Annotated in this window: 36 protein-coding genes; 7 read left to right on the forward strand and 29 right to left on the reverse strand. The window is 42.1% G+C overall.

Annotation, left to right across the window (positions count from 1 at the left end):
- A partial coding sequence (locus Q0465_RS13150) for a cell division ATP-binding protein FtsE (RefSeq protein ID WP_298616823.1) occupies window positions 1-826 on the forward strand: 826 nt, incomplete at its 5' end.
- Between the two features lie 77 nt (window positions 827-903).
- Here Q0465_RS13150 and Q0465_RS13155 read toward each other — a convergent pair.
- Complete coding sequence (locus Q0465_RS13155; RefSeq protein ID WP_298616824.1) at window positions 904-2,643, reverse strand: LysM peptidoglycan-binding domain-containing protein; 1,740 nt, start codon at window positions 2,641-2,643, stop codon at window positions 904-906.
- A gap of 200 nt (window positions 2,644-2,843) precedes the next feature.
- Here Q0465_RS13155 and Q0465_RS13160 point away from each other — a divergent pair, with 200 nt between their 5' ends.
- Entirely contained in the window at window positions 2,844-3,656 is an 813-nt protein-coding gene (locus Q0465_RS13160) for a PASTA domain-containing protein (protein WP_298616825.1), read from the forward strand.
- A gap of 17 nt (window positions 3,657-3,673) precedes the next feature.
- Complete coding sequence (locus Q0465_RS13165; protein ID WP_298616826.1) at window positions 3,674-4,732, forward strand: RluA family pseudouridine synthase; 1,059 nt, start codon at window positions 3,674-3,676, stop codon at window positions 4,730-4,732.
- 39 nt (window positions 4,733-4,771) lie between these two features.
- Here Q0465_RS13165 and Q0465_RS13170 read toward each other — a convergent pair whose 3' ends face one another.
- The 25 genes from Q0465_RS13170 to Q0465_RS13290 all read right to left on the reverse strand — a co-directional run bounded on the left by Q0465_RS13170 (window position 4,772) and on the right by Q0465_RS13290 (window position 46,544).
- Entirely contained in the window at window positions 4,772-6,076 is a 1,305-nt protein-coding gene (locus tag Q0465_RS13170) for a TolC family protein (protein ID WP_298616827.1), read from the reverse strand.
- Between the two features lie 27 nt (window positions 6,077-6,103).
- A complete protein-coding gene (locus tag Q0465_RS13175; protein ID WP_298616828.1) occupies window positions 6,104-9,154 on the reverse strand; it encodes an efflux RND transporter permease subunit in 3,051 nt (1,016 codons plus the stop codon).
- Between the two features lie 81 nt (window positions 9,155-9,235).
- A complete protein-coding gene (locus Q0465_RS13180) occupies window positions 9,236-10,312 on the reverse strand; it encodes an efflux RND transporter periplasmic adaptor subunit (RefSeq protein WP_298616829.1) in 1,077 nt (358 codons plus the stop codon).
- Between the two features lie 189 nt (window positions 10,313-10,501).
- Window positions 10,502-11,428, reverse strand: a complete 927-nt coding sequence (locus tag Q0465_RS13185) for a magnesium transporter CorA family protein (RefSeq protein WP_298616830.1) — start codon at window positions 11,426-11,428, stop codon at window positions 10,502-10,504.
- Window positions 11,429-11,721: 293 nt separating this feature from the next.
- Complete coding sequence (locus Q0465_RS13190; protein WP_298616831.1) at window positions 11,722-12,768, reverse strand: endonuclease; 1,047 nt, start codon at window positions 12,766-12,768, stop codon at window positions 11,722-11,724.
- A gap of 44 nt (window positions 12,769-12,812) precedes the next feature.
- Window positions 12,813-13,166, reverse strand: coding sequence for a carboxymuconolactone decarboxylase family protein (locus Q0465_RS13195; protein ID WP_298616832.1), 354 nt, complete (start codon window positions 13,164-13,166; stop codon window positions 12,813-12,815).
- Between the two features lie 17 nt (window positions 13,167-13,183).
- Window positions 13,184-14,524 carry an RIP metalloprotease RseP gene (gene rseP, locus Q0465_RS13200; protein ID WP_298616833.1) on the reverse strand — a complete coding sequence of 447 codons (1,341 nt, stop codon included), beginning with the start codon at window positions 14,522-14,524 and terminating at the stop codon, window positions 13,184-13,186.
- A gap of 19 nt (window positions 14,525-14,543) precedes the next feature.
- Window positions 14,544-15,704, reverse strand: coding sequence for a 1-deoxy-D-xylulose-5-phosphate reductoisomerase (locus Q0465_RS13205; protein ID WP_298616834.1), 1,161 nt, complete (start codon window positions 15,702-15,704; stop codon window positions 14,544-14,546).
- Between the two features lie 57 nt (window positions 15,705-15,761).
- Window positions 15,762-16,622 (reverse strand): M23 family metallopeptidase, encoded by an 861-nt coding sequence (locus Q0465_RS13210; RefSeq protein WP_298616835.1) that lies wholly within the window; start codon window positions 16,620-16,622, stop codon window positions 15,762-15,764.
- Window positions 16,623-16,915: 293 nt separating this feature from the next.
- On the reverse strand, window positions 16,916-18,736 hold the full coding sequence (locus tag Q0465_RS13215) for a glycoside hydrolase family 2 protein (protein WP_298616836.1): 1,821 nt from the start codon (window positions 18,734-18,736) through the stop codon (window positions 16,916-16,918).
- Between the two features lie 140 nt (window positions 18,737-18,876).
- The gene (locus tag Q0465_RS13220; protein ID WP_298616837.1) at window positions 18,877-20,913 is read right to left on the reverse strand and encodes a hypothetical protein; all 2,037 of its coding nucleotides are present in this window, start codon (window positions 20,911-20,913) and stop codon (window positions 18,877-18,879) included.
- A gap of 36 nt (window positions 20,914-20,949) precedes the next feature.
- Window positions 20,950-21,960 carry a family 43 glycosylhydrolase gene (locus Q0465_RS13225; RefSeq protein WP_298616838.1) on the reverse strand — a complete coding sequence of 337 codons (1,011 nt, stop codon included), beginning with the start codon at window positions 21,958-21,960 and terminating at the stop codon, window positions 20,950-20,952.
- Window positions 21,961-21,964: 4 nt separating this feature from the next.
- Window positions 21,965-22,927: a glycoside hydrolase family 43 protein gene (locus Q0465_RS13230; protein WP_298616839.1), complete on the reverse strand. Its 963-nt coding sequence runs from the start codon at window positions 22,925-22,927 to the stop codon at window positions 21,965-21,967.
- Window positions 22,924-23,781: an N-acetylglucosamine kinase gene (locus tag Q0465_RS13235; RefSeq protein ID WP_298616840.1), complete on the reverse strand. Its 858-nt coding sequence runs from the start codon at window positions 23,779-23,781 to the stop codon at window positions 22,924-22,926. Before Q0465_RS13235 ends, Q0465_RS13230 begins: the two co-directional genes overlap by 4 nt.
- Window positions 23,782-23,788: 7 nt before the next feature.
- On the reverse strand, window positions 23,789-25,711 hold the full coding sequence (locus Q0465_RS13240) for a hypothetical protein (protein ID WP_298616841.1): 1,923 nt from the start codon (window positions 25,709-25,711) through the stop codon (window positions 23,789-23,791).
- A gap of 6 nt (window positions 25,712-25,717) precedes the next feature.
- Window positions 25,718-27,655: a hypothetical protein gene (locus Q0465_RS13245; protein ID WP_298616842.1), complete on the reverse strand. Its 1,938-nt coding sequence runs from the start codon at window positions 27,653-27,655 to the stop codon at window positions 25,718-25,720.
- 121 nt (window positions 27,656-27,776) lie between these two features.
- A complete protein-coding gene (locus Q0465_RS13250) occupies window positions 27,777-29,675 on the reverse strand; it encodes a family 20 glycosylhydrolase (RefSeq protein WP_298616843.1) in 1,899 nt (632 codons plus the stop codon).
- 9 nt (window positions 29,676-29,684) lie between these two features.
- Window positions 29,685-30,506: an N-acetylmuramic acid 6-phosphate etherase gene (locus Q0465_RS13255; RefSeq protein ID WP_298616844.1), complete on the reverse strand. Its 822-nt coding sequence runs from the start codon at window positions 30,504-30,506 to the stop codon at window positions 29,685-29,687.
- 51 nt (window positions 30,507-30,557) lie between these two features.
- Window positions 30,558-32,768 carry an alpha-N-acetylglucosaminidase gene (locus Q0465_RS13260; protein ID WP_298616845.1) on the reverse strand — a complete coding sequence of 737 codons (2,211 nt, stop codon included), beginning with the start codon at window positions 32,766-32,768 and terminating at the stop codon, window positions 30,558-30,560.
- 15 nt (window positions 32,769-32,783) lie between these two features.
- Window positions 32,784-34,022, reverse strand: a complete 1,239-nt coding sequence (locus Q0465_RS13265) for a DUF1735 domain-containing protein (protein WP_298616846.1) — start codon at window positions 34,020-34,022, stop codon at window positions 32,784-32,786.
- Between the two features lie 82 nt (window positions 34,023-34,104).
- Window positions 34,105-35,904 carry a RagB/SusD family nutrient uptake outer membrane protein gene (locus Q0465_RS13270; protein WP_298616847.1) on the reverse strand — a complete coding sequence of 600 codons (1,800 nt, stop codon included), beginning with the start codon at window positions 35,902-35,904 and terminating at the stop codon, window positions 34,105-34,107.
- 47 nt (window positions 35,905-35,951) lie between these two features.
- Window positions 35,952-39,137 carry a TonB-dependent receptor gene (locus tag Q0465_RS13275; RefSeq protein ID WP_298616848.1) on the reverse strand — a complete coding sequence of 1,062 codons (3,186 nt, stop codon included), beginning with the start codon at window positions 39,135-39,137 and terminating at the stop codon, window positions 35,952-35,954.
- A gap of 49 nt (window positions 39,138-39,186) precedes the next feature.
- Entirely contained in the window at window positions 39,187-40,992 is a 1,806-nt protein-coding gene (locus tag Q0465_RS13280) for a glycoside hydrolase family 2 protein (RefSeq protein WP_298616849.1), read from the reverse strand.
- A 110-nt stretch (window positions 40,993-41,102) separates the two neighbouring features.
- Complete coding sequence (locus tag Q0465_RS13285; RefSeq protein ID WP_298616850.1) at window positions 41,103-45,140, reverse strand: hybrid sensor histidine kinase/response regulator transcription factor; 4,038 nt, start codon at window positions 45,138-45,140, stop codon at window positions 41,103-41,105.
- 168 nt (window positions 45,141-45,308) lie between these two features.
- Window positions 45,309-46,544: a mechanosensitive ion channel domain-containing protein gene (locus Q0465_RS13290; protein WP_298616851.1), complete on the reverse strand. Its 1,236-nt coding sequence runs from the start codon at window positions 46,542-46,544 to the stop codon at window positions 45,309-45,311.
- 250 nt (window positions 46,545-46,794) lie between these two features.
- On the opposite strand from Q0465_RS13290, the gene gluP reads away from it, so the two are divergent.
- The 3 genes from gluP to Q0465_RS13305 all read left to right on the forward strand — a co-directional run bounded on the left by gluP (window position 46,795) and on the right by Q0465_RS13305 (window position 49,981).
- Complete coding sequence (gluP, locus tag Q0465_RS13295) at window positions 46,795-48,000, forward strand: glucose/galactose MFS transporter (RefSeq protein WP_298616852.1); 1,206 nt, start codon at window positions 46,795-46,797, stop codon at window positions 47,998-48,000.
- 83 nt (window positions 48,001-48,083) lie between these two features.
- On the forward strand, window positions 48,084-49,184 hold the full coding sequence (locus Q0465_RS13300; protein ID WP_298616853.1) for a phosphotransferase enzyme family protein: 1,101 nt from the start codon (window positions 48,084-48,086) through the stop codon (window positions 49,182-49,184).
- A gap of 155 nt (window positions 49,185-49,339) precedes the next feature.
- Window positions 49,340-49,981: a carbohydrate-binding family 9-like protein gene (locus Q0465_RS13305; protein ID WP_298616854.1), complete on the forward strand. Its 642-nt coding sequence runs from the start codon at window positions 49,340-49,342 to the stop codon at window positions 49,979-49,981.
- Between the two features lie 264 nt (window positions 49,982-50,245).
- On the opposite strand, the gene Q0465_RS13310 is transcribed toward Q0465_RS13305, so the two are convergent.
- Complete coding sequence (locus tag Q0465_RS13310) at window positions 50,246-51,163, reverse strand: YitT family protein (RefSeq protein WP_298616855.1); 918 nt, start codon at window positions 51,161-51,163, stop codon at window positions 50,246-50,248.
- Between the two features lie 401 nt (window positions 51,164-51,564).
- Here Q0465_RS13310 and htpG point away from each other — a divergent pair, with 401 nt between their 5' ends.
- Window positions 51,565-53,616, forward strand: a complete 2,052-nt coding sequence (gene htpG / locus Q0465_RS13315; protein ID WP_298616856.1) for a molecular chaperone HtpG — start codon at window positions 51,565-51,567, stop codon at window positions 53,614-53,616.
- A 52-nt stretch (window positions 53,617-53,668) separates the two neighbouring features.
- On the opposite strand, the gene Q0465_RS13320 is transcribed toward htpG, so the two are convergent.
- The gene (locus Q0465_RS13320; RefSeq protein ID WP_298616857.1) at window positions 53,669-55,654 is read right to left on the reverse strand and encodes a histidine kinase dimerization/phospho-acceptor domain-containing protein; all 1,986 of its coding nucleotides are present in this window, start codon (window positions 55,652-55,654) and stop codon (window positions 53,669-53,671) included.
- A 9-nt stretch (window positions 55,655-55,663) separates the two neighbouring features.
- Complete coding sequence (locus tag Q0465_RS13325) at window positions 55,664-57,439, reverse strand: ATP-binding protein (RefSeq protein WP_367274313.1); 1,776 nt, start codon at window positions 57,437-57,439, stop codon at window positions 55,664-55,666.
- Window positions 57,440-57,671 lie beyond the last annotated feature (232 nt).

Genomic DNA, 57,671 nt, shown 5'->3' on the forward strand with positions numbered 1-57,671 from the left:
GGAAGTAGCCGGATTTCAACTGAAAAAAATTAAAAAGTCCCAGATCCCTTTATTGCGGAGAAAATGCGGAATTGTATTCCAGGATTTTAAACTGCTTACCGACCGGAATGTCTATGCAAATCTGGAATTTGTACTAAAAGCTACGGGCTGGAAAAACAAAAAAGCCATAGAGGAACGGATAGATACGGTACTGAATAAGGTGGAAATGCCCGATAAAAAGTTTAAAATGCCGCATGAATTATCCGGCGGAGAACAACAACGTATCGTATTGGCCCGGGCACTTTTAAATGCTCCTCCCATCATTCTGGCCGATGAGCCGACAGGTAATATCGATCCGGAAACCTCTTACCGTTTGGTAGAATTATTAAAAGACCTCAGCGAAAGCGGAAAAACGATTATCATCGCTACCCACCAATACGATTTGATTAAACGTTATCCGGGACGCGTACTGCGTTGCGAAAACGGGACCCTGACGGAAGACGAACAACTCACTGTACGTCCTCACACTTTAGCTCCGGCAGATATTGAAAGTATCGAAAACACCCCTTTAGCCGCAGAAGCCTTACCTGCAGCAGAAGGACTGGTTTCGGGCCCGATTGATATACAAGCCTACCCCGCCATCCAAACAGAGAAGAATGGGAAAACAGAAACTTCTGCTGAAGAATCTGAAGAAACTCTCCCCCCCGACGGGGAAAGGGATACACCTCCATTCGTATCAGAAGCAAAGGAAACTTCTGCAATAATTTCCGACGATAAGCCGGAGAAACAAAAACCGGATTCTCCCGCCCGAACAGAACAACCTTTTGGTTTTGAACTAATGGATTGACCGGTTCAGAATGTCCAAAAGGTTAAACGGGCAAAGGTGTCATTCTCTTATTTTGCAATTACAGGGGAGTTGTATGTTTATTGCAAAACTTCGACTTTTATTTTATAGTCGGAACCGTAATTGACAATATACAATCCCCGGTTTTCCCAACCGCAACCGGGACACATCCTTTCAAAACGAAAAACGGAAAAGACTCCCCGGGGATCCGCCTGATAAAAAGCCTGCGGGAAATGAACTCCGAAACGGGCGGCCAACGGAATAAAATACAATCCTAAATCGTAAGCCTTATTTGTCAATGTATGAGGCTCCGAATCAAAATATTCCCTGTATTTTGCAGCAAAATTTTTCGCTTCTTCAGCATAATTATCTACATAACTATACGTAAAAAGCTTTACATTTAATTTATAAAAGTTTTCATGATCGATGGAAGTAAAATTCTGCCAGTCCGGAAAACCGACCACCGTAATTTTATAAGCATCTTTTAAAAGAGATAATACAGGTAATATCTTTGTCAAATCAGTTTCCCGGGAAGTGGGCAATATCAGAATATTTTCCTGCTCCTCACTCAGCATCAGCTTTAATCCTTCCAGTGTTTCCGCCCGGAAATCCCAATTAAAAAACCGGACTCCCGGTAAAGTTTCCAATCGTTCTATCCACATTTTTTTCTCCATCCTGTCTTTCTGAGTCTGCTCGTCATTCCCGGCGTCCTGTAAAAATTTAAAACCGATAATATTCGCAGACGCCCGTTGGTCGCCTATCCAATAAATCATCTTTTCAATCAGGGAAGCAAAAGAAATGTTGACTTGCAAAAAATTCGGATCCTGTCCGAAATTCTCATTCCTTGCAGAGAGAGGATACACAACCGGAATCTGTTTGTTCAGAAGATTTTCCATCAATATGCGGTATTCAGAACCATATACCGGACCGATAATCAAATCCGGATTTAATTTATTCAAAGCCGCAACGATCTCATTCATTTTAGTATTACTCTTTTCGGTATCGAAAACATGCAAATCAATTTTATAACCGGCCTGTTTCAGACTATCAACCGCCAGTAAAATCCCTTCATAAAAATATACAAACTGTTCTGATTTATGCAAAACAGAAACGGGGGTCGGGATTTTTCCTCCTGTAGTATCTGTAGCCATCAGGGCGATATCAACATTTTGCTGCGCAAATAAAGGTAAGAGGAGGGCCACCTTCACGTATTTGTTTTCCGGTACCGAATGATCAATAATCAAAGGAAGAGTATCAATGGTCAATGTATCCTTTTTCCCGCTTTCATTCTCTCCTTTTTCCGCTGAAACTTCCGCCGTTTCTATTTTTTCATCCGGATTTCCGTCAACACCTTCCCCCTTCTCTTCCCCGATCTGACTGATATCGATCGCCCGCAGAGGTAAACGTACGATTGCTCCTATAGAAAGGGGCGTATTTTCATACGTTTTATTCTCCCTCAGAATACGTTTTACTTTAATTCCAAATTTTCGGGAAATGGAATACAAAGTCTCTCCTTTTACTACTTTATGATAATAATATTCTCCATCCTGCTGTACATAAGGAGCTACATAAGGGATTTTTAATACTTCAAAAACAGACAATTCATTCCCCTGTTTTTTATTCAATGCTTTTACCTCTTCCACATCCACTCCATAAGCCTTACAAATAGAAAACAAAGTTTGTCCCTGTTCCACTACGTGCAGATAATAGTTTTTCCCTTTGATAACTATAATGTCAGTTGATTTACGTATTTCCGGCGTCTGTCCGCACAACTGATAACCCACCAATAACAAAAAAAATAAGAGAATGAATTTCGACATATATCGATTCGTTTAGCTATAAAACAATTATAATACGGCTTAGCTGGGCAAAAATACGAAAAAGTAATAGATAATTTAAAAATCTAAGCTAATTTTGCAATGCTGAAGAAAAAGATCGCAGCGAAGGAGTATCTTCCGGAATATCCGGACATTCCATTGAGGCAGTCAGAGAAAGACAAATCCATTTAAAGCGTACAAATATGACATTAAAGTATCCGAAATTAACATTTTTTCTTTTGAATTTATTCATTGCGATTCTTTTATTGATCGGTATCGGATTCTTTGTATTAAGGTATTTGGAAAAGTATACTCAACACGGTTATGCAATATCCGTTCCTTCTTTCCGGGACCTTACTCCTGAACAAGCCGGACAGTTGGCTCTTCAGAATAAGCTAAACGTAATTGTCATCGATTCTATATACGATGAAAATGCACGTCCCGGGACCATACAGGAACAATATCCGCTGGAAGGTTCTAAAGTAAAAAATAACCGGACAATCCAGTTGATCATGAATGCCCGGGACCCGGAGCGGATAGCTCTGCCTCCTTTAACAAATATTCCGTATCGTCAGACGCTAAAAACTTTAAAAATGAAAGGGTTTGAAATCGGACGCATCGAATATATGCCTTCGGAATTTAAAAATCTGGTTTTACAATTGAAATATCAGGGAGAAACTGTGGAAGCCGGTGCCCTTTTAATGAAAGGAGATACTATCGATATTGTACTCGGACAAGGAAATGACGGCTATAATACGGTATTAATCCCTCGTTTGTACAATCTGAAGATTGATGAAGCCAGCCGGCTGCTGAAAGAAAATTACCTCAATTTAGGGGAAATCGTCAGAGATTCGCTGATGGAAGCAGATAAAGACAGTAAAGATGCCATTATCTATTGGCAAGACCCTCCGTATAGCAAAAATATACGTATACCCGCCGGAACTCCCGTGAATGTACATGTCACTTTTGACACTTTAAAAATTCACGCCCTGGACTCTTTACTCATGATGGAATAAATTTTGAAATCTTGTCTATGGCAGAATATCTGGAAGAAATGGAAGAACCGGAAGAAATTCCGGAAGAAGGGACGGAACCACAGGAAATGTACGAACACTACCGTATTGAAGCAGACAAAGGTCAGCTACCTCTACGGATAGATAAATTTCTGATGACCCGTCTTCCCAATGCTTCCCGGACAAAAATACAAGAAGCTGCTGATGCCGGTTGTATTCTGGTAAATGATAAACCCGTAAAATCCAATTACAAGGTAAAACCCAACGATAGTATATCGGTTATAATGTCTTATCCCAAAAGGGAAATTGAAATTATACCGGAAAATATCCCGCTGGATATTGTATACGAAGACGAACAATTAATGGTCATCAATAAACCTGCAGGAATGGTGGTACATCCGGCTTTCGGGCATTTCAGCGGCACTCTGGTAAATGCACTGGTGTGGCACCTGAAGGATAATCCCCTCTTCAGCACGAATGACATACGCCCCGGCCTGGTGCACCGTATCGACAAAGATACTTCAGGTTTACTCGTTATTGCGAAAACGGAACAGGCTAAAGCTCACCTGGCATTGCAATTTTTTAATAAAACTTCTGATCGGAAATATGTTGCCCTATGCTGGGGAAACCTAGAGCAAGATACAGGCACCATTACAGGACATATCGGACGACATACCGTTAATCGTAAAATCATGTCCGTATATCCGGACGGAAGTCACGGAAAACATGCAATCACTCACTATAAAGTAATTGAACGTTTGGGTTACGTAAATCTGGTAGAATGTATATTGGAAACAGGCCGTACCCATCAAATCCGTGCCCATTTTAAATACATAGGACATCCGCTTTTCAACGATGCGGAATACGGCGGAAATGAAATATTAAAAGGGACCACTTTTACGAAGTATAAACAATTTGTAAACAATTGTTTCGAAATTTGTCCCCGCCAGGCACTGCATGCCAAAACCCTCGGTTTCACTCATCCCCTTACCGGTAAACGCCTTTCTTTTGATTCCCCTCTTCCGGAAGATATGAAACAACTTATAGAAAAATGGCGCAATTATACCAGTGAGCGCTAAAAATCAAGAAGCATTAATTCATTTTCCACCGGATGTCCATTACTCCACCACCCTTACCTGTCCGCTAATCAGCAAAAGGGAAAGTTCCGAAACTTTTGCCTGATAGATGGCAGATAATTTGCGGTCCACAGCATCTATATAACTGCGTTGGAATTCCCGGAATTCAATACCCGACAAGGTTCCGAGTTTGTACTTTTCCAAAGCTGCATCCAAATTCTCAAAGGCCACTTCCGCACTCTCATTTTCGAAATTGACAATCTGCAGATTGTTTTCATAAGTATTATACAACTGGGCCAAATCCGCCAGGGTTTGTAATTCGACATCCCGGTAGGACCACTCCACATTTTCTTGTTCCAGTTTTGCATTCCGGATTTTACGAATATTCTCCGTCCGGTTAAAAACATTCATTTTTAAAGCAAATCCCCAGTAAAAACCGTTCGACCGGTTCAAAGAAGTATTGGCTGCCGGGGTTGTCGTCCGGCTGTAATTATATCCGGTATTAAAATCCAGAGTCGGGAAAAGAGCCGAGCGGGCAATCCTGACGTCCAAAGCCGATATCTTCTGATCTTTACGGGCAATCAGTAAAGTCGTATTCATGGCCAGCGTATTGTGGTACAATTCCTCATAGACTAAAGGCGACTGTAAAACAATAGTATCCTGCACATACATAGCCCTCTGCAAATCGGAGTTCATAATCATATTCAGGGATATATAGGCGCTTTTCAACAATTCTTTTTGTTTCATATATTTTGAACTGTCCGCATTCAGGTCTATTTTTGCCTGTTGTAATTCCAGTCCGGACAATACTCCCAGTACATATTTGTCGTGAGCTTCATTAAAACGCTCACTGGAAAGAGCCAGAGAGTGCTTGGCAGCGTCGAGCTTACTGTGTTGGACGATCACATTATAATAAGCTTCACTTACATTTACAACCAGATTCTCCATAGACATCTGCGTATTGAGTTCCCCGATAGCCAGCATTTCCTGATATTTTGTATAAGTTGTAAACATCGACATTCCGTCAAATAAACGCCAATTCAGGGAAACACCTGCCGAATAGGCATCCGAAGCCAATCCACTCGTTTCATTCACTTCTCCTCCCACTCGGGTTTTACTGTCAGTGAGCCGCTGATTTTGTTCCGCATCCAAAGCAACCGTCGGTAAAAAAGGGGCATAATTTGCATTATTCTCCGCTATCTTTTCCTGATTCCGTACCATTTTGATGCTATAATTTGCCTCCAAAGCCTTTCCGATGCAATCTTCCAGGGTTATCTTTTCCTGTGCCTGTACAGGAAGGCTAACTATTAAAAGTAAGATAAAAAAAACGAATCCCGATCGTCTCATCTTTTCTATTTCTTAAATCGTTAATTTTTATTCCCTATGTTCTTCTTTTATTACCGGCCTATCCGCAGATAAATAAGAATAAATAGCGGGTATAATAAATAAAGAAAGGAAGGTTGCACATACCATTCCGCCTACCACCGCGATTCCCATGGCGACCCGGCTCTCGGCTCCGGCACCTGTCGCCATTGCCATCGGTAAAATCCCCAGTACAGTCGACAGGCTGGTCATCAGAATCGGACGGAAACGCGCTACAGCTGCATTTTTTACGGCTTCCATCATCGGTTCTCCCATAGCCTTCCGCTGATTGGCAAATTCTACAATCAGAATACCATTTTTCGATACTAATCCTATTAACATGATGATTCCGATCTGGCTGAAAATATTCATGGTTTGTTCGAAATACCAAAGGGATACCATCGCTCCGATCAGGGCCAAAGGTACTGTCAGCATAATAATCAAAGGATCCCGGAAACTCTCAAACTGAGCTGCCAGTACCAGATAAATAAATACCAAAGCCAGAATAAAAGCGAACATCAAACTGGAAGAACTCTCCACAAAATCTTTCGAACTTCCGGAAAGTGTCGTCTTAAAATTATCATCCAGCACTTCTTCAGCTATCCGGTCCATTTCTTCCAACCCCTGGGATAAAGTCTTGCGTTTTGCCAATCCGGCTGAAACTGTCGCGGCCACAAAACGATCATACCGATACAATTGGGGAGGCATAGAACTTTCCGAAGTAGTTACCAGATTGTCCATAGCAATCAAATCCCCGGCTTCATTCCGTACATATATATTTTGCAAATCGGAAGGTTTGCTCCGGTTTTCCCGGTCCAACTCACTCAATATCTGATATTGTTTTCCATTCAGAATAAAATAACCTACTCTTTGTTCACTCATTGTCAGCTGTAAAGTTTGGGCAATATTCTGCATAGATACGCCCATCACAGCCGCTTTGTCCCGGTCTATATTTATGGTTAATTCCGGTTTTGTAAACTTCAGGTTTAAATCTGCTACTGAAAATACCGGACTTTTATTTACCTCCTCCATAAAACGGGGTAAGACCCGTTTCAAATCTTCCAGATTTTTAGCCTGTATCACGTATTCTACCGGCAACCCACCCCTTCGTCCTCCGAATGTTTGCTGCTGAGAAACCATGGTACGGGCCCCTGTAAACTGACGGACTTTTACACCCAGTTCATCGGCTATTTCCTGTTGGGTACGTTTCCGGCCTTCAGGATCCTTCAGCCATAAATTCAAGTTCGACCGATTGGTATTGCCACCTCCGATCATCTCGATGATTTTCTCCTGTTCCGGCACTACTTCCTCTAAATAAGCCGATAACTCGGAAGCATACCGGTTCATGTATTCAAAAGTCGCCCCCTCAGGAGCCGTTGATGTAATACGGATATTGGAACGGTCCTCCAAAGGTGCCATTTCCGAAGGAGTAGATTTCCACAATATATAAATCAGCACTGCCGACCCGGTTAAAATGAGGGGAGCAGTAAAACGCCACCTCATAAATCCCTCCAGCCAACGACGGTATAAATGAGTCAAACCATTGAAAAAAGGTTCGGTCTTCCGGTAAAACCAATTATCCGTAACATTCCGGGTTAACAATTTCGTGGATATCATCGGCGTAAAGGTAAGGGCTACGAAAGAAGAGATAATGACAGCTCCGGTGATCACAATACTGAATTCCCGGAATAAACGGCCTGTAGTTCCCTGTAGAAAAACGATGGGAAAAAAGACTGCAACCAAAGCGACAGTAGTCGCAATCACCGCAAAAAAGATTTCTTCCGATCCTTTATAACCGGCTTCCTTGGGAGACATTCCCTGCTCAATTTTGGTATAGATATTTTCCATTACCACAATCGCATCGTCGACGACCAGACCAATCGCCAGCACAATCGCCAGTAAGGTCAGAATATTAATGGTAAATCCGGCCAGATACATGATAAAAAATGCTCCTACCAGGGAAATTGGAATAGCCAACACCGGGATCAAAGTTGTCCGCCAATTCCGTAAAAACAAAAAAATTATCAGTACAACCAGAACAAATGCTTCTATAATCGTACTTTTCACTTCATTGATTGAATTCCGGATAAAAACAGTATTGTCAAAAGCAATCCCGGCCTCCACATCTGCCGGTAAATCCTTTTCCAGATCTCCCATAACCGCATAAGCCCGGTCGACAATATCGATATAATTAGCACCCGGTTGAGGAATAATCACACAGGCTACCATAGGCACCCCGTTTCTCTTCATAACAGAACGCACATCTTCGGCATCTACTTCTGCAATCCCAATATCCCGGAACCGGATCACCTTATTATTATCTTCCCGGATCACCAAATTATTAAAATCGTCTATCGTCATCAACCGTCCCAAAGTCCGGATGGTCAATTCGGTATTCTCTCCTTCTATACGCCCGGAAGGCAATTCTACATTTTCGCGGGTCACCGCATCCCTGACGTCCATAGGCGTTATCCGGTAAGCAGCCAACAAAGCGGGATCCATACGCAAACGGACAGAATAACGTTTTTCTCCCCATATCGACACGCTACTGACTCCGCTGATCGTCTGCAACCTCTCCTTGTAATATTGCTCAGCATACATACTGAGATCGATCAGAGAACGCTGGTCGCTCCGGAGAGAAACACCAAAAATCGGCTGAGCATCTGCATCCGCTTTAGTTACCGTGGGAGGGTCTACGTCCTTCGGTAATTTACGCATAGCTCCGGAAACCTTATCCCTCACATCATTGGCGGCTGTTTCCAAATCTACTTCCAATTCGAATTCCACCGTGATAAAACTTCTTCCGTCCCTACTCGTACTGGTCAGTGAACGAATACCCGGAATACCATTGATAGAAGCTTCCAAAGGCTCCGTAATCTGCGTCTCAATAACATCCGCATTGGCTCCCGGAAAACTGGTAGATACGGAAATAATCGGCGGGTCCACACTCGGATAATCCCGTACGCCTAAAAATACTAACCCGATACATCCCACCAACATCAGGATTATATTCATCACAGTAGCGAACACAGGCCGCTTTATACAGGTAGACGATAAACTCATTTGATCAGAATATTACAAAAACAGCTTGACAGCATGATCCGCTTATAATTCTATACTCACTTTATTTTTAGTGCACTTTCCTTATTTGCCCAAAGTCACAGCCACCGTCATCCCTTCCCTTAACTGCATCAATCCTCCAACCAGGACAGTATCTCCGGGTTGCACGCCGGAAGTCACTTCCACATATTTTTCATCCCGGCTTTCCGTCTCCACCGGAATACTCACCGCTTTTCCATTTTTCACCACCCACATCCGTTTCCCATCCATTTCCGGCACGACAGCTTCCGTAGGAATAGCGATATACTCATTTTTTCCTTCTACCATCAGATTTCCTTTGGCAAACATCCCGGGCATCAGTTCATTGGCCCGGTTATCAAAACGCGCCCGCAACAAAATCATACGGGTTTTTACATCGATTAACGGATCTACGGCATATACCTGAGCGGTATATACTTTTTCACTACCTGTCGTACGAAATTTAATCTTTTGCCCCTGCAACCGATGGGCTGCATATTTTTCCGGAACAGAAAATTCAAATTTTAACACTGAATTATCCACAATAGTCGTAATCTTGGAACTAGGCTGTACATAACTTCCCTCACTTACATATCGGAAACCCATTACACCGTCAAAGGGAGCCCGTATTTCTGTCCGGCTGATTTTCACTTTTAAAAGCTCGATATCTGCTTCCAGTACATTGTAATCTGTTTGCAACTGGTCAAAAGACTCCCGGCTGATGGATTCCCGTTTTAATAAAATCCGCTGACGCTCCAGTTTTTCACTTAATAATTTCCGTTGAAATTCAGCACGGGTCAACTGCGCCTGCAAATCAGCATCATCCACCTTTAACAATAATTCTCCCTGCCGGACCCGGCTTCCTTCCTGAAAATAAATCTTCCTTACTTTCCCGACAATTTCCGCTACCAGTTCCACCTCTTCATTTGCCAGCATCGTTCCCACAGCCATTATCCCGTTCCCCGCTTCTGAACGCGTGGCTACAATCCCTTTAACAGGCAATGCCCCTCCACTTGTCCGTTCCCCGGCAACTGCCGACACCTCCGGCGTAACCTCAAACCAACCCAAACGGGGAATAAAAATAATTCCCAATATGACGAAGACAATAACAATAATCAAACCTCTTTTTACCAATTTATTCATATCCTCTGAACATTAAATCACGTCCTATTCTCTCTTCCCCCAATTCCCTCCTCCGCTACCTTTTCCCTCAAAATTTATTTTCTATTCCGCACTTTTACCTTCATAAACATTTTTACTGTTTATTTGACAATAAACATCCTTTTCCGTTTACTTCTAATTTTGTTAATAATATATTAAAATACGTTATTTTTAAAACCAACGTCTCCTTTTCAAAAAACCGAAAGCCAATATAGAGAGCACGATACATACGGCAAAAATAATTATGAAACCATAACGGTTTTCCGATAAAGAATTCGGGACATTCATACCGTACAAACTGGCTACTAAAGTCGGAATCATCAGCAACATCGAGATACTGGTCATACGCTTCATAATCACATTCAAATTATTAGAAATTACCGAAGCATAAGCATCCATTGTCCCGCTGAGAATATCGCTATATATACGGGCAGAATCCAACGCCTGCCGCAATTCGATTTCCACGTCTTCCACCAGATCATCATCATAATATTTCCGCTGGGATTTCAGATTTTTCAGTTTCACCAGTAAATTGTCATTTCCCCGCATAGAAGTAATAAAAAATACCAAAGATTTTTCTATTTTCAGTAAGCGCTGTAGTTCCTCATTCTCAATTGATTTCTCCAGTTCTTTTTCTACCCGCCGGCTCTGGTAATTGATTTGTTTCAGGTATTTCAAATACCAGACCGAAGAGGAGAGGAAGAGCCGGAACAGCAAATCCCAATGCCCTTCCAGGGTCAGTCGTTTCCGGTTGACATAGCGGATAAAATCCGGTAACATATCCGTATTATAATGGCAGACTGTAACAAAATAGGGAGCTTTCATAATAAATCCCAGAGGAACCGTAATATAAGGAATATCGTTCCCTTTGTCCCGGTAAGGAATACGTAAAATAATCAACGTCCAGCCGTCTTCTTCTTCAATACGGGGTCTTTCATCCGCATCTTCAATATCCGACAAAAACGAATCGGGAACATTCAAATCTTCGATAAGATATTTTATGTCTGTTGGGGTGGGCACCTCAACATTAATCCAGCAGTCAGCCTGCCACACCTTTTTTTCTGTGAAACCTTCATCACACCAAAGGAATCTTCTCATATAAAACCCTCCATTCATTACAAACAAAGGCTTTCGAGAAAAACCTTTGTTCAGATTAATACTGTTGATGATAATCGTCCATAGTTATTATTATGAATTTTGTGCAAAAATAATTTTTAAAAACTAAAAAATACCACAAACCAATTAAAAAATAAGCAAAAAACTCCCGGGGACGAGGGTTTTTGTGTCCTTGACGGCCTGAACACTATTTGTACGCACTTTTATAACCGTAACTATTTTAAATAAATTTGAAAATCAGATCTTTACACTTCGGTGTCGTTTTCTTCCCTGTATTAAGGCTCAGAATTTTTAATGTATAAATCCAGATATAAAGGTAAATGATCGCTATATCCACCGATATAACGGGGCCCCGCATAGGTGCGGAAAGGTTTATAACCATAATAGGTCCTATCTTCTTCCAGTAAAAAACGGGGTGCAAAAATCTGAAGATGCTGATGGACCTGCAAACGGCATTGACCGTTTAACAAATTTCCGGAAACAATAATCTGGTCAATCGTCTGCCACTGTCCTTTGTATTTATAACTCCCTTTATTGCGATGTAATAAATAATATCCCGTATTATACAACCGTTTGTTCTCCCACGAGCTGACATCGGAAGAAAGAACCTGCAATACGTGCGACTGGGCGGAACGGTTTGCTTTTCCGTTCAAATCTCCCAAAATCAGAATAGCCGGACGAATATATTGTTGCAGAAGTGTATCTATGTGCTGTTTTACAACCGAAGCGGCTTTCTCCCGCTTCCATTCGCTTTCCGCTTCTCCTCCCGACATGGAAGGGAAATGACAAACAAAGAAATGAAGTGTATCCTGCAACAGGGAATCTCCGGTTTTTAAAACACCTGTAACCCGCAAAATATCGCGGCTATATAAAACCTCCTTTTCAGATAAAGATACAGGCAAAAATATTTCTTCTAAAACGTGGAAATATTTTTTCCGATACAAAAAAGCGACATCTATTCCCCTCGCATCGGGAGAGTCCTGATGTACAATTCCGTAATCAGCAGCGGCCAGCCGTGTTTTTAAAACCAGATCCAGCAATACATTCCGGTTTTCTATTTCGCACAACCCTACAAATGCCGGAAAATCTCCTCCCCCTGCTGCCTCAATCGCCTCCGCTATATTCAATAACTTAGTTGTATACCGGCCGGATGTCCAATGTAATCTGCCCTGAGGAGTAAAATCGTCATCCTGTGTCAGGGAATCGGACCTTATATCAAAAAAGTTCTCCACATTATAAGAAAGAACCCTATAATGTCCCTGTCCCCAAATTTTCAGAAAAAAGAACAGGCTTAGTCCGAGAATCATCTCTAAACGTAGCATCCTCATTAAACTATCTATTCCTGTAAATCTCTATAAATTCTGCTTTATTTTCCCCCGCTTTCCACTAAAATTTCCCAATACTCCACAGCCCTTCGCATATGGGGAATCACAATCGTCCCTCCAACCAAGTTGGCAACTGAAAAAATTTCAAACATCTCGGGTGTTGTCACCCCTAATTCATAACACTTCTCCAGATGATATTTAATACAATCATCACAACGAAGTACCATGGAAGTCGCCAATCCCAGCATTTCCTTCACTTTAGCCGGAAGAGCCCCATTCTTATATGTATTGGTATCTATATTGAAAATCCTCTTGATGACCTTATTATCGGATTTCAGGATTTTTTCATTCATTTTCTCCCGGTATTCCCGGAATTCTTTAAGTTGTTCGTTCATCTTTTCTATTTTTAGGCCTATCCGAAAAAGCGGACGATGTCATTTACATTTGCCAGTATAAAAAGCCCCAACAATATCATCATACCCGCAATCTGGGCATATTCCATAAACTTTTCACCAGGTTTCCGCCGGGTAATTACTTCATACAATAAAAACAAAACATGTCCTCCGTCTAAAGCCGGAATAGGTAAAATATTCACAACTGCCAGCATAATAGAAATAAAAGCAGTTAGCTCCCAAAAAATCTGCCAATCCCAAACCCCCGGAAAAATACTCCCCATCATCATCACTCCTCCCACAGACTTATACGCTTCTACTTTAGGCGAGAACAACAATTTTAATTGTTTTAGATAAGACGATACGGTCTGCGTTCCCTTTGATATTCCGGCAGGAATTGCTTCCAGAAAAGTATATTCCCGCGAAGCCAGTTCCAGTCTCTCCGTAGAACCGAAATAAATACCGAACTTTCCGTCAGTACCCAAATCAAAAGCAAACTGTAATGTATCCTTTCCTCTTACGACTTTAGTCTCTACACGGGAATCAGCACTTTCCGCCAGCATATCTGTAAATTCATCGTAATACCGGAAAGAACGTCCGTTTACAGAAAGGATTTTATCTCCTTTCCGGATTCCTGCATCATAAGCCACGGAATAGTCAGCGAATTCTGCAACATAAGTACTGTCCATCAATTGCCGGGGTACCAATAACCGAAGTCTGCTATTTTTAGAAGATATTGCCAGCAAATCGGCAGTAAAAGTTTCGGGTATATTTAAACTAATCATTTTTCCGTCCCGTTTCACCTGAACCGTTTGGGGATGATCCAAAGTCATATCGGCCAGAATATTTGAAAAACGCTCCACCTTTACACTATCCAGAGAAACAATGATATCTCCCGTTTGCATACCCATTTTTTCAAATAGGGGATCACATACTACTCCGTATTTTACATTTTCAGCCGGCAGATAAGTTTCTCCCCAGGTATACAAGATCATAATATAAATCAGAAATGCCAGAACGACATTCACCATTACTCCCCCTAACATTATCAATAATCGTTGCCAGGCCGGCTTAGAACGAAATTCCCAAGGCTGAGCCGGTTTTTTCATCTGAGCCGTATCCATAGATTCGTCAATCATACCTGCAATTTTTACATATCCTCCGAGTGGAAGCCAGCCTATACCATATTCGGTATCTCCTTTTTTAAATTTAAATAAAGAAAACCAAGGGTTAAAGAACATATAAAATTTCTCCACCCGGGTTTTAAACAACTTTGCAAAAAGGAAATGTCCAAATTCATGGAATAATACCAAGATAGATAAACTCAATAACAACTGCACTATTTTTACAAAAACATCCATATCATTCCTTGTTTACAATTTATTTTCCAAAAGTTTTAAGCCGCTCTCGGGCTTCTTTACGTATTTCCTTATCCGTAAAAATATAGTCTTCCAAAGAAGGCTGAGCAATAAAATTACCTTTTTCCATACACATCTCTATCAAATCCGACATAGCCGTAAATGAAATTTTTTCCTGTAAAAAAGCCTCTACAGCCACTTCGTTGGCGGCATTCAGCATACAAGGCCTATTTCCTCCTTCCAACATGGCCTGATAAGCCAAATTCAAGTTGCGGAAAGTCCGGCGGTCCGGTTCTTCAAAAGTCAGGGAACGACAAGTACCGAAGTTTATTCTTCCGAAATCTGTTTGTAGCCTATCCGGATAAGTCAAAGCATACTGTATCGGCAGACGCATGTCCGGAGCGCCCAATTGAGCTTTGATACTTCCGTCGGCAAATTCTACCATAGAATGGATAATCGACTGCGGATGCACGACTACTTCTATTTGTTCCGGACTCACTCCGAACAGCCATTTTGCTTCTATTACCTCAAACCCTTTATTCATCAGAGAAGCAGAATCAATCGTGACCTTGGCCCCCATATTCCAATTCGGATGTTTCAGGGCTGCTGCAGGCGATACCGACTGTAAGTACTGATAATCTTTCCCCCGGAAAGGTCCTCCTGAAGCCGTCAAAATAATTTTCTCTACCGGATTATTTCCCTCCCCAACCAAACATTGAAAAATAGCTGAATGTTCGGAATCCACCGGAAGAATGGGGGCATGATACTGAATTGCCAGTTTATTAATCAATTCGCCGGCGACCACTAAAGTTTCCTTATTCGCCAAAGCGATAATTTTACCGGCCTGTATGGCATTTACGGTAGGTAACAAACCACTGTAGCCAACAGTAGCCGTCACCACAACATCTACCGTTCCGGCGGCTACCACCTGCGCTAAAGCTTCTTCCCCGGCATATACTTTAATATCTTCCGCTTTTAAGGCTTCCTTTAAACTGACATATTTACTCTCGTCTGCAATCACTACCATATTGGGCTTAAAACGGATTGCCTGCTCCGCCAGTAATCCAACATTCTGATTGGCAGTTAAAACTTCCACACAAAATAAATCCGGATGTGCTTCCACGACCTCTAAGGTCTGCGTTCCAATCGAACCTGTTGAACCTAATATGGCTAATCTTTTCATTTTCCTGTTTTTAAAAAGTATACTTTCCCCCTTTTTACCGTATACCTCAATATTCACCTATTTAAATTTAATAAAATTTTCCGGATTTAACGGATTTCCGGCCCGCCATAATTCAAAATGAAGATGCGGACCAGTAGTTTCTTCACCGGTATTTCCCACAATAGCAATCACCTCCCCTGCCCGCACATAGTCTCCTTGTTTTTTCAATAAAGTAGAATTGTGTTTATACACCGATACCAGATTATTCTCATGCTGTACCTGAATTACATAACCCGTTTTAATTGTCCAATCTGTAAAAATCACGACCCCGTCTGCAACTGTCGAAACCTTTGAATTAGCTTTCGCCACAATATCCGTACCAAAATGACCGCTTTTCTCGTCAAAACTACGACTGACAATTCCCTCTACCGGAGGAAAAAAATGATAGTAATCCCTGTTTTGTTCTTTATTTAAACCGACAGTGAGATTAAATCTTTCCCGCTCTTCTACAGAAGAGCGAAATTCACTTTCTTCAGAACTGATTCCGAATTGTATCGTATCGTAATTATTTTTTATACTATCGTTTTTCACTTCTATCTGAGTCGTATCTTCACCTCTCAACACCATCTGTATGGAAGCTAGAAAACAATCTCTTTTTCTCAATTCTACTTCCAGGGAATCTACCCTCAACGCATTTTCCGTAATGAGTTTGCGCATATTGCCGTCCGGATAACCGGGAATAAACTCTTTTAAACCTGTAAAAGCAATCAATAAGGTAGTTAAAGAAATTAAAATAACAGCCAGTACACTCAAAGCCATCATTACATGCAAACGTGACAAACGCATGCCGAAAACTTCCTCATAAGAAGTTTCATTTTGGATAGACAATTTATACTTGTATTTTAACCTATCCCACAATCTTTCCTTTTCTTTTGCCATAGCAGTTATTTTAGCTTCCAAAATTACTATAACAATTTGAAAACCGGAAATATTTTTCTCCTAATCCGGAAGAGAATATAAAATGTATAAAAGTAAAAATATTTAAAAGTAGTTATTAAAGGAAACAGATTAATGCCTTACTGAGTATGAACCTCCGGTTCAGGTTAAAGGTTGAAAAGGGAAGAATTTGTAAATCATTTTCTCCTTTTAAACACTTATACATTTAAACAATTGAGTATTTAATCCTTAGCTATCTATACGTTTATACTTATCTCTGATTAAAACGCAACAACTTATTCACTCTCCTTCTCGCCCAGAGGTAGGGAAGTACATATTTTCGTATTGATTTCCCGGAGTTTATCTTCATCCAGCTTCACTTTTTCCCGGTCGTAGGTCAGCAAACCATTCACCTCTATTTCCACATCTGTCGTCTGCGTATATACGGCTGCCGAAAAACCACTGCCGATCAAGGCATAAAGCATTTCTGCATATTCCAAGTAGGCTGAAGTCGCCTCTGCACTATCCGTGAACTGAACGTATCCCCAGTTGTGGGTGGGTTCCCAGACATGACCCGGACTGACAAGGCCGATGCCCCCAAACTCTCCCAAAACTGTAGCTCGCTGACCATCATACAGATAAAGCTCCGGAGAGGGATAATTGTGAAGGTCCAGCAAATCTCCACAGGCATAATGATTACCTCCGCTAGCCGGATTAACCAGACGGCTGGGATCGTAAAGCTTCGTCCACTTTACGATTTCCTCCGTCTTAAACTGACCCCACGCCTCGTTAAAAGGAACCCATACTCCTATGCAAGGGTAATTATAAAGATAATCCATGATCGACTGCCATTCCGAACGATAAACCGACTCAGAACAGGCAGTGCGCACTTTCTCCACTCCATTGAAATATTCCCGGTTCTGCCAATCAGGACCAGTATCACCGTTCGGCATATCCTGCCATACGATCAGACCCATACGGTCACAATGAAAATACCAGCGCGCCGGTTCAACTTTTACATGCTTGCGTACCATATTAAAACCAAAGGACTTCGTCTTCTCCAGATCATAAAACAATGCAGAATCACCGGGAGCCGTATACAAGCCGTCTGGCCACCATCCCTGATCCAAAAGACCGTACTGGAAAAGATCCCGGTTATTCAGTTGAAGACGAACAATACCCCTCTTATCACGCTTCGTCGAATACTTACGCATAGCTGCATAACTCTTTACCCGGTCAATACAGCGACCCGATTCCCATAATGAAATACATAAATCGTAGAGAAAAGGATGATCAGGACTCCACAAACACATATCCGGGGGCATGCAAACCTCTACCGCCTGACCGCTTAAAGACCGGCAAAAAGCAACCGGATTGCCACCAGCACTTACTTCAACCTGCACTATTCCATCACTCCCCGTCTCTGCCTCCACCCTCAAAATACGCCTGTCGATATCAGGCGTAATCCGAACTCCGGAAATGTAATGATCAGGCACCGGTTCCAGCCAGACCGTCTGCCAGATTCCACTCACGGAAGTATACCAAATCCCACAGGGCCGGTTTACTTGTTTTCCACGGGGTTGTATCCCCTGGTCTGTCGGATCGCTTACCCGTACCGTCAGCCGGTTATCACCAGCAACCAATGCCGAAGTTATATCAAAACTAAAAGGAGTATAACCTCCGCTATGACTCCCCACTTTCACTCCGTTCACCCATACATCCGTTTTCCAGTCCACTGCTCCAAAATGTAATAAGATCCGTTTCTTTTTCCAGGAAGAATCTATACGAAAATCACGTTTATACCATAATTCCTCCTCCGGTTGTAAAGCCCTCCCCACTCCCGAAAGGGATGACTCCAGGGCAAAAGGTACCAGAATCTTACCCTCATAAGCGGAGGGCTCCGCACTCCCCTGCGGAACAACGGCATATTCCCAGAGACCGTTCAGATTTTTCCAAACCTCCCGTTCCATAATCGGACGGGGGTACTCCGGCCATACCCGGTCCGGATTCAACGCCTTTCCCCAACGCGTCAGCAAACGGTCACCGACTGGCTTCCATTGGGCAAAGCTTCCCAAAGAATACCCCAAAACTAAAATGAGCAAATAAATTTTTCCCATAAATTCCGTTATTCCCTGAAATACTATTCTGTTAAACTACACCTATAACCCCTATTGGCAAAAATAATAACGGAAATAACTTTTTACAAATAATTTATTTACATTTTTTCACTTTTCATTGGAGTTGATTTTTCCGGTCCTTATTTCTTTTTCTGTAAAAACATCTCGGCTCTTCCGGGTGTCAATAACTCCCAAAGGGAAGCAACAGTCCAACCCGGAGCAAAGATATTATTGTAAAATCCTTTTCCATTTTTTCCGTAATCCCACCACGTATGTTGCACCACCTCGGGATAATATCCCTCTTTAGCAATCCCGCACTGATGGCCTTCATAAGGAAGCAACTGAACCATGGAAGAAGAAATGACCTCTGCAAAATTACGGAAACGGGGTTCATCGTACTCCCGGGAAAGCCAACGGAGCACATCGGCAAATTCAAACACGAACACGTCAATATGGTTATTTTCTACCGAAACATTTCCCCACCCTCTGGTTTTCAAACCGATATCCCCTAACATTTGTCCGGGGGCAAAGGGAACATCCCACACATAATACCAAGAAAGCGCAAAATAAGCGGCCTGACGGGCTAAACCGGCATAATGCCGGCGTTCTTTTCCCTTGCTGACCAAAGCCATGTACCAGGCAGCCGTAGAAGCATACAAAGAAGCTTCTTTGTCTTCGCAATTTGCATCTAAAGTAGAAGAAAAGTAATCGGAACGGGAAATCAATTCTTTTTCCAGATACCTCAGGGAATGCTGAGCTGCTTTCAGGTAACGGGAATCTCCAAAATACCGGTATCCCATTACCAATGGTAAAACAGCAGAAGGAGTGCTTCCCCCGCTTTTATCCAGCAAGCTACCGTCTTCCCGGAATTTTCGCGGAAAACTTCCATCTGCATTTTGCAATTGTAAAAAACGATCGAGTAAAACACGGACCCGGTTTTCCCCTTTTCTACAATCTTTCCCCTTTTCTTTTTCATGACGAAGATAAAACAATAAAGCATAAGCTCCTTCTGACTGCCGACGGATACTATAGCAATCTTCTTCGGTTCCGGCTGAAAAATTTACGAACTCCCGCAACAATCCGCCCGAAGTAAAACCGTCTGACAGATAACTGGCAAAAATCTTACGGGCATCAGTCTGTAAACCAACATCAGCTTGTTCTTCCCCGTATTCCATAGCATTATAAGCATTCAGCAAGGTACGGCCGATAAAACCGACCTCCGCTACTCCATTGGGCTGACAATCCGCTGTACGCAAATGAGCCCCGGAATAGTATTTCAATACATAATCTTCCACAAAACTTTGTCTGAAATAATGACTCAACACCGCCTTTACTTCCGGAACTGTATAAGCATTCTCTACCGGCACGGGACAATAAGTATCGTAACCATACTCCCACAATTGTTTTATAAAATCAGCATAATCTCCGGCTTGTCCCTGATAAATCAGCCATTCTAACCGAAGGCTTTCTCCTTTCCGAAGATACTGAAAAGCTTTTACAGCAGGCGCCAATGTCAATTTACGGAAATAAGTATAGGGATTTTCAGCAAAAGGGAACCCGAATACCACTACAGCCCGACCCTTTTCCCCGGCAAAACCGGTGTGTCCGACGGAAGTCTCTCCCGACAAAATAACCTCTCCTTCTTTATGAGTCGTCAAGGCTTCCTTCCCAAAATTTCCCTTTCGTAAAACTGCCGTATAATTCCCGCTCTGTTTTTCCCAAATACCGGTCAAAGGGGCACTTAACCGGTCTTCCCTCACAGTCCACTGCGGTGATACCCGTAGAGAAGGAGTATTTTCAGGAGAACGGAGATTATGACGATACCAAAAACCGGGTAAATAAAACAGACAGCTGTCCTGACGAAAAGGCAATACCAGACGCTGGGAAAAGTGAAAATACACGTCCTGATCAGCCGTCAGGGTCACTATCAATTTCCGGATACCGGAATTCTCTTCTACCTGCCGCACAATTTCTACCGGAATAGAATCCGTCGCCTTCCAATGCGCCGGACTTATCCCTTCCCCCCCGGGTGCAGAATTTAAAGGAAACACGACCGCCGCATTCCCCGGTTTTTTTAAAGCAATCTCCGACTCCAAACAGCATATATTCTCTCCATTCACATTCCTGCAAAATCCGAAAATTCCCACAAGAATGATCCCTATGTATTTTTTAAGCATATTTTCCGATTAAAAATGTTTACTATCTCCGTATTCTTATTCTTTCCCGGCTTTCGTTTCAATAAAAGGTACTTCAGCTTCCAAAACCGGTTCCGCTTTTTGTACTTCCGGCCACCCTCTTTTCCATTCGACACGATCCAGCATCAATACCCGGCCTCCGGGTTTTCGCCTATCAAATGCATGATAAAAAATCCAGTCTATCCCCGCATCATCCGTCAATATTTCCGAATTATGCCCTGTACCTGCAAAAACATCGTTTCCGTGAATAAAAACCTCAAAATAATTTTCCATCAATGGCCTTCCGGACTTATCCGTATAAGGTCCCCAAAGGCTTTCCGCCCGTCCGACAACCGTTGTATACGTACTGTTGATCCCCTCACAACATGTTCCGGTAGAGCCAAAGAAATAATAGTATCCTCCCTTTTTATGAATATAAGTTGCTTCAAAAGCCGTACCGGCAATCTGCTGCTTCTTTGCCCCTTCTTTGAGAGACAACCCGTCTTCACTTAATTCTATTCCGAATATACCGTAGAAACTTCCCCAAAAAAGATAATTTCTTCCCTCATCGCAAATATAAAAGGGATCGATAGAATTTGTCACCCCCATCGTACTACTCCGGAATAACATTCCCAAATCCCGGAATGGTCCTGCAGGTTTATCCGATACCGCAACTCCGATCCCGCAACTTTCTATTCCACCCCATTTCGACATCGCGTAATACAACACATATCGTCCTCCGATAAAATTGATATCAGGAGCCCATAATCCGCCTCCCGGTTCAAAATCCGGGCGGGAATTTTCTGCAAAAACAGTTGCGCACAAGGTCCAATCCACCATATTGCGGGAATAAAAAACCGGCATATTGCGGATATCTTCGGTAGCATATAAATAGAACATTCCGTCTTCCGCTTTTATCACAGTAGGATCAGGAACACTGTATGCAAGGACAGGATTCCGGTATTTACGTATTTCTTTTTCTTTCTTTTCTCCCGAAGCATTACAGCTGACGGCCAGCAACAAAAATATTCCGACTATAATTTTCTCCATCTTTCTATTCTTTATAAACAGCATTCGTAAAAGGTCCCTCAATAACCATCTTATCGGGTCCCTCTTTCTGAGGAACAAAACGTACATAACCGATATGCATGGTACGGGGATGAATTTCAGTTGCACTCCAGTGAGAATGAAACACAATTCTCAGTTTTCCTTCTTTATCGGTGAACATAGCACTATGACCGATCCCCACCATTCCCTCCCTGTTCTGTAAAAGAGGGTTATCGGCATACTTTAGCCAAGGACCTTTTATACTTTCAGCCGTAGCACATCCGATTCCGTAAAAAGGACTTTCATAACTATTGGCCGAATAAGTCATATAATACCTTCCTTTATGCCGGAGCACAAAAGCCCCTTCGTTCACCCGGGGCCATACTTCTTCCCATTCCTGGGACACCCGTATACAGGGATGCATGGTTTCTCTTTGAAAACTTAACATATCATCGTTCAATTCAGCTACCCAGATATTTAATCCGTCATTAAAGCGGTCAAAAAACAGATAAGCCTTCCCGTCTTCGTCTATAAACAAACTGTTGTCAATGCTTTTTTCTCCCCTCAGCATAGGTTGTTCCCCTTCCTGCCGGAAAGGTCCCAGCGGAGAATCGGCAACTGCCGCACAAATATGTTCCTCCGCCGTATAATACATATAAAAACGGCCTCCTACCGGATATACTTCAGGAGCCCAGAACCACCGTTCCCCCCAAGCTTCTCCTTTCCGTAATGCCAAACCATCCTCCGTATCGGCGGTTTCCCATTCCTCTAAATCTTCCGAAACCAGCACCTGAATCCCGTTTTCTGCAGAGGTACCATAAGCATAATACTTCTCTTCAAACAGCATGATGAACGGATCTCCCAATAATACCGGTCCGGAATTTCTATGCCCGCTCTCCGGAGTTTTACCCCATATCAGGCAGGATACATAAAAAATCCCCACTCCTAAAAGCCAGATTCTCTTTTTCATCGGTTCTGATTTTCCGTTAAAGTATGATATTCTACCAATCCTTCCATCGGAGAAACAACGATACGCCCCAATGCCATATGATATTTTTCCGCTACCTCCGCCAATATGTCCCTGAAATAGTAAGCTACAGAGCCCACACAATTAAACGAATAAGTGGCATAAGCCGGATACCGGCAAATCAATTTTTCAAAAAGTTGTTCAAAGGCTTCCCGTACAATTCCTGTCAAATAAGGATGAGCTGTCGTATCTGAAGTAATAAATTTACAAAAACCGGCACAAAACCGGTTAGCCATTGGCTGGGTATAAATCCGGTCGATGAGTTCATCTGCCGTATATCCATAGGTCTCCCCAAAACGGGAACTGACTTCCGCCGGCATCTCTCCCCGTATATAATCACATATCAATTTTTTTCCGATATACCCGCCGCTTCCTTCATCTCCCAAAATAAAACCCAAAGAATCAATATTGTGCGTAATCCGGCTTCCGTCGTATAAACAACTATTCGTTCCGGTACCCAGAATGGCTGCAAATCCGGCATTTCTCCCCAGAAGAGCACGGGCCGCGGCCAGCAAATCCATAGCTATAAAAATCCGGGCATGCCGGAACACTTTGGACAAAGCATTCCGCATAAAATCGTATTTATCTTCTGCACAACCTGCTCCATAAAAGTGGACTTCTTCAACATCATCCCACTTGTAACCGGGGATTAAACTTTCTTCCAGGGAAGTAACCAGGTATTTCTCCGTAATATAATAGGGATTATATCCTTCCGTAAAGAAAAAACGAGTCTCCGTATGCCGACCTGTCACGCACCAGTGAGTCTTGGTCGATCCTCCATCTGCTATCAGTATCATAATATTTTCAGCGATTATTGATTTTTATTTTCTCCAAAACCGTTTTCAGTATGTGCTCGGGAAAACAGGCAGGCTGCGCATACCAGAAAAAAGATCCGTATCCTTCATAATCCGCTGCCCGTATATGCGGATCTGTCGGCAGATAACTCGGCACATCATTGCAATAAGCAGCAACTGAAACGAGTTGACCGGGCCACAAATCACGGATAGCCATACCGTATTCCGTTACGGCTTCCCGGGACAATCCCAACAGTTTCCAGTTACCGATCCGGAGAGTTTGTATATATATCGGCATATAAGCCGGCATCCGGTTTTCTTCATACCGCTTCAGCATAAAATCCGCCCAGCGTACATTTTTCTCCGCTTCCAAATTTCCGGGCTGACCACTGTTTTCCTTCCTGAATTTTTCAATCCTTTCTTTCTCCCAGGGCTTTACCGGAATCAATACAGAATCCCAACTCCAGGAAAGTTCTCCGTGAATTTCCGTCAATTGCCCGCATAAAGCTTTCTGGACATCGGCAGCTAAAATTTCTCCGGTTTGCCAGTGATTATCGTGCACCGGATTGATATCCCCGGCACAGCCTTGTATAAACAAAGCGTTTTTTACCCCGGTCGCTTCTACTATTTGCCGGGCTACTCCCGGAAAATTCGGACTGATCCGGCATCCCTCCTCCTCCGCATTCCGGAAAACAGCATGACATCCGGTGAGAAACAGTACGTTTTTCTCCCCGTTTTCTTTATCTACTGTTTCCAATACATCCAAAGTGGAATCATATAAAGCCTCCGCTCCGGTAAGACTTCTGTTTCTCCCGATAGAAGTATGGGTACGGGCAAAATAAACAGAAACCTCCCGTCTATTCTTCAAAGCTTCTACGGCTGCTTTTACCAGTCCCGGCTTTACAATCCCGTACAGATAAAGAGTATCCGGCAACTGGTTGTGTTCCGCCCAGGTATACCACCCCTGTGAAACCGGAGCAAAATGTGTATGGGAAGCATTTACTAAAATAGCTTCTGATGGTATGCCGGTACGGGCTTCAATCTCCGCTTTTATCTCTGAGATCAGGGAAATATCAAACCCGCATAAGTCTGCTGTTATTATCAATGCCGTTTCTTTTCCGGATGTCAAAGCCAATGCCCGGGCAGTAAGACCGCCTTCGGTACTGTGAACAGCCCTGTACAACTTTCCCTCTTTCCCTACAGCAAAAAGACGGTTAGCGGCAACAGCTATCTGAGAAATGGATTCTTTCCAATTCAATTCATTTTTATATCCGATTTTTAACCAGGGAGAATAGACCTCTCCCTCAGGATGTTGCCATAAAATCTGATTGGCAGTGAGAGCATATAAACGACCTTTTGCCGCTGCTAAACCCAATACTTGTTCTGCCCTTCCTATTCTTCTCCATACCACATTATCCCGGTCCGGAATTCCTTCCCACAATTCATCTTTATCGGTAGCCAAGTATAGTTTACCTTCAGAAGCAGTAAATCCCTTAGGTGAAGGGACTGTCTCCATTTTCTTCCATTTTTTAGCGGTAACAGCTTTTACCCACAATTGGTTTTTACGGTCTATTGCATATATTTTATGCCGGCAAACGGCTATAAAACAAAAGTCCGTACCTTTCTCTATAGGGTTCCATTTCAACTGTCCCCTCACCCATTTCCCCTGCTGTAATGCTCCTCCGGATGTCAAAGCAAACAAGCATTTATCGTTCCCGGACAAAGCTTTTATTCCGGGGATATTTCCATATTCCTCCCATTTGAGTGTAAACCGGCCTTCGCCCGGATAACCGTATCCGGCTAAAGAAAGAGAAAATACGGAAGAATCGGGTTCTATGCTTACCCTTGCGGTACCGGCCAGATAGCCGTCAGCCCGGCTATTGAATTGCAACAAAAGAAAAACAAATCCGCAAATAAATACTTTATATCTCATATCGGTTTAATTTAAATTTCTTTTAAATTTTTCTTGGACTTTTTCCATTACAACATCAAAAACATTTTCCGGGAAAAGACAGGGTTGAGCATTCCAGAAAAAAGAATTATATCCCTCATAAGTACCAGCCTGAATATGTATGGCGTTCGGCAAATAACTAGGTACGTCATTGCAATATCCCAGCACGGATATACATTTATCCGGCTGTAAAGCTTTTATGGCTATCCCGTATTGTGTCACCGCTTCCCGGGATAATCCCACCAACTGCCAATTACCGATATTGATCATTTGTATATAAACAGGCATATATTGCGGAACAGTACCTGCTGCGTAGCGGGCAAGCATCATATCCGCCCAGCGCACATTTTTCTCCGCTTCCACATTCCCTTCCTGTCCACTGTTCTCTTCCCGGAACTGCCGGATCTTTTCTTCACTCCACACCCGGGCCGGTAATAAAACAGAATCCATTTCATAAGTAATTTTTCCGCTCAGGGGAATACCTTCCTCCTTTAACATCTGTAAAACATCATCCCCTAAAGTTACGCCTGTCTCTACCGGGTCCCATACCCTGGGATTGATATCTCCGGCACAACCTTGCAAAAACAGGGCCATATCCGTTCCGGTTTTCTCTTCTATCCGGTTGCGGGCATAACCCGGGAAATTCGGACTGATGGTATAGCCAGAACGCCCTTCATTCCGGAATACAGGATGACAACCCGTCAGGAATATAAGTCCCTTACGGTTTTTCCCCTGAATCTGAAGGATGTCCAAGGCCGGATCGTATACAGCATCTTCTCCGGAAAGACTCCGGTTGGCCCCGATAGCCGTCTTCCCACGCCCAAAAATTAATTTTGATTTTTCCATATGGTCCAATGCCTGTTCGATAGCTTCCACTATTCCTTTTTTTACAAACTTATTTAAATATAAACTATCCGGCAATTGCTGGTGAGCCCCCCATGTAGGAAAAGCTTGTGCTACCGGTGCAAAATGAGAATGGGAAGCATTAATCAATATGGCCTCAGCCGGAATGCCCCTTTTCCGGGTAATCTCTTCCTTTACTGCCACCCCTAAAGAATAATCAAATCCGGTTAAGTCAATTCCTACAATTACGGCCGTTTCTTTACCGGACCTTATCGCTACCGCACTCACAGCAAGAGAATGCAAGCTACTATGGTCCGCTATATAAATGGCTTCCTCTTCCGACAACCCATAGAGTCTTCCTTCCAGTACAGCAATCCGTTTCATACGGACAGAACAGGTAGCTCCATTCAGCCAGGCTATCTTCAGCCAAGGTTTATTCATCCCCAAACGGCGTTGCCATAATAATCCGTCCTCCGTCAATGCGTATAAACTGTTTCCATCAGCCGTCAGGGAAACGACCTGACCGGCTTTCCCTATTTTTTCCCAGACCAAGCCGTCTTTTTTCAGTTTTCCTTCATATAAACCTTTTTCTCCACAGACCGCATAAAAACATCCGTTAATCACAGTCAAAGCTTGAATGCCCGGTAAAACTCCCATTTTTTTCCAGGATTCCGGAAAATTATCCGGCTTCCCTTTCCAGATATTCCCCTCCCGGTCACCGGCATACAAATCCTTTCCTGAACTTGCCAGCAGACAAAAAGAATTTGAAGATTTTCCAACAACGGTCCACTCTTCCCCTCCTTTATCACTCTTTCGCCTCAATAAACGGCCGTTTCTGTTCAGGGCATAGAGACGACCGGCACACCCGGTCATCTCTGTGACACCAACTCCCATACCCTTTTTTATCCATTCCAATGTGAACCGGCCTTCGCGGGGATAACCATATCCGGCCAAAGGCAAAGAAAACAAGGAATGATCGGGCTCTATACTCACCCGGGCAAAACCCACCTCATATTCAGACTGGGCATTTACCGCAAGTGAGCATCCCCAAAATAACACCCCCAACATAAAACTCCGTTTCATAAGTAACCGATCAAAATTATTTGTATATTTCTGAATCATAATAGTCTATATTAAAATAGGTTCCGAAAACAGTAAAAAAACCGATAGTTTTTATTTATCCTTATTCGTTTACTATTTTACTTCATTCAGCCGACTGATGAATGAAAACAGTCGTAGATACAATACTACGCATTCCCGAAGGTGCCACTGTAATGGCTTTTAATTCCCGCTTCTGCCCTTGCGGAACAATGACCCGGAAAGGTTTTTCATATAAATAGTCTGTTTCCCGTGGAGCCTGTCCTTCAAAATTATAATAGATCTTCCCCCCTTCCACCGGAGTTTTCAGACTCACTGTAAATTCGGCTCCGTATAGGGTATCCTGTTCCATACCGATGGGCTCCGGAACCCGATAAACAATCCCGGCAGTGTCCAGCCAAGCCAGATGCACAGGCAACCGTTCTTCTTTAAAATTTTTCAAATCCTTTACTTCCGGTACAGACCAGGCTATTTCCGATAAAGCCATTAAACGCGGCAGCAGCATATATTCCACCTTCCGGTAGGTATCCATATGTTCTGTCCATAACGGAGCTTCTACCCCTATGATATAGGGACGATGCTCAGGAGCCAATTGTTCCGGAACCGGTTCGTAAGCATATACTTTCTCTGTCGGATTATATCCCCAGCCTATTGTCAAAGGTTCCTGCTCCCGGTCCCCCTGTATGTAATCGAAATAAATAAATTGGCTGGGAGACATGATGACATCGTGATGCTGACGGGCCGCCTTAATTCCTTCACTCGTATCCCTCCAGTTCATAACGGTAGCTCCCGGAGCCAAACCTCCTTCCAGAATCTCGTCCCAACCGATAATTTCACGTCCTTTTCCATTGACGAATTTCTCAATTCGTTTTACAAAATAACTCTGTAGCTCAAACTCATCTTTTAACCCCTCTTCTGCTATCCGTTTCTGGCAATAGATACACTTTTTCCATCTTTCTTTCGGGCACTCATCTCCGCCAATATGGATATATTTTCCCGGAAACAAGTCCATCACTTCAGTCAATACATCTTCCAAAAAACGAAAAGTTTCTTCTTTCCCGGCACAATAAACATCCTCGTATATTCCCCACCATTCTGCTACCCGGAAAGGACCGGGCTGCTCTCCGCATGCCAGTTGGGGGTAAGAAGCCAGGGCAGCCAGAGAATGCCCCGGTAATTCTATTTCCGGAATGACCTCCACATGCCGTTGCTGAGCATAAGCTACAATTTCCTTCACTTCTTCCTGAGTATAAAATCCGCCGTAGGAAGTGCCGTCCAAGCCTGTCATTTCCCCGTTATAATGACTGACACATGTCTGCTCCCTGTGAGCTCCCACCGTTGTCAGTTTCGGATATTTTTTTATCTCTATTCTCCACCCGTGGTCTTCAGTAAGATGCCAGTGATAGACATTCAATTTATACTTTGCCAACAGATCAATCTGCCGTTTTATAAACGAAACCGGGTAAATATGATAACCAACATCCTGCATAATACCACGGTAAGCAAAACGGGGAGCGTCATCGATCTGCACACAGGGTATCCTCACTTCCCCTTTCCCGGAAGCTACCGAACACATTTGCATCAAAGACTGCAAACCATAAAACCCTCCTGCCTCTTTCCCCCGTATTTCTATACGGGAAGGAGTAACCAGGAGACAGTATGCCTCAGCTCCCATCTCCTGGGTCCCGGAAGATTGGAAACAAATTGTTTCTTTGTATTTCTTTCTGGCATTATTTACCACAGGTATATCCAAACCGAAATTCCGAAATAAATAATCGCGTAACAAACGGGCGTTAGCTAAATCCGCTTCCGTCTCATAAAGAATAGCAGCCTTTTTTACATCTGTAAACCGGAAATACCCCTCAGAGACATTTACAGATAAAGGGGCCGGTATTATTCCCAAATTACGGTCGGCAGACTGTGCCGACAGATACAAAGGCAAACCACCCATTACCAAGCCCAACAAAAGGATTCTCCCGATACGATTCAAACAGTTTTTTCCCATATTTCTTTCTTATATATTTTTACCGGACTGAACATATTCCATGGCTTTTTTCACATTTCCACACTTTAAAATGAGTGCTTTAGCTTCTTCATAGTCCGTCAACCCCATTTCTGCCATTAAAGTTTTGGTAGAACGGTCTACCAGTTTATTATTCGTTAGCCGGGCATTTACCATCCGGTTCCCTTTCACTCTTCCCAAACGAACCATCACAGTAGTACTGATCATATCAAATAACATCTTCTGCACTGTACCGCATTTCATACGCGTACTACCCGTTATAAATTCCGGACCTGTAATAACTTCTACGGGATAGTCTGCATATTTGGAAATAGGAGAATCGGGATTGCCTACGATTGAACCGCAAGGAATAGAATATTCCCGGCATTTTTTCATAGTTTCCAATACATAGGGAGTTGTTCCGCTGGCCGAAATCCCGACGACAATGTCAGCCGGGGAAATTCGGGCTTCCTGTAAAGTTCTCCAGCCTTCTTCCACATCGTCTTCTTTTTCTTCCAATGCTTCCACCAGATGTTCGACACCACCGGCCAGCACAACGTTTACGATCCCTTTCTCAATACCGTAGGTATTAGGCAATTCAATGGCGTCCAATACGGAGAGCCGGCCTCCGCTCCCGCATCCCAAATAAAACATACGTCCTCCGTTTTTCAGCTGTTTTTCAATAGCTGTTACTAGAACTGCAATATCCGGCAGCACTTTTTGTATGGCCAAAGCCACCAACTGATCTTCCCGATTGATATCCCGGATTAATTCTTCTACCGATTTTTTCTCTAAATCATTATATTTAGAGGGTTGTTCTGTTAATCTTTCCATGATCTATTTTTTGTGTTAGTGTGTATAAATATCGATTTTACCTTATTCTTTTTAGAAATTTATTTCATAAACCTGTTGCAGTTTCGGAATATATTTGTCAAACATCCTCCGGTTTACGACTACCGGATCTCCCTGAGGAACAGCAGGATAGTTTTCCTGTCCGTTTACCCATTCCCATTCCCAGCTTTTCACTTTCTCATCATTTTTAATGTGATCGTATTTCCGCCCTGTTTTTATACAATCGTATACCTCATCGATAAACAGTTGCCAACGCCCTTTGTAAAACCCTTTAAACAATCCGGACCACTGCTTACTGGCATAGTCATGGAGCACTGCATCTTTTCCTCCCCAGAGGGTGATCTGATCCCGGGCATTTTTTTCATACAATTGCTTTTCCGGAACTGTTTGTCCCCAACTCCTGGCATCTTTTAGCCATTTCCCCAAAAGAAAAGCTTCGTGAGTCCCCATTAACTCGTCCATATCCTCTATCAATTCCATAAATTCCCGGCTATTCCGTTTAAATGCAGGTAAATCTTTTGTCCGGTAATCTTCTCCGAATTTTTGTTGGATGATTGTGGCATAATTAGCCAAAGCCTGTTTTCCTACCAAGATCAAATCGTAACGGTAACACGGATTATCCCCTAACCGTCCGGCGGCCTGAAGCAAATACTTCCAAGCCTTAACGATCTCTGCCGGGTCGTAAGGGATATCTGTATAAGCCCAATTATTGTGTTTTTCAAAAGTAGGACGAGCCGTTATAGCACTTTCGTAATTCCCTTCACTGGCATATACAGTATTCCGCAGAATGTCCCAAGCCTTCGCCGCATCTTCATCCCGGCAACCGTAACGGCTTTCAATATACGTTTCAAACCAATCGTCTAAATCTACAGCCGTATTTCTCCATATCTGACTGAAAAGCAAACTATAAACAACCGGGTTTTGTTCGATTCCCTCCGGAACGGCTCCCAGCCCGACCAAACGGCCTTTAGCCGAATCCGCCAGTACCCGCGCAGGTTCTTTTGCCAATTTAGAAGTATTACCGAACAGCATATTACGGCCTCCAAAATTATGCAGCATACACCAAATCCAAGGTTTTCCATAAAATGCTTCTGTGCGGTCCCATATCGGAAATTCTTCTCCCCATAAGTCCAGTACAATCAAGTGTTCATCCGGAACGGCTCCCAGATAAGCCTTCATTTGTGCCGGTTTCCAAAAATCCCGTTTATCATGAAATAACCATCCCTGCATCACCCATACAGCTTCCGGATCTACTGCAGCCATTGATTGGTAAACTGCTTTACTAATGCCATCCAGGTAGGTAGAATCATCCGAGGGGGGAAACATTTCATTAAAGGTATCTGCCCCGTACAAATGATCTGTCCCAAAAGTGCGGATTTGTTCTTCCATAAAACGATTGCCAATAGTCTGAAACAATGGATCATCCGCTTCCAACAGATAGGTATCGGCAAAACGTCCTTCCCAATTTACCTGCCTGAGCCGGGCCTCCGGAAAACGGTCTTTAAAGGTAGGAGGCACATGTCCCGTAAAAGCCGGTAATACCGGAGTCATTCCCAATTCCCGCTCCCGGGCCAATATCTTTTTCTGTAATTCTTCGTGACTTTCCATCCAACTTTTAGGTAAAGGCCCGCACCAGCCGTCAATATTCCCTGCCCAAAACCACATAAAGTATCCGGGTCCGGTGAAAAAAAGATCCATATCCTCATCCGTAAATCCCATATTCCGGTATACACGGTCCCATACCGCATTTTGTCCGGTCATCGCCAAAGGCATATTCACTCCGTGGAGCGCCATATAATCGATCTCCTTTTGCCAACGCTCCCAATCCCACCAGGCAGCTGTATAACTAAAAGTACAGTAATTAAAATAATGCCGGTAAACATAGGGAGTTACTTTCCTCACTTTTTCTTTCACTTTTGGAAGCGGATCCGGCAATTGCAGATGGGAAGCATTCCAGCCGTACTGACAATGAGCATATTCATTCAGATAATGATTCAGGGCACTGGCTACAGAAACGCCGTTATTTCCCCTCAACACAATCTGTTCTCCCTTTTGTTCCAGTTCAAAAACGTCTTTTTCATTTTCCCGGGCGATATATTCCACCCTAAAGTATCCGGCTTTTTCGCCAATTACCCGTTCTATTAAAGCATAGGCAGCCTCTTTGTCGAGTGTCCCGTTTTTATCGGAACACCCGGCAAATATAAAACCGATACATATCCATCCTATCCATATTCTGTTTCTCATAGTTTCCCCTTTTAATTATTCGGTTTCCGTCTCTGTATCTCCTTCTTCTGCTTTTAAAGGCCAGAAAGCCCTTGGATCAAACTCATACCGCCAGAGATCTCCATTGGCATCCAAAGCCAGTAAATCCGTCCCGCAGCATATAATTTTTTCGAATTCCCAACCGGAACCGACTTGTCTCCTGGCGCCCACGGTATAGTCATCACTCAGAGGAATTTCCCATAAATTACCTCCGGCTTCCAGAGCCAGAATAGAATTCCCGTAACACAGAATTTGTTTATATGCGCCCCATCCCTGACTTTCAATATCAGAACAATTGGCAAAATCGAAATCTCCGTTCTGATTGATCGGGTACTTTGTCAAAGCATCTCCGTTGACAGCCAGGAATGCCAGATTTTTAAAAGGCACAATCTGGGCAGCACCTCCCCAACCCCAGCCGATCTCCCGCTGTCCCAGGAAATTATACTGTTCGTCAATTACATATTGTGCCAGATTCTGAGCAGGATTACGGATAATAAACCGGTTATCGGGCATATAGAACATAATATTGACATCGTTCCATCCCTGACCGATTTGACGGGGTTCCTGAAAAATACCGTTTTCATCGGATTGATACAACTGTAGATTATCGTTCTCATCTATACGTATCAGATCCTTATCCCGGCAGAAAACCGGCTTTGACACTGCTTGTCCGAAAGAATATACCTTGACGGAAGGCACTTGCCCGGGCAGATAAGAACCGGTAAAGAGGAAATAAGTAGTCTCGTAATTTTTCAATACCGGTATCTCACTATCTGTCTCCTGAATCGTCACCGGCAATAAATAGGAATCCGGTACGGACACGTAACCGATAGCGTTTATGTGGATGTATACCGGCAAGCTCTGCTGATTTCCGGCCGGAATACAAGTTTCCTGCTGCGGGAATTCCCAGCATTCCCGGGGAAGTAACTGATAATCCGTTCCCTGACGGGCATTAAATTCTTCTACCAATTTTTCATCTACCTGAAAGGTAATATGAATATCTGAACCCGCAGCTTGCGGTCCTCCTAGATAAGCAGCCACCAGGTATGACTGTACACCTTCTTTTACATACACCGTCTGACTGGAAGGTAAATAATAAGCCTGTGGCATATACAGGGAAGCATATTGTCCCGCATCCGGGATATCTTCCAGATAAGCTTTTACTTCATCCGAACAAGCTTCTGACAGCATAAACAGTCCGGCCAATATTATATAGAATAATCGATTTTTTTTCATCACATTAAATATTACAAGTTTACAATCTGTCCTTCCTATTTAGCAATTTTTCCCGATCCGGTTAAACTGCTTTTTATAAAATTTACCAACCGGGATTTTGCGCCAGATTCGGATTTTTATCAATCTCATCCTGAAAAATTGGAAATAAATAATGAGTAGGTGCTTTAAACACACGGTTTTCGATTACCGTACGTTTATAATAAGCATCATCCTGTAAAGAAGTCCCTGCAGAAATATTCATTCCCCAAATCGGGCCGTTATCTGTTTTTTCTGCAATCTTCCAACGATGGCAATCAAAATAACGATGGGTTTCAAAAGCCAGTTCAATACGCCTTTCGTGGCGGATTCTCTCCCGCATTTCCGATTTCGACAAACCGCTCGGTAATGCAGGCATACCTGCCCTGTCCCGAACTTGATTTACGTAATAGTATACATCATTCACAGGTCCTTCTGCCTCGTTCAGAGCTTCGGCATAATCCAGATAAATCTCCCCCAAACGGAACAGTATCCAGGTTTTCAGAGAGAAAATTCCCTGTGGTATATTACAGGTTTCGTCTACATATTTTTTCAGTAAATAACCGGTCGTACAATAATCACGCCCTTCATTCCCCCGGCCGTCAGCTCCCGTATTCCACATCTCTATCTGTTTTTCTTTAAACATAGCTCCGTTATAAGCGACAGTAGCATAAAAACGGGGATCCCGGTGAACATACATATTTCTGACACCTGCCGGCCAGCGCCCTGCCGGCCCGGCTTCTTCAGCATACCCCGTTTCCTTATATCCGGAACGGGAATCAATGATTGGAGAACCATCACTGGTATAACCGGTAATCGGAATAATTCCATTGTCCATTTCGTAAGCGTCTACCTGCTGCTGGGTAACATTCCAACCGGCCCAACCGCCCTGACTGCGTGGGAAACCACATTTTTCAGGCACGGGTTCCACCCCGCAATTACGTCCCAGTATCACTTCATTATTATAACGGTCTAAAAACAAACGATAATAGTTTTGTACCGGATCGTCCTCAGCCACCCTGTAAAGAGTATATCCTGCTGCTTCACATTCTTCGATACATTTTTTTGCAGCCGCAGCAGCTTCCGCCCACCATTTTTCTTCCTTTACCTGCGGGAATAACTCCACTCCTGCATTGTCCTTAAAATTCGCATAATCCGGATTGCCATTCCATAAATCACTGGCCCGGTAAAGGAGTAAACGGGCTTTTAAGGCATACGCAACAGCAGCCGTCATACGACCGGTCTGACGATTATTGATTGCCCGCATGGGTAACAGCGGAATAGCACGATCGCATTCCCTCAATACAAAATTGATACAGCTATCCAAAGGCTGACGCCTGATCTGAGTAAAATTGTCGGAAACCGTAGCGGAATAATCCATAATGGGACTGGGACCGTAAATACGCATCACATAGAAATGATAAAGAGCTCTCAATAAAATAGCCTCTCCTATCCAGCGGTCTTTATCTTTCGCCGTAAATTCCTCCGAAAGTGGGGTAATGTGAATATTGTCCAGGAAAATATTGGATTTACGTACCCCTTCATACATATTAATCCACACACGTCCTGTAGCATTATAAGCATTCCAGGCTCCCCGGTTCATCAACTTCCCGAATTTCTCCGGCCAGGGAACATTAAATTCATCGGATGCCAGCACAAAAGGATTGATATCCGCCATATCCGTAAAATGAATTTCCATCGGTAAATCCGCATAAGCATCCGTTAAAAAAGCTTCGGCATAATTCCGTTGCAGAAAAGCTTCTTCTATCGTAATATCTTCCTCAGGCGCTTTGTCCAGAAAATCAGAACAGGATAAGGCCAGAAAAGTCAGTATCATTCCAGCTATTGTTTTGAATATATGTTTCATTTTTCATCTTTTTACAGGGTTCGACTTAAATCTTTTAAATTGTCACTTTAATTAAAATCGATTTGGAAACCGACATTAAAGCTTCGTTGCAAGGGATATTGTCCCCATCCGTCATTAGATTCCGGATCCATAATTTTCACATGATCCCAGGTATGCAAATTCATACCATTGAGGAATACCCGGAACTGACTGATCCCGTATTTTTTATTGATGTTTTTCAGTGTATATCCAATTTCTGCATTCCGGAACCGCAAATAGTTACCGTTCTTTTTCCACACCGTAGAAGTAACAAAATTATTCGGGTTATTTCCCACGTCTATAGCCGGATAACGGGCATTGGGATTTTCAGGTGTCCAGCGGTTATCGTAATATTCTTTCAAAATATTATTTGATCCCAATCCATCGTAAAATGCCCACATTCCGAATCCTCCAATGTCAACCGTCGCATGAGCTGCACCGGTAAAATAAACACTCAAATCAAATCCTTTGTATCCGATGGTACCACCGAACCCGAAAGAAATCTCCGGCAAACGGGGGTAGCCAATAGCAACCTGATCGTAAGAGTCAATAACACCATCCCCGTTAATATCTTTGTATTTCACATCCCCCGGACGCACCGTACCCAAAGTCTGATAGGGACTGCTTTGTATATCAGCTTCATCCCGGAAAAATCCTTCTGCTACAAAACCGAAAGGCTGATTCAAACGTTTTCCTTTCCCGGACAAATACGGATATTTTTTTGCCGGCTCATCATTTTCAATTACCTTATTCCGGGCAAATGTAAAATTCCCCCTGAAAGAATAGAAGAAACCGGAATTAGTTGTATTTCGGGCCTCCAACAGGGCATCTATTCCTCTATTCTTTATTTTACCGATATTTCCATAAGGTATGGACCACGGATAAATACCGGTTACCTGCGGTATGGTAGCCCTTTGTAATAAAATGCCTTTGCGGGATTCGTGGAAGAAGTCCACCTGTAAAGAAATCTTATCATTAAACAATCCCAAGTCAAAACCGATATCTGTTTTAGTGGATTCTTCCCAGGTTACATTCGGATTTCCGATTGCATTCTCCTCCATTCCCTTGTATTGCGTTTGTTCGTCTCCGAAATAATAATACTGTCCATCTGTCTTGATCGTACTCAAAAATAAGAAACGCTGTCCGATCTGATCATTTCCCACCTTACCGTATGATACTCTTAATTTCAGGCGGTTAATGGCATCAATTCCCCAGAAATTCTCATTGGAAACAATCCAGCCTAAAGACCCGGAAGGAAAGAAACCGAACCGTTTGCCTTTTGGAAAGTTTTCCGAACCATTATAACCGAAATTCCCTTCCAAGAGGTATCTGTCGGCAATACTATAAGTAAGACGTCCGGCAAATCCACGGCGGCGATACGGAATATTTCCCCTGGAATCCGCATTCAGGTTTACATACTCCCGCTGATTGAAAAGCAACATACCCGTAATATTATGAATACCGAAAGTACGGTTATAGTTTACCTGAGCTTCCAGATAGATAGCCCGGTTGGCTTCATTTTCCCGCTCATAACCCAGCGGTTTTTCTTCCCGGAATACCGGACTATACAAATCTTCTCCGGTTTCTTCATCTTTCCCCAAGTAACGTTTTACTTCAAACTCTTTAATCCGTACATTATTGGTCTGGGTATACCTGTCATAAGAAAACAATCCCCTCAAAGACAATCCCTTCAATAAAAAATCCAAATTCCAGTTTGCACCAAAACTAGCTTGCAAGGTCGTCCGGTCCTGGGTAGAATAACCGGATTGAGTCACCCGTCCCCAAGGATTCCAACCCACATAAGCCTGAGCTCCTCCCGGAGTTCCGTCCGGATTCCGGGCCGGATAAGCAATCGGAGAAATCATCTGCATCGCCTGGAAAATATCAGGAGAACTGAAGCCCGGATAATTTCCGTTCTGTATAATTCCTCCCAATCCCAGTTGTAAAGTAAAGTTTTTAGCCAGAGCCACATCGATATTACTCCGGAAGTTATAACGTTTTACATTGGCATTGGTATTGTATTTATTAGCCGGATCTTCCCGGTAAAGTCCATCCTGTAAAGTGAACCCCACATTCATATAATACTTGAAAATATCGGTTCCACCGGTTACACTCAAATTGTTAATGGTTTGCCAAGATGTCTTATGCAATACCTCATCTGCCCAATCTACACTCGGATAAAGGTAAGGATCCGAACCGTCAGCATATTTCTGTAGTTCTTCAGCCGACCATCTTTCCTGTTGTCCGGAAAACCGTAAGGCTTCATTCATCAGAGAAGCATACTCAAATCCATTTACATATTTAGGTAAACGTAAAGCCTGTAATACAGCAGCTTCTGCCCGGAATGTAATATGAGGCTTACCGGTTACCCCCCGTTTGGTCGTAATCAGAATTACTCCGTTTGCCCCCCGTGCTCCGTATACAGCTGTAGCAGAGGCATCTTTCAATATCGTAAAACTTTCTACCTCCTGAGCATTGATCTGATTCAGGTCCCGCTCTACCCCGTCAATCAATACCAGGGGATTATTGTTTCCGAAAGAAGCAATTCCCCGGATATATACCTGTGCCTGATCATAACCCGGTTCTCCGCTGGTCTGACGGCTGATAATACCCGGCATCTGGCCTGCCAGAGCATTCGACAAAGAAGGAGTCGATACTTTTAACACTTCTTCGGAAGCAACGGTAGACAGTGCACCGGTAACCGATATCTTTTTCTGCTTTCCGTATCCGACGACCACGACCTCTTCCATCGCCTGAGAATCAACCTCCATCTTTATCTCCATCTCCGGTTTTACCTCTACTTCCATCTCCTTATAACCTACAGAGGTAAATAAAAGTTTTTTCGTCCCTTCCGGTACCAACAAAACAAAGTTACCGTCCAGATCCGTTGTTGTACCGGTACCGGTACCGGGAATACGGATGTTTACCCCGATCAGGGGTTCACCTTTTTCATCTACGACATATCCTTTTACTGTAACTTTTTTAGTCTGTTGTATCCCTTCGGAATCGTTTTCACGAAAATCCGGAATAAACAAATTTTCACTTTCAAAAGAGCCGGAATTACCGGTAAAAGCGATATTAGCTTTTACCGGTTGAATTCCATAAGCGGCTCCCGGTCCCCAAGTTGATAATAACGACAGGAATGCCACAGTTACCGCAGAAGCAGTAAACCGCCGTCTTTCCCAGTACATTTGAATCATTTTAGATTTTTTCATAGAATGTATCTTATTTATTGGTTAGATGTATAAATATTCTGCTATAATATTATTTGTCTTTCAAAGAATTACATATTTTCGTATTGATTTCCCGGAGTTTATCTTCATCCAGCTTCACTTTTTCCCGGTCGTAGGTCAGCAAACCATTCACCTCTATTTCCACATCTGTCGTCTGCGTATATACGGCTGCCGAAAAACCACTGCCGATCAAGGCATAAAGCATTTCTGCATATTCCAAGTAGGCTGAAGTCGCCTCTGCACTATCCGTGAACTGAACGTATCCCCAGTTGTGGGTGGGTTCCCAGACATGACCCGGACTGACAAGGCCGATGCCCCCAAACTCTCCCAAAACTGTAGCTCGCTGACCATCATACAGATAAAGCTCCGGAGAGGGATAATTGTGAAGGTCCAGCAAATCTCCACAGGCATAATGATTACCTCCGCTAGCCGGATTAACCAGACGGCTGGGATCGTAAAGCTTCGTCCACTTTACGATTTCCTCCGTCTTAAACTGACCCCACGCCTCGTTAAAAGGAACCCATACTCCTATGCAAGGGTAATTATAAAGATAATCCATGATCGACTGCCATTCCGAACGATAAACCGACTCAGAACAGGCAGTGCGCACTTTCTCCACTCCATTGAAATATTCCCGGTTCTGCCAATCAGGACCAGTATCACCGTTCGGCATATCCTGCCATACGATCAGACCCATACGGTCACAATGAAAATACCAGCGCGCCGGTTCAACTTTTACATGCTTGCGTACCATATTAAAACCAAAGGACTTCGTCTTCTCCAGATCATAAAACAATGCAGAATCACCGGGAGCCGTATACAAGCCGTCTGGCCACCATCCCTGATCCAAAAGACCGTACTGGAAAAGATCCCGGTTATTCAGTTGAAGACGAACAATACCCCTCTTATCACGCTTCGTCGAATACTTACGCATAGCTGCATAACTCTTTACCCGGTCAATACAGCGACCCGATTCCCATAATGAAATACATAAATCGTAGAGAAAAGGATGATCAGGACTCCACAAACACATATCCGGGGGCATGCAAACCTCTACCGCCTGACCGCTTAAAGACCGGCAAAAAGCAACCGGATTGCCACCAGCACTTACTTCAACCTGCACTATTCCATCACTCCCCGTCTCTGCCTCCACCCTCAAAATACGCCTGTCGATATCAGGCGTAATCCGAACTCCGGAAATGTAATGATCAGGCACCGGTTCCAGCCAGACCGTCTGCCAGATTCCACTCACGGAAGTATACCAAATCCCACAGGGCCGGTTTACTTGTTTTCCACGGGGTTGTATCCCCTGGTCTGTCGGATCGCTTACCCGTACCGTCAGCCGGTTATCACCAGCAACCAATGCCGAAGTTATATCAAAACTAAAAGGAGTATAACCTCCGCTATGACTCCCCACTTTCACTCCGTTCACCCATACATCCGTTTTCCAGTCCACTGCTCCAAAATGTAATAAGATCCGTTTCTTTTTCCAGGAAGAATCTATACGAAAATCACGTTTATACCATAATTCCTCCTCCGGTTGTAAAGCCCTCCCCACTCCCGAAAGGGATGACTCCAGGGCAAAAGGTACCAGAATCTTACCCTCATAAGCGGAGGGCTCCGCACTCCCCTGCGGAACAACGGCATATTCCCAGAGACCGTTCAGATTTTTCCAAACCTCCCGTTCCATAATCGGACGGGGGTACTCCGGCCATACCCGGTCCGGATTCAACGCCTTTCCCCAACGTGTCAGCAAACGGTCACCGGCTGGCTTCCATTGGGCATAAGAAAAAAATCCGTTTAAAACAATTATTAAAAAAAGTATTATTCCACGCATAAGTCACAACTTTTATTTCAGAGAATTAAATTTCTCTAACAAAAGTATATGACACCTTTCTTCCTTTTAAAAACAATCATCCCAGATAATAGAAAATTTGTCTCAAACCTTTATTTTCCGGAAAAATCTTTAGGTAGCACTCCAAATTGTTTAAAAAAACACTTGGTAAAATAAGAGGGTGTATTAAAACCGGCGAGATAACAAATTTCACTTACCGGATACTTTCCTTCCTGTAACAGCTCAGCTGCTTTTTTCAATCGCTCTAACCGCAAATAATCATTCGGAGTTAAATCCGATAGACCGCGGATCTTCCGGTAAAAACTGGAACGGCTCATATAGAGCGCATCTGCGACATCATCCATCCCGAAATCCGGATTGTGCAAATTAGCCCGTATAATTTCATGCAACTTTTTCAAAAATTCTTCGTCGGCTTTCGACATCGCCATCGTATTGGAAGCGACTAAAGGCGAACGGGCATATGTTTCTCTCAGTTTTTCCCGATTTTGCAACAAGTTAGCCATAGTAGCATAGAGGAATTCAACTGAAAAAGGTTTTTCGATATAAGCATCCGCTCCCATTTCCAATCCCTCTATTTTCGACTTCATATTGGTTTTAGCTGTCAGCAAAACGACCGGGATATGACTGTAATTGACATCCGATTTTAAGCGGTGGCAAAGTTCAAATCCATCCATGTTAGGCATTACGACATCACTGACGACAATATTTACATAAGCGGCATCGAGGGTTTCCAGTGCCTTTCTTCCATCGGTTGCTTTTAATACATTATAATATGCAGTTAATTGACGTTCCAGAAAAATCAACATATCGGGATCATCTTCTACCACCAGTACAATGGGTTTATTTTTATTCATCTCTGTTTTTTCCTTTGTTTCCGGTTCCCGTTTTTTGGGTTCCGGAATATCCGGTTTTAAACGGATCACTCCCTTTTGAGTAACCGGCAACAATAACAGAAAACCATTCCGGTCGGTCTCCTCTGTCATAGCCAAAGAGCCCTGATGCAACTCCGCCAAAGAACGCGCCAATGCCAATCCGATTCCGGAACCACCAGTCACCTCTTTGATTTCCCGGTCCTGATACTGAACAAAGGGTTTAAAAATCTCCTCCCTCACCTCCGGAGGAACCACTATCCCGTCATTGGTTACTTTCAGAGCGAATTGGTCGGCCTGAGTGACAGACAATCGCACAATAATAAAAGTTTTTGCATATTTTACAGCATTGCTGAATAAATTACTGAGCATTTTGGTAAAGGCTTCCTGATCTACATGCGCCGTCAATTCACCCTCCGGCATATCCAGGGTAAAATTTATTTGCCTCTGTTTTGCCAGCGGTAAAAACCGCTGCCAGGTCTCCCGCACCAATGCCGGAATATTTCGTTCCACAAAATTCAACCGGAATCCCTTGACTTCCGTTTTCCGGAAATCTAACAGCTGATTTGTCAAATTCAAAAGCCGTTCCGTATTCCGGTTCATAATATTTAAATCTTCTTCTACTTCCGGTTGCATCTCCTTTCTCATAAGTATATTTTCCAACGGTCCTTTTATTAAAGTTAAAGGTGTCCGGATTTCATGCGCCACATTCGTAAAAAAGTCAATCTTGGCCCGGTAAATTTCCCTTTCCTTTTCTCTTTCAAATTTTTCGGCCTGTAACCGGTAATGACGTGCATTCCGCCGTCTGAAATAAAATATGGTATAAAGTACAGAAGCTATCCCCAGCAATATGTATAAGCTATAAGCCCCGGCAGATAAATAAAAAGGAGGCAATATAGAAATATACAATATCCTTTCCTGTTTATTCCAAACGCCATCACTATTGGAAGCTTTTACCCGGAAAACATAATCCCCATGTTTCAGGTTAGAATAAGTAATTAAAGGTCCCCGGTCGGAAGGTTGCCACTCTGCATCGAACCCTTCCAGACGATACATCAACTGATTCATTTCCGGAGCTTGATAACTGAGGGCAGCTATACGGAAAGAAAAAGAATTCTGGTTTGATTTTAATATCAAAGTATCTGAAATTATAATACTCTTTTTCAAGGGGGAACCTTCCTTTCCCACTTCTGCCCGGTCGTTGAATAACCAAAAATCCGTAATGGTTACCGGAGGAATATATTTATTTTCCTGAAAACTCTGGGGATTAAATACAATAAATCCTTCTATACTTCCAAAATAAATTTTCCCGTCCGGCATTCTTAAACCTGAACGATAATTAAACTGATTACAAAGTAATCCGTTCGCTATGGTAAAAGATTTAAATTCCTCTTTCTTCCGGTCGAAACGCAATAATCCCCGGTTAGTGGTCAGCCAAAAATATCCCTCCTGATCCTCCACGATCTGGTATACGACATCATTAGGTAATCCATTTTGCATGGTATACCGCACAAAATTTTTGGTTTCAGGACAATAACGGCAAAAACCTCCTCCCTGAGTCGTTAACCACACCTGACGACGGGAATCTTCATATATACTCAATACCTTATTATACGGAAGGCTTGCAGTATCCTTTTCATTTTGCAAAAAATTGGTCCATATTTTAGTTTTCACGTCAAACTTCCAGGCCCCGTTTGCATAAGTAGCCAGCCATATATTGCCCTGAGAATCTTCTTTAATATCATGAATAAATTTCCCTTCCAATTCCGGTATACGAATAAAACAATCCTTTCCTTTATTGTATTGAAGCAAACCGAAAAGAGTTCCTAACCAAATATCGCCGGCGGAGGTTTTGAAAATGGAAAAAACATTATTATCATTTAAACTATTCGGAGTAATACCCTGGGAATAACTTTTCATTTTACCCGTTTTTGTATTCAATACTTTCAGCCCTTTGGAAAAAGTACCGATCCAGAGATTTTCCCCGTCCATACACAAAGCATGCACGTTCCGGAATTCCCGGCTTGGCTCAAAAAAACTGAATTTTCTGGTCACAGGATCAAAACGATTCAGACCGCCGTCTTCCGTTCCAATCCAGATAGAACCGTCCGGAGCCGGACAAAATTCCCGAACCCGCTTTCCGTGAATGCTATTCTGATAATAAAGGGGATAATACTTTTCAAAATAAGTATACGGTACGGGATAATAATCCACTCCGCCAAAATAAGAGCCGATCCACATTCCTCCCTCCTTATCTTTACAAAAAGAATACACGGCATTATCCGAAAGCGCATAAGGATTGTCCCCCGAAGTTTTTAAATGGGTATAACGATTGGTACGCAAATTATAAATAAAAACCCCGGATTCAGAACCGACCCAAATTTCTGTATCCGAATAAAGGCATATATCCCTCACCCATAAATTCTGGCGATTTTCGTCTCTGGCAAGCAGATCCCGTACTTTACCCGAAGTAAGGTTAATTTCCCTCAATCCTCCCTTGGCCGAAGCAACATATAAACAATTATAAGGGCCTGGCAAAATACGGGAAACAATATCTTCAGCAAAAATTTTTTCTTTTTCTTCCGTTCGGAAAGGGCGTAAGGTTTTCAATCCATCTTCCGAATACCACAACCCTTCTCCGAAAAAGCCAATCCACATCCGGTCCTTTCCGTCAAAAGCAAAACACTGTACATTGGCCTGATGCTTTTCTTTCCGGTTCAAAGGGTAGTTTTTCAATATTCCTTCCTCCGGATCATACTTAAAAATTCCCTGTCTTTCCACTGCTATCCAAATCTGTCCCACAGAATCATTTCCGATCATAGTAACTGTCTCCTCTATCCGAATCCCGTCACCGGTGGAAATTGCAAAAGGATTGAACTTCTCTTTCTCCGGCTGATAAATATAGAGGCCAGCATCTGTTCCTACCCATAAATTCCCGGTTTTATCCTCATATAAAGTCGTAATAATGTTATTTCCGATACTCCTGGGATTTCCATATTCCCGCCGGAATATTTTTAAAGAAAGCCCGTCAAAACGATTTAAGCCGTCTTTCGTACCAAACCACATAAATCCTTGCCGATCCTGTAAGACAGTATTCACTGTATTCTGAGAAAGCCCATCCTTAATACTCAAATTTCGCAGATAATATCTTTTATCATCTGTTATCCCCCAAGCTTCTGCCACACTCCCTATCCACGCAAAATAACACCATAATACTATTTTCGCATAAACAAAAAGAGGGCTTTTTAATCCCTTATTCATAATATCGTAAATATTTCTAAATAACTGTTATTCTTCAACAAATATAACACATACAATATTTGTTTGCAAACATTCAAGTTTGGAAATAACAGTTTAACAGAGTTAAAATCGGCAGAAAGAAGCGGTTACTGCCTTAATACTGTTGATTTTCCGGCATTTATTCCTGCATTACGAATGCATAACGGTTTCTCCCGCTACAAACATTTCCGCAGGATACTGAAAAATCTTGAGATTAAAATGAGGCACCACCGCTAAGATGTGGTCAAAAATATCGGACTGGACTTTTTCATAAGCTACCCATTCCTGTTTTAGGGAAAAACAGTAAATCTCGATAGGTATACCTACTGCAGTGGGTTGTAATTGTCTGACCATATGTGTCATATCATTATTGATATCGGGATTGGCTTCCAGCCAGAACTCCATATATTCCCGGAATATACCCAAATTTGTCAGTTTCCTTTCATCGAAAATCGTCTCTTTATCTTTGTTCATATTTTCTAATGTAGAGAGCATTTTTTCAATGTAATCTTTCAAATAAACCGAAGCCTGAAAACCTTCTATTTCTTCCCGGGACAAAAAATGTACCGTACTGATATCTATACTGATATATCGTTCAATCCGCCGTCCGTTAGATTCCTGCATTCCTCTCCAGTTAATGAAAGATTGAGATACCAATTGGTAAGTGGGAATAGTAGAAATCGTCATATCCCAGTTCTGTACTTTTACAGTATACAAATTAATCTCCAGAACTTCTCCGTTTGCATTATTGCTGTCCATAACAATCCAATCCCCGATCCGGATCATTTTATTGGCTAATAATTGTACCCCGGCAACAAACCCCAGAATAGAATCCTTAAATATTAACATCAATACAGCAGCAAAAGCTCCTAGCCCAACAATCAGGTGCTCCGGGGATTTATTGACCATAATACTGATGACCACAACGATGACTACGGTATAAATAAAAGTCTTTAATACCTGAATAAATACCCGGATAGGACGATTTTTGGATATCGGATAACTCTCGTAAATTTTATTAATTGTATTCAATAAATTATTGAATATAAGCATACTCACTACAACCATCCAAATATCGACCAATCGTTGCAGAATATAAATTTTACTCCAGGGTATATTCTCCAATATAATATAAGTAGCCAGGGGTGGAATCAAGTAGGATAGTTTGTTAAAAAAACGCTGTTTATATATAATATCATGCCACGAACTTTTGGTTTTTCCCATGATTTTCCAGATCAGCAAAGACAGCCACTTATTGATCACAAAATAAATCAATGCAGCGATCAGTGCTACTACAATAGATTGCAATACAATATTCAGAATGACTTCTGTGTGAGGATTGTGTACCGAAATTCCCAAAAAATCCAACCATCCTTTTTTATCCATAAATTTTATCTTTTAATGAAAATTTATACGGGAAAAGGTAAGATTTGTTAGTGAAACTCCGAACCTATCGCCGGAATTGACTTCTGAAGCTGTAAAATATTGAGGAGTTTTTTACTTATTGCTATTTTTAAATAAAATATTTTACAAAGTCATTATTTTTATTATTTTTACGTCGTTTAAAAAGAAATAACTTTTTAAATAAGTAATTGCGCGTCTTATTGTCTTATTAATCAACTAACAATTTAACCTAATGACACATGAAAAGAAAAACTACACTATGCCGTTAGCATTCGTCGGCATGATGTTTTTTGCGATAGGATTTGCACTTGGGATTAATTCCTATCTCATTCCGGTATTGAAAGGTTCTCTGGAAATTTCTTCCGGAGTATCGTATTTTATTGTAGCCGTAACCTTTTTACCCTTTCTGATATTCGGTTATCCGGCTTCAATGACGATTAAAGCAATTGGGTATAAACGAACCATGGCTTTATCTTTTTTGATGTTTGCCATCGCTTTCGGACTTTTTATTCCGGCTGCTTTTCAGGAAAGTTTTCCGTTGTTTCTGCTGGCTTGTTTCATCAGTGGAACAGCCAATGCTTATCTTCAGGCTTCCGTCAATCCTTACGTAACGATTTTAGGCCCTCTGGAAAGTGCAGCCAAACGGATTAGTATTATGGGGATTTGCAATAAACTGGCCTGGCCCGTAGCTCCTCTCTTTTTAACCTGGATTATCGGCAAAAACATAAAAGATACGGTAATTGCCGATTTATTTATCCCTTTCTATATCATTATAGGGGTATTTATTTTACTGGGAATCATTTCCTTATTGGCACCCCTTCCGGAAGTAAAAGCCGTTGGGGAAGATGAAGACAATGCCGATGCCTGTCCTTATGCAGCTCACAAAACTTCTATCTTCCAGTTTCCTCATTTACTTTTAGGTTGTCTGGCTCTATTTTTCTATGTTGGAGCAGAGACAGTTGCACTGAGCACACTGGTAGACTACGCAACCTATTTAAATCTGCCGTATGCAGATCTTTATGCCTGGATTGCACCTATTGGCTTAGTAATCGGTTATATTTGCGGGATTGTCTTAATCCCCCGTTATCTGAACCAGGCTACAGCTTTGAAAATATGTTCAGTGATTGCCATTCTCGGCTCCTTACTGGTTGTACTCGTACCCGACAGCCTATCCATCTGGTTTATTTTCCTGATTGCTCTGGGATGCTCTTTGATGTGGCCGGCATTATGGCCGCTGGCTATGGCTGATTTGGGAAAATTTACCAAAGCCGGTTCTTCTTTGCTTATTATGGCGATGGCAGGACCGGTAATTATATTACCTTTACTGGGTTTTCTGACAGATAATCACGGCATGCAAAATGCCTATTGGATTTGTTTGCCTTGTTTTATTTATATTCTGTATTATGCATTAGTCGGACATAAGATTAGAACCAAATAAACAGTAGTACACATTCGTGTTTTGCTGCACGCGCAAGGCAAAATACGAATGTTACTTTAAATTATAAATTGTATTAAAATATTATGGAAAATAGACTGAACAGTATTTGCAGCCAATTTCAGCTGGAAGGAACAATTTTAACGGTTAAGCCTTTAGGAGAAGGCTTTATCAACGATACCTTAATGATTACCACAGCAGAAGCGACTGCTCCGAATTACATCCTACAACGCAAAAACAAGAACATTTTTCAGAACATTCCGGCAATGATGGAAAATATTCAGCGGGTAACCACTCATCTGAAAAAGAAAATCATTGCTCAGGGAGGTGATCCGATGCGGGAAGCTTTGACTGTCACTCCGACAAAAGACGGGAAATTATACTATCAGGATGAAGACGGGGAATACTGGGCCGTATGTGTGTTCATCGGGGATACAATTGCATACCAGAAAGCCGACACTCCAGAACTCGCCTATCAGGGAGGTAAAGGTATCGGAAAATTTCAAGCGATGTTATCCGATTTTACAGAACCTTTAACCGACATTCTTCCGGGATTCCATAATATACGTTTCCGCTTTCAGCAATGGGACCAGGTATTAGCCAAAGATCCTGTGGGACGGAAAGCAACCGTCCCCAGTGAAATCCAATGGATAGAACGCCGGCGGGAAGAAATGCTGCATTTCTGGGAATTAGTGGAAAACGGAACCATCCCTACCCGGGTAACTCATAATGACACCAAAATCAATAATATTTTGTTCGATAAACAAGGTAATGTACTCTGTGTGATCGATCTGGATACTGTATTGAGTAGCACTTGCCTGAACGACTATGGAGATGCCATGCGCTCCTATACCAATACAGGTTTAGAAGATGACGAAAATCTGGATAATGTAGCCATGAATCTGGACATTTTCCGGGGCTATACACAAGGTTATCTATCCGAAACAGCTTCCTTCCTCAATCCCGCCGAAATTGATTATCTGGCCTTTTCCGCCAAATACATTACTTACGAACAGGTGCTTCGTTTCTTAATGGACTATATCGACGGAGATAAGTATTATAAAGTCAAAAATCAGGTACACAATCTGGTTCGGGCCAGAGCACAACATAAGCTTTTACAAAGTATGGAAGCTCAATATGAACAGATGTGTTCCATTGTAAAAGAAGAAATTGCAAAATATAAATAAATTCCATCCGGGCATCCGGAAAGTTTATTCTTCCGGTAAACGGCAGGTATACCTGACAGGACAGTTTGTTACAAGATAAACCTACAGTTTTTACATAAAGAGTAAACATTCCGGATAGCTTTTTAAAAATTCAGTTATAACATTTATTATCAGTTATGTTTCAAGTAAAAAAAAATTCTGATTTACGTTGTGATTGTTTACAAGAAGCCTATAGCCTTTTGGAAGAAATTCCTGCCCAGCCTGTAATTTGCAATAACTGGCCGGAGCAATATCCATACTCTCCTCAGGTCCGGTTCCGTATAGCCCACAACGATAGAGAAATTTTTATTCGTTTTGACGTAGCAGAAAAATATACACTAGCCAAAGTAAATAAAGACAACGGACCTGTATGGACGGATTCCTGCGTAGAGTTCTTCATTGCCCCGGACGAGAGAGGATATTATAATTGCGAATTCAATTGTATCGGAAAAGCTTTAGTCGGTTACCGGGAAAAAGGAGCTGCTGCCTTACACGCCTCTCCCTTACTGATGAAGTCTATACAACGTTATTCAACTTTGGGAACTGAAAATTTTGAAGAAAAGAACGGCCATAACCGCTGGTCTCTCCTCGTCTCCCTACCGGCAACGCTACTCTTTAAACACAATATCAGCTGGCTCTCCGGCTTACAGGCCAAAGCAAATGTGTATAAATGCGGAGACCACCTCTCAGAACCTCATTTTTTATCCTGGTACCCGATCGATTCCCCTCAACCCAATTTCCATGTCCCCCAGTTCTTTACAGATATCGAATTTCAATAAAAAAATTTTCACCTCTTCCTTTTCCGAATTGACAGAATGTCTGAGAATTCAAATGTGAAAATGTTTAATAAGTGATGATATCGAAGGGATTAACGGTACTTTGTACTTGATTAAGGCTTTTCTTACAACTCGCTGACAAATGAACCTGCGGTCTGTATGAATCCCTTAATCGGGAATAACAGTTCCGTTAAACAGCGAAGCGTTAATCCTATTTCCCCAGAAACATCCATCCTCCTCCAGAAACATTTATACGCTTAAACATTTTCACTCTTCTATCCGTTTAAAACCGAGTCCCAGAATCTCCTGAGCATTCAGAATGGTAGTAAAAGCCTGGGGATCTATTTTGTAAATAGCCCGTTGAAGAGTGACCATTTCCCGCCGGCTAACGACAGTCATAATCATCTCTTTCTCCGTACGGTTAAACATTCCTTTTACGGGCATTATAGACCCGCCCCTATGTAATTCTACCAGAATATACTGGCGGATCTCTTCTATTTTATCCGTTACAATAAAAAAAGTCTTATCACTTGAATACCCCTGCATAACAATATCAATTACTTTCCCCATCAGGAAAATAGTCAACCAGGAATAGAAAGGGATTTTCCAGTCCTGAAAAACCAATAAGCCACACAATACAATGGAAGAGTCTACAATCATCTGAAGCATCCCGATAGGTTTATGGGTCAGTTTACTCAGTATGGAAGTAAACACATCCGTCCCCCCACTGGAAGAACGGGTTTTCAATATTAAACCAACTCCGATTCCAATGATAACACCTCCAAAGATACTGGCCAATAATACTTCATCCTGAAGTTGGAAAGGATCGTACGGATGGGGATGTCCGCACCTCTCTAATAAAAACGGAACCCCATCAGCAAAAACGGCAACCAGGATAAAACAGATAAATGTCTTCAATCCGAATTGCTTACCTAAAACTTTCACTCCCCACAAACTCAAAGGCAAATTAAAACACAAAGCTGCCATACCAATGGGAAAACCCAGTTTATAATGAAAAATGGTAGCAATACCATAAATTCCACCCGGCACAATTTTATAAGGAGTCATAAAAAAAGTATAACCCATGGCTAATACAAAAGAACCAATTACCAATAAACCATAGGTACGAAACCAAGCCGCAGAAAAAATTTTCTCTTTATAAAAAGCAGGATTTAACGCATTCATTTTTATAAAATTATTTAAAATAAAAGACCATTTGTTTTTATCTTTCAAATATACTCCCGGCACCCAGAAAAAAACATGATTTATATCAGGGGAAGCGGATAAGTATGGAAATGTTTATTCCGAGACAAATGCTTTCTCCGGAAGCAGATTAATGCTCCGCTGATTAACGGAACAGCCGTTCCGGATCAGGGGATTGATCCGGACTGCAGGTTTATTCTTCAGCGCGACGGAAGACGGGTCGTAATCAGAGACGAAGTACTGTCAATCCTTTTCCTTTTTTACGTCATGAACATAAAAACATTTCCACTGTCATCCTGTCAGTTTTCCGGTTCTGGCATAACAATTGTCTATAGAAAAGCGTAAATTTCAGGATATAATTAATCATATAAAATATAAATGTTATGACAACAGGAAAAATAGGTGTTTCAACGAAGGACTTATTCCCGATTATCAAAAAATTCCTTTATTCTGACCATGATATCTTTTTGAGGGAAATCGTTTCAAATGCAGTAGATGCCACCCAGAAATTAAAAGTATTAGCTTCTACAGGAGAAGTAAAAGAAGAATTAGGGGATTTAAAAATCCGGGTAAAAGCTGACAAAGAGGCAGGAACATTGACTGTTTCGGATAATGGTATCGGAATGACCCGGGAAGAAGTAGAGAAATATATCAATCAAATTGCTTTTTCCGGAGCAGAAGAATTCCTGGAAAAGCATAAAGATGACGCAGCCACCATAATCGGTCATTTCGGATTAGGTTTTTATTCTGCTTTTATGGTCAGCGATAAGGTGGAAATCGTTACAAAATCCTATAAAGAAGGAGCCCAGGCTGTAAAATGGACTTGTAGCGGGGATCCGGAATATACCTTAGACGATATTGATAAAGCAGAAAGAGGTACGGATATTATCATGTATCTGAATGCCGACGATAAAGAATTTTTGGAAGACAATAAAATCAATGAATTATTAAATAAATATTGCAAATTCCTTCCGGTTGAAATTATTTTTGGAAAAAAGAAAGAATGGAAAGACGGAAAATATGTTGACACAGAGGAAGACAATGTGATCAATGACGTCAACCCGGCCTGGACCCGTAAACCTTCCGATCTGAAAGAAGAAGACTACCTCAGATTTTATCATCAGTTATATCCGATGGCTGAAGATCCCCTCTTTCACATTCACTTAAATGTAGATTATCCGTTTAATTTGACAGGTATACTGTATTTCCCCAAAATCAATAATAAATTCGAAATACAGAAGAACAAGATCCAACTATACAGTAATCAGGTATATGTTACGGATTCGGTAGAAGGAATTGTACCTGAGTACCTGACTCTTTTACACGGAGTTATCGATTCGCCGGATATTCCGTTAAATGTATCCCGCTCTTATTTGCAAAGCGACCGGAATGTTAAGAAAATCTCCAATCACATCACGAAGAAAGTAGCCGATAGCCTAAGCGATATTTTCAAAAATAACCGGGAGGAATACGAGAAAAAATGGGATGATTTAAAAATATTTATTCAATACGGCATGCTGACAGATGAAAAATTTGCAGAAAGAGCAAAAGACATTTACCTGTTGAAAAATACCGATGGAAAATATTTTACCTTTGAAGAATACGACAATCTGATTAAAGCCAATCAAACGGATAAAGATAAAAATATCGTTTGTCTATATGCCACTGATGCCACTGAACAATACAGTTATATCGAAAAGGCAAAGGCAAAAGGATATGATGTCTTATTAATGGACGGACAACTGGATACTCATTTTATTAACCATCTGGAACAGAAAAATTCAGATCATAAATATTTGAGGGTAGATTCCGATGTAGTGGAAAAATTAATCCCGAAAGAAGATGCCCGCCAATCAGACCTGAGTGAAGAGGAACAAAATGAACTCCGTCCGGTATTTTCATCTCAATTACCCAAAGAGAACGGTATGTTCTTAGTTAACTTCGAAGCCTTAGGGGAAGACAGTGATCCGGTAGTGGTTACCCGCTCAGAATTTATGCGCCGTATGAAAGAAATGGCTGCTTTAAATCCGGGTATGGGTTTTTACGGAGCAATGGGAGATCAATATACGCTTGTCGTCAATACAGACCATAAATTGGTAAAGGATGTACTCGCTGACGAAAAGAAATCCATGAATGCCAAACTGGAACCCCTCAATTTCGAAATCAAGGAAATGGAAGGGAAAAAGACAGAACTAAATGAGCTGAATAAGGATAAAAAAGAAGATGAGATTCCCCAGGTCGACAAAGACCGGCTGAAAGAATATAACGAAAAAATTGACAATATGCGTCAACAAAAAGAAACTTTGTTGCAAGAATACGGCAAAGAAAACAAAATTGTAGGACAATTGATTGACCTGGCACTTTTAGCAAACGGTCTTCTTAAAGGAGAAGCACTTAACAAATTTGTAAAAAGAAGTGTAGACCTGATCAAATAATAATTCCATTTAACTTCCCAAAGCCGTCAAAACAATTTTGGCGGCTTTTTTGTTACTTTTTATCTTTATCCTCTTTAAAAACAGGATAAGTAAAAAGTATAGTAAAAGCTTCTGTATGAGGCGGACAAACCTCATAGGTACCCCCAAAATAATGGATCAGATGGGCGTTGATCTCGTTACGGACCAAAGTCGTCCTGTTCCCCTGGAATTCCTTGGCCAAAGGCGTGTTCACCACACGGAATAAGAGCATTGTTCCGGCTTCATTTTGCCCGATATGGATCACCGTCTGAAAAATTCCCGGATTATTTTCACTCTTAAAAACAAGAAAACTCCGAAGCAAAGCGATAAAACTTCTCCGGTCCGTCGTTATCGATAAATCGTCAATCGTAGTCTGCAAAGAGGGTTTAACTATATTCTTCTCATATTGCAACGCCATCTCCATAGCCTCCCTGCACATCTCCAGGAGGTCGCAATTTTCCTCTTTATACGTGATCTTACCAGACTCTAAACGGGAAAGTTCCAGGATATTGTTTACATAGTCCAGTAATTGCTCTGCATTTTCCTGTATAATTTTCCCGTATTCTAATTTACTTTCTTTATCGGGGCAACTATCCGGTTCCATTAATAGTTCTGAAAATCCGACAACAGCATTCAATGAAATCCGAATATCATGACTGATTTCCGTGCGCAGCCGTTCTTTAGCCCGGTTATTAGACTCCGAACGGGCAGTAGCTTCCGCAGCCGCTTTCTCCGACTGTACAATTCTCCGGGAAAGAGAACGGGTATAAATGTAAAAGAGAAAAATTAAGACAAAAAGAATTGCCGAAATACTCAATATCCGGATCAGATTCATATTGCTGATCTTCTGTTTTTCCAGTAGCAGTTCGTCTATATGGTAAACCTCTTTTACCTGCTCCAACTGGCTGGCAGAAAAAGCATTATTTAAAGAATCCTGTGCGTGAACCAGGTAACGGAGTGTGGTAACCGCTCCGTCTATATCCCCCTTCTCCCGCTGAATCCTAGCTTTATAACTTATCAGCATCCCGAAAGTAGCCACATAATTTTTCAAGACAATGGGAGTTACCTCATCTACTAAAGCAATACTTTTATCATATTCTTTGGTCCTGTAAAAATATTGCAATTGCATCAGCTGTACATTCAACCAAAAAACAGGATCCACATGAGGAGCTAAAAGTGCTTTTGCCCTTTCAATATGCTTCTGAGCCTCCCGGAAATCGGAGCGGTTCAAAAAATGCATAATGTATTTTACCTGACAATCAATAGCCATATTGATCCAATTTTTCTCTGCTTCCGGTTCTTTCGTCATCGCCTCTTGCAAAGCGTCTGTCATTTCTTGTAAATAGGGCATCTTTAAACTATCCTTTCCAATATTCCCATATATTCCCGCGATCCGGGACAATACATCTACCCGCAAACTCATTTTTGTCTGTTCCGTAAAACGCTTATGGGCTTCGAATAACATTTTCAAGGCTTCCTGGGGACGGCTCGAAACTGAATAGGAACAGGCCAAACTGTTATATGCCGCAATCTCCCCGTTATGGCTATGATAACGTTTTGCATCCTCCAAAACATTCTTAGCCGTAAAAACAGCTTTCTCTATCTTCCGCTTGGAGGCCTGTGCCCGGCTAAAGGCTGCCTTTTGCTCCAGATAATAATCGTAAGTACCCACCTGAGGCACCAATTCTTCCAATTTATCCACCCAATACGACAAACTGTCCGGATCATGCCGTTTATCAAAACAAGCCGCTATATAATAGGCTCCCAGATTTTCATAATAAATATTTCCCTGACGGATACTTTCTTCCCATAGAGCAACGGCAAAAATCTGATCCAAAGGCGGATATTGGTGACAGTAAGCCACCCTTTCCAAATAAGTCAAACGGGCACTGTCTGCAGGCAATAAATCCACAACCTTCAGAATACTATCCCGATAATGCATGTCCTCTTTCCTCTCTTCTGCAAACAACAAAACAAGAGGCATAACAGAAATATAAATCAGTAAGAGAACTTTTTTCATTCGCAATGCTTATATAGAAGACTTGTATTTAAAAGGATGTGTAAAATAAAAACGCGCTCCCTGAGTGTAATCCGGATCTACCCAAAGCCTGCCCTTTATATGTTTTACAATCAACTGACAAATGGAAAGTCCCAGTCCGCTTCCCTGTACAAAATCATTTAGTTTTTCAAAACGCTCAAAAATCAATTTTTGCTTTTCAAGAGGAATACCACAACCTGTGTCCGTCACCGAAAAAAGAGCCATACCGCTGTCTTCCGGACTCACCTCCAGCTTCAGGACAATGGAGCCCTCTTTCGTAAATTTTGTAGCATTAACCAGTAAATTAATCAGAACCTGCCTGAGCCGGGCATCATCTGTATCAATGACTAATGCGGACAATTCTGTCACAAAATGCAATTCCACACACATTTGATAGGAAGCCCGTATAGTTTCTACTACTTCTCTACAGATTTTCACGGCGTCGCATTCCCGGATAGTAAACTTTATATTTTCTCCTTCAAAATCTGAAAAATCCAGGATATCATTTACCAAATTCAAGAGCTGCTGAGAATTTACCTTGATTATTTCACAATACTCCGGAAGAGATTCATCGTCCAGTTCCATATCCTCCGAAGCCAATAAACCCGAAAACCCGACAATTGCATTTAAAGGAGTACGCACTTCATGGCTCATATTCGACAAAAACAGATTCTTCCTTTTAATGGCCTTTTCCGCTTTCCATTTCATTGCTTCCAGATTCAGCTTTGATTGCCTCAACCGGAATATTTTCTTCCAACTCAGAAAAGAAAAAACCAGTAATAACACTACGCACAATATAATTCCGACCGTATAATAACGCATGGATAAATGCCTGTTCCTTTCATTCTGATAAGTCAATTGTTCGGCCTGAAAACGAGTTGTCAGCTGGTCGATCTCCTTGGGATAATTCTTTTCGAAAGATGATTTTATGTAAGCATAAATAGCATTATACTGCTTGTAAGCTTCCTCTTTACGTCCCATCTCCCAATACAATGACGCCTTATTTTTCATGGCAATTACATGCAAAGCGTGATTAATATAGGCATCTTTGGTTTTAAAAAAACGTTCGTACATTTCCAAAGCTTCTTCCGGTCTGCCCGTTTCAGCTAAATACATTGCCTGAACGATAAAGAAATGCCGTAAGACAGCCGGTTGCATAGTAGCAGACAAAGCAGCTGCCTTATCTAAATATTGACGGGTTGCTAAAGTATCTTTCCTGAATATTTTACAGTAAGCATTAAAAATATACCGGATCGTCTGTTCCGTTTCCGAAGAAGCCGTAAGAGGCATCTTATTCAGACGTTCCATATATTGTTCTGCTTTCTCCGGTTCATCCATGCGAAGGTGGTATTCAGCAAGTTCTATTAATAATATCTTTACCAGCACTTCATCCATCTTTAAAGAACCAAAAAGTTCCAGAGCTTTTTTATAAGCATCTCCCGCCTCTTTGTCCCTCCTCGTCAAAGCGTACACCTCTCCGATAACATTTAAAGCCAGCGCCTGTCCTAAAGAATCATTTAATGCCTTTGCTTTCGAATACATCCGGTCGCTCTCCGCTATGGCCACCCGGGTTTCTCCCCGCAAAGCCTTCGATTTAATAGCAATTCTTCTCAATTTAAAATAAGAATCGTAGCGCTTTTCTATTTCCAAAACAGACAGCAGACTGTCCACATTTATCTGCCGTTCCATTTCTTCGGGTAAAGAAGCAAAACCCAGACTATTCCGGAAAGCAAGAATGATTTTTTCAGGTAAGACGTTTTCCGTCACAACCAGTTTCCGCTTTTCATTAGCGTACGCCGGATTTATAAGCCATAAGCCACACACACAGAAAACTATATGTAAAAAGAATCTCCTCATCGGTTTTTAATCCTTACCCCATATTTATTGTACAAAGTTAATCTTTATTCTTTTTCTTCCAATTTTCAAACTCCTTCAGTATATTTAAATAAAAAATATTATTAACAAAAGAATACTGAAAGATTATTCTGCATCATTTCAA

Source organism: uncultured Odoribacter sp. (genome assembly GCF_937966165.1).
GTDB lineage: Bacteria > Bacteroidota > Bacteroidia > Bacteroidales > Marinifilaceae > Culturomica.

What these genes read in the sequence shown, in the direction of transcription:
- Q0465_RS13305 (WP_298616854.1), top strand. Translation starts at nt 49,340, where the DNA reads ATGTTTCAAGTAAAAAAAAATTCTGATTTACGTTGTGATTGTTTACAA.
- Q0465_RS13220 (WP_298616837.1), bottom strand. Translation starts at nt 20,913, where the DNA reads ATGCTTAAAAAATACATAGGGATCATTCTTGTGGGAATTTTCGGATTT.
- Q0465_RS13160 (WP_298616825.1), top strand. Translation starts at nt 2,844, where the DNA reads ATGACATTAAAGTATCCGAAATTAACATTTTTTCTTTTGAATTTATTC.
- gluP (WP_298616852.1), top strand. Translation starts at nt 46,795, where the DNA reads ATGACACATGAAAAGAAAAACTACACTATGCCGTTAGCATTCGTCGGC.
- Q0465_RS13185 (WP_298616830.1), bottom strand. Translation starts at nt 11,428, where the DNA reads ATGAGAAGATTCCTTTGGTGTGATGAAGGTTTCACAGAAAAAAAGGTG.
- Q0465_RS13275 (WP_298616848.1), bottom strand. Translation starts at nt 39,137, where the DNA reads ATGAAAAAATCTAAAATGATTCAAATGTACTGGGAAAGACGGCGGTTT.
- Q0465_RS13195 (WP_298616832.1), bottom strand. Translation starts at nt 13,166, where the DNA reads ATGAACGAACAACTTAAAGAATTCCGGGAATACCGGGAGAAAATGAAT.
- Q0465_RS13270 (WP_298616847.1), bottom strand. Translation starts at nt 35,904, where the DNA reads ATGAAACATATATTCAAAACAATAGCTGGAATGATACTGACTTTTCTG.
- Q0465_RS13170 (WP_298616827.1), bottom strand. Translation starts at nt 6,076, where the DNA reads ATGAGACGATCGGGATTCGTTTTTTTTATCTTACTTTTAATAGTTAGC.
- Q0465_RS13265 (WP_298616846.1), bottom strand. Translation starts at nt 34,022, where the DNA reads ATGAAAAAAAATCGATTATTCTATATAATATTGGCCGGACTGTTTATG.
- Q0465_RS13165 (WP_298616826.1), top strand. Translation starts at nt 3,674, where the DNA reads ATGGCAGAATATCTGGAAGAAATGGAAGAACCGGAAGAAATTCCGGAA.
- Q0465_RS13245 (WP_298616842.1), bottom strand. Translation starts at nt 27,655, where the DNA reads ATGAAACGGAGTTTTATGTTGGGGGTGTTATTTTGGGGATGCTCACTT.
- Q0465_RS13175 (WP_298616828.1), bottom strand. Translation starts at nt 9,154, where the DNA reads ATGAGTTTATCGTCTACCTGTATAAAGCGGCCTGTGTTCGCTACTGTG.
- Q0465_RS13320 (WP_298616857.1), bottom strand. Translation starts at nt 55,654, where the DNA reads ATGAAAAAAGTTCTCTTACTGATTTATATTTCTGTTATGCCTCTTGTT.
- Q0465_RS13235 (WP_298616840.1), bottom strand. Translation starts at nt 23,781, where the DNA reads ATGATACTGATAGCAGATGGAGGATCGACCAAGACTCACTGGTGCGTG.
- Q0465_RS13250 (WP_298616843.1), bottom strand. Translation starts at nt 29,675, where the DNA reads ATGGGAAAAAACTGTTTGAATCGTATCGGGAGAATCCTTTTGTTGGGC.
- Q0465_RS13290 (WP_298616851.1), bottom strand. Translation starts at nt 46,544, where the DNA reads ATGGATAAAAAAGGATGGTTGGATTTTTTGGGAATTTCGGTACACAAT.
- Q0465_RS13210 (WP_298616835.1), bottom strand. Translation starts at nt 16,622, where the DNA reads ATGGCAAAAGAAAAGGAAAGATTGTGGGATAGGTTAAAATACAAGTAT.
- Q0465_RS13260 (WP_298616845.1), bottom strand. Translation starts at nt 32,768, where the DNA reads ATGAGAAACAGAATATGGATAGGATGGATATGTATCGGTTTTATATTT.
- Q0465_RS13230 (WP_298616839.1), bottom strand. Translation starts at nt 22,927, where the DNA reads ATGAAAAAGAGAATCTGGCTTTTAGGAGTGGGGATTTTTTATGTATCC.
- Q0465_RS13280 (WP_298616849.1), bottom strand. Translation starts at nt 40,992, where the DNA reads ATGCGTGGAATAATACTTTTTTTAATAATTGTTTTAAACGGATTTTTT.
- Q0465_RS13300 (WP_298616853.1), top strand. Translation starts at nt 48,084, where the DNA reads ATGGAAAATAGACTGAACAGTATTTGCAGCCAATTTCAGCTGGAAGGA.
- htpG (WP_298616856.1), top strand. Translation starts at nt 51,565, where the DNA reads ATGACAACAGGAAAAATAGGTGTTTCAACGAAGGACTTATTCCCGATT.
- Q0465_RS13225 (WP_298616838.1), bottom strand. Translation starts at nt 21,960, where the DNA reads ATGGAGAAAATTATAGTCGGAATATTTTTGTTGCTGGCCGTCAGCTGT.
- Q0465_RS13205 (WP_298616834.1), bottom strand. Translation starts at nt 15,704, where the DNA reads ATGAAAAGATTAGCCATATTAGGTTCAACAGGTTCGATTGGAACGCAG.
- Q0465_RS13285 (WP_298616850.1), bottom strand. Translation starts at nt 45,140, where the DNA reads ATGAATAAGGGATTAAAAAGCCCTCTTTTTGTTTATGCGAAAATAGTA.
- Q0465_RS13215 (WP_298616836.1), bottom strand. Translation starts at nt 18,736, where the DNA reads ATGGGAAAAATTTATTTGCTCATTTTAGTTTTGGGGTATTCTTTGGGA.
- Q0465_RS13240 (WP_298616841.1), bottom strand. Translation starts at nt 25,711, where the DNA reads ATGAGATATAAAGTATTTATTTGCGGATTTGTTTTTCTTTTGTTGCAA.
- Q0465_RS13155 (WP_298616824.1), bottom strand. Translation starts at nt 2,643, where the DNA reads ATGTCGAAATTCATTCTCTTATTTTTTTTGTTATTGGTGGGTTATCAG.
- rseP (WP_298616833.1), bottom strand. Translation starts at nt 14,524, where the DNA reads ATGGATGTTTTTGTAAAAATAGTGCAGTTGTTATTGAGTTTATCTATC.
- Q0465_RS13180 (WP_298616829.1), bottom strand. Translation starts at nt 10,312, where the DNA reads ATGAATAAATTGGTAAAAAGAGGTTTGATTATTGTTATTGTCTTCGTC.
- Q0465_RS13190 (WP_298616831.1), bottom strand. Translation starts at nt 12,768, where the DNA reads ATGCTACGTTTAGAGATGATTCTCGGACTAAGCCTGTTCTTTTTTCTG.
- Q0465_RS13310 (WP_298616855.1), bottom strand. Translation starts at nt 51,163, where the DNA reads ATGAATGCGTTAAATCCTGCTTTTTATAAAGAGAAAATTTTTTCTGCG.
- Q0465_RS13255 (WP_298616844.1), bottom strand. Translation starts at nt 30,506, where the DNA reads ATGGAAAGATTAACAGAACAACCCTCTAAATATAATGATTTAGAGAAA.